Source organism: Hymenobacter chitinivorans DSM 11115 (genome assembly GCF_002797555.1).
GTDB lineage: Bacteria > Bacteroidota > Bacteroidia > Cytophagales > Hymenobacteraceae > Hymenobacter > Hymenobacter chitinivorans.
In genome coordinates, this window is sequence record NZ_PGFA01000004.1 from 403,701 (window position 1) to 460,541 (window position 56,841).

The window sequence follows — 56,841 nt, forward strand, 5'->3', positions numbered from 1 at the left end:
CCCACAGGACCGTCAGGTAAGCCAGGGCGGGTAAAAAAGCAGAGGCCGGACACGCTGGCGTTAGGCCTCTGGATAGTGCTTCAGCTTCAAACCGCCGCGTTGATGGCCACCAGCAGGGCCACCTCGGCCCGTAGGGCGGCTACGCGGGCGGCCAGCAGCAGGCGGTCGGCGGCGGCCTGGGTGGGGTCGGGCTCGTCGCGGGCCAGATCGGTGGCCAGCTCCCCCAGCCAGCGGGCGTAATGAGCCGTTTCGGCGGGCTCGGTAGGGAAGGGGGCCGTCTGGAGCTGGGCCACGCCCCGGCGGCGGCGGGCCAGCAGTACGGCGCGGTTTTGCTGCTGGGCCAGGCGCTGCCCGTACTGCAGCAGCTGCTGGCGGGCGTCGCGCAGGCGCTGGCGCAGGGGCTCGGGGGCGGGAGCCGTGGCGCCGGGCAGCTCAGTAACCTCCAGCAGGGCATCGGGGGCGGGCAGGGGAGCCAGCGTGTCGTAGATGGCTGATTCGGGCAGCTCGGGGGGCGCCGGCGGGCCTTGGCCCAAGGGCGGGGGCAACAGGCGGCCCAGCACGGTCAGGCGGGGTACCAACGACGCGGGCAGGCCTTTGCGGCCGGTTTCCATGTGGGTAATAAAACCAGCCGATACGCCCAGGTAGCTGGCCAGCTGGCGCACGGAAAACCCGAAATGCTGGCGCACGGCAATTACCAGGCTTACATCGAGGGCGGGAGAAGAATCAGGCATAAAGGAAAAGCAGAAATGGAAGCGTAGATGCGGGCGTCGGGCTAGCAGAAAGGGTATACAGCGAATCTGAAATGCCGAATGCGTCTATCAGGAGGGGTATACAGTTGCTAGATAATGCGCTGGTTGTCTATCATCACTGGTATAAGCTTTTGGGGCCATGCATTAGACGTATACCGCAGGCTGGAGTTGTCGTCGTCGGCAAATCTTTGGTTGCGGCGGGTACGGGCAGGGTTCGTAGTTGGTAAAGCGGCGGTCCGAGGCTGGATTCACGGAGCACGATGGGAAACCCGGCTGCGCAATTAGAAAAAACGCCCCACCGGGCACGGAGCCGGGCGGGGCGTTTTTTCTAATTGCAACAGAGGTAAGAATCCTGATAGAGCTCTGGGCAAGTCCTGGTGCGGCGGCCCCAGGCTCAGGCGTGGGTAACGCGCCCTTACAGCTTCATATACTCCCGCTTGGCCATTTCCTTGCTCGGCTTGGGCACGGGTGGGTTTTGCTCCAGCAGCTCCCGCACCTGCTCGGGCGTGATGTCGCGGAAGTCCTTGATAACCCGCAGCGGGGCCTGAAACTCTTCGGGCTTGAGGCCGCTGCTGACCCCGATGCAGCGCATCTTGGCTTTGTAGGCCGCCTGTTCGCCCAGGATGGCGTCTTCGAAGACTACGCACCGCTCGGGCGGCACGCCCAGCTTTTGGGCTACCACCACGAAGGTTTCGGCGTGGGGCTTGCCTTTGTCCACGTCCTCCTTGCCCACCACCACGTCGAAGTACTGGCGCAGGTCGAGGTGGTCGATGATGTAGCTGATGGTTTCGGGGGGAGAACTGGTGCCCAGGCCAATTTTGAACCCGGCGGTGCGGGCCGCCCGCAGAAACGCCGAGAGGCCGGGCGTTTCGCGGCGCTTGTCCCAGTAGAGCACCCGGTACAGCAACTCGCGCTGGGAAGAGTATTCCTTGAGCTGCTTGTCGGGCACGGGGTGGCGGAATACGGTCTTGAAAATGTTGGTGGCCGGCATGCCGTTCAGGCGGCGCAGCAGCTGGCGGGCATTGGTGGTCAGGCCCAGGTCGCGGAAGAGCAGTTGGAAGGCCTTGGCCTGGTAGGGCGTGTTGTCAATCAGCACGCCGTCCATGTCGAAAATCAGAGCGTAAGGAGCCGGAGAAACCATAGCGGAAGCAGAAGAATAGAAATCGGGAGTGGCACTGCGTGTACGCGCGGGCGGCTATTTTGGCCGTTAGGGCCGTGATTACGGCCGCCGGCTGTTACCTTTGCGGCCGCTGTGGCCGGCCCCGTGCAGTAGAAAGCCGGGGCAGCCGAATTAACGCGTTACGGATTTGAAAAAGAGCCTGTTCCTGTTGGGCGCTGCCGTGCTGGCCGCCCCCGCCTTTGCCCAGAAAAATGTGAAGCCCATCGTCCGCCCCAAGCTGGTGGTGGGCATCGTGGTCGACCAGATGCGCTACGACTACCTCTACCGCTACTGGAACAAGTACGGCAACGACGGCTTTAAGCGGCTGCTGGGCGAAGGCTTCAGCTACGAAAACACCCACTACAACTACGTGCCCACCTACACCGGGCCGGGCCACGCCAGCATCTACACCGGCACCACGCCCTCCATGCACGGCATCGTGGGCAACAACTGGTTTGTGCGCGAAACCGGCAAGGGCACGTATGTAACCGAAGACAAGACGGTGCAGAGCGTAGGCGGCACGGGGCCGGAAGGGCAGATGTCGCCGCGCCACATGCTGACCACGACCATCACCGACGAGCTGCGCCTGGCCACCAACTTCCAGAGCAAGGTTATCGGGGTTTGCATCAAGGACCGGGGCTCGATCTTGCCCGCCGGCCACGCCGCCAACGCCGCCTACTGGTACGACGGCTCCAACGGGGCCTTCATCACCAGCACGTTTTACCAGAGCAGCCTGCCCGAGTGGGTCAGCAAGTTTAACAGCCAGCAGCGGGCCGCCCAGTACCTCGACAAGCCTTGGGAAACTCTGCTGCCCCTGAGTCAGTACACCGAAAGCTCACCCGACGACGTGGCGTGGGAGTCGGCCTACAAGGGTGAAGCCAAGCCCGTTTTTCCCCACGACCTGCCCAAGCTGAGCGCCCTGGCCCCGGCTGCGGTGCAGGGCGCCCTGAAGGCCGAAGGCGAAAAGGCCCCGGTGGCCACGCCCCGCAACCTGGATTTGATTCGCTCCACGCCCTTCGGCAACTCCCTCACCGCCGACTTTGCCCTCGAAGCCGTGCGGGCCGAGCAGCTGGGCCAGCGTGGCCAAACCGACTTCCTGGCCCTGAGCTTTAGCTCGACCGACTACGTGGGCCACCAGTTTGGCACCACCGCCATTGAAACCGAGGACACCTACCTGCGCCTCGACCGGGACATTGCCCGGGTGCTGAGCTCCCTCGAAAAAACCGTGGGTAAAGGCCAGGTGCTCGTGTTTTTGTCGGCTGACCACGCCGCGGCCCAGTCGCCCAACTTTATGCTGGAGCACCACCTGCCGGCTGGCTCGGTGGGCCCCCGCCTCATGCGCGACTCGATTCAGCAGGAGCTGGTGAAGCGGCACGGAGCCGGCAACTGGGTGCTGAGCTACGAAAACCAGCAGGTGTATCTCAACCGCCCGCTTATTGCCCAGAAGCAGCTCGACCTGCGCAAGGTGCAGGACGAAGTCGTGGACATTGCCACCAAGCTTTTCGGCGTAAACCGCGCCATTACGGCCGACGACTTGCAGAAGTCGCACTGGGAAAGCGGGATGCTGATGTACCTGGAAAACGGCTACTTCCCCAAGCGCAGCGGCGACGTGATGGTGGTGCTGGAGCCGGGCTGGCTGGAATCCTATTCCTACCCCGTGAACAAGGGTACCACCCACGGCTCCTTGAACAACTACGACACCCACGTGCCCCTGCTGTTCTGGGGCTGGCACGTGAAGCACGGCGAGTCCAGCGCTCCGGCCAAGATTACCGATATTGCTGCCACCATGGCCCGCTGGCTCCACATTCAGGAGCCCAACGGCTGCACCGGCACGCCCCTGCTGGAGGTGCTGGGCAAGTAAGCCGGCCGGAAAGGCCGGCTCGGCCCAGCTTTTTTGCCCAGGCTACGTAATCCGTCTGTAAATTTGGGCATTGGCCGCTGGGCTTTGCGCTGGTCAGCTGCTCCGGCGGCGCTGCGCCCTTCCGAATACGAATCTTTTACCTCTCTTAACGAATGGGCGCGGCTGACGTGCCCTCTACCAAACATGGCTCACTTTAACCCCTGGCACGATGTGGAGCGCGGCGAAAACGCCCCCGCAGTTGTGAATGGCATCATCGAAATTCCCAAAGGCTCGAAAGGTAAATACGAGCTCGACAAGGACAGCGGCATGCTCAAGCTGGACCGCGTGCTGTTCTCGGCCGTGCACTACCCGGCCGCCTACGGCTTCATTCCGCAAACCTACTGCGACGACAAAGATCCGCTCGACATCCTGGTTATCTGCTCCGTCGACATCGTGCCCATGTGCCTGGTCGATGCCAAGGTAATCGGGGTGATGCAGATGATTGACGGCGACGAGGAAGACGACAAAATCATTGCCGTGGCCGCCAACGATATTTCGGTAAACCACTACAACGACATTGCCGACCTGCCCCCGCACACGCTGCTGGAAATGCGCCGCTTTTTCGAGGACTACAAGGCCCTGGAGCACAAGCAGGTGACCGTAGAGCGGTTTATGGGCCGCGAAGATGCCTACCGCATCATCGAGGACAGCATCAAGCTCTACAACGAGACCTTCGACGAGTCGGGCGTGAAACGCTCTACCGGCGTCGAACTGTAAGAATCGGCCCTAACCGGCCTGAAAAGCCCCGCTGACCAACTTGGCCGGCGGGGCTTTTTTTGTATCCGGCTGAGCAGTAATTGGATGCCAAGCTCGGCTATACCCATTGTCGAGGTGGTTGCGTAGGGGCAATTATGCCTAAACAACCATCGTCTTCGCCGGTTTTGCGGTTTCTGTATGAGAACAGCCTATTGCTCGTGGGCGTGGCCCTGGTACTGGCCACTATGACCGGGCAGGTGCTAACGGGTTGGCAGGAGTACAACGGGGAGCTGGAAGACCTGAAGCTGCTGCCGCTGAGCCTGGGCCAGTATCTGGGCACCGGCCATTTCCTGGAAGCCACGTTCGAAAACTGGGAAAGTGAGTTTCTGCAGATGGGCCTCTACGTGATGCTCACTATCTGGCTGCGCCAAAAAGGCTCGTCGGAGTCGAAGAAGCTGTATGAGGAAGAGGAAGTAGACCGGGAGCCTGACCCAACCAAGCCCGATGCGCCGGCGCCGGTGAAGCGCGGGGGCTGGGTGCTGTGGCTCTACAAACAATCCCTGAGCCTGGCCTTCTTCCTGCTGTTTTTTGCCTCGGTGTGGCTGCACGCCAAAGGCGGGGCCGGCGTTTACAACGTGGAGCAGAAGCAGTACGGCAAGCCCCAGATTTCAACCATCGAGTACATGGGCACGACGCGGTTCTGGTTTGAGTCGTTTCAGAACTGGCAGAGCGAGTTTCTGTCGATTGTATCCATCGTGGGGCTGTCCATCTTTCTGCGGCAGCAAGGCTCCCCACAGTCGAAGCCGGTGGATGCCAGCTACGACGAAACGGGCGAGTAAAAGGCGGAACCCTATCTTTGCGGGGCGGCGTTAATAGGGTTTGCCTATTTTTCTCCCGACGCCCGGAGCCATGCACCAAGTCAGCAACAAACCAGCGGCCGCCGTTCCTGCTTTACCCTCGGGCCTGAAGCGCTGGGTTGATGCTATTCTCTACAGCAGCGGCTTGGTGGCCGCCGCCGCTACCAGCCTCACCTGGGCCACCTTCCTGTTCTGGCGGGTGCACATTCCCTTCCGCCTGGCTGCCCTCATTTTCACGGCCACGCTGTTTCTCTACAACATCGACAGCGTGCTGCCCTACAAATTCCGGCAGCAGGCGGTGCTCTCGGGGCGCAAGCTCTGGATGATTCACCACCGGCGGGAGCTGTTTCTGCTGGCTTTAGCCTCGTTGGCAGTGGCCGCGGTGCTGTTCTGGCTCGACGGCTGGCGCCACCTGACGCTGTTTCTGGGCCATTTGGCGGCTATTTCCCTGCTCTACTCCTTTCCCATCCTCAAAGTGCACGGCCGGTGGCGGGCCCTGCGCGACTTGCCCCTGCTCAAGGTATTTCTCATTGCCTACGTGTGGGCGGCCATTACCGTGTGGGTGCCGGCCCTCTACCTGGGCAAGGCCCTGACCGCGCCGGTGGTGTGGGTGCTGTTTGCCCGCCGCTTCTTCTTTATTCTGGCCCTGGCCTTCGTCTTCGACATCCGGGACTACACCAAGGATTTGCTCAGCGGCACGCGCACGTTTCCGGGCATCTTCGGCATCCGGGCCGCCAAGGGTATTGCCCTGCTCTGCCTGGCTATATCGGGCCTGCTCATTCCGCAGGGCGTGGTGCCGGCCCACCTGCTGGTGCTTTCCATCCCGACGCTGCTCACCGGCCTGCTCGTGTGGTTTGCCGACGAAACCCGCCCCGACTACTACTTTGCCCTGCTGGCCGATGGGGTGATGGTGGTGCAGTTTCTGGCCGTGTACTGGGTGGCGTAAAAGTAAGGCCGCAAGCCGCGCGGCTCCGCCCCGCGACTTGCGGCCAGCCTCTGATTAAAAGGTGTCCGGCGTGGTCAGTTCCTGCAACGCCGGGCCGATAAAGCGGGTTAGGTCGCCGGCAATAAGGCCGGCCTGGCCGGTATGCCGGGCGGCCAGGTCGCCGGCCCGGCCGTGGGCGTAGATACCCAGCAGGGCCGCATCGAGGGCCGGAAGGTGCTGGGCGCGCAGGGCCGTCAGGATGCCGGTCAGCACGTCGCCGCTGCCGCCGGTGGCCATGCCGGGGTTGCCGGTACTGTTGAAGTACAGCTCCCCGGCGGGCGTGCCCAGGCAGGTGTGGGCGCCTTTGAGCACGGTATAGCAGCGGTGCAGCCGGCAAAACTCGCGCAGCAGCTCCAGGCGGTGGTAATCGTCGCGGGCCGGGCCAGCCAGGCGCTCAAACTCCTTGGGGTGAGGCGTCAGGATAGTGTCGGCGGGCAGTAGCTGGAGCAATTCCGGGTTGGCCCCGAGCAGGTTCAGGGCGTCGGCGTCGAGTACCAGCGGCACCTTGGCGTGGCGCAGCAACTGTTCCAGTACGTGCTTGGTTTCCTCGGCTTTGTCGATGCCCGGGCCCATGCCCACGGCGGAGTAGGGCGTAAGCTCGGGCAGCTCGCTCAGAAAATCCGGGGCCGGGTCGGTGAGGGCCATGGCTTCGGGCGCACTGGTTTGCAGAATGTCGTAGCCCACGGCCGGGGTGCGCACCGTGAGCAAACCCACGCCGCTGCGCAGGCAGGCCTGGGCGGCCAGCACCGCCGCCCCGATTTTGCCCCGGCTCCCCGCCAGCAACAGCGCGTGGCCGTAGGTGCCCTTGTGCCCAAACTGGTCCCGCGCGGGCAGACGGCCGGCCAGCAGCGCGGTATCAGTGAAGTACATATTCGTCTCGACTTCGGCCAGAAACTGCCGGCTCAACCCAATCGGGACGGTGTGCCAGCGGCCCACGTACGCCGCATTCTGGGGCAGCAGAAACGCCAGCTTGGGCAGCTCGAAGCTCACCGTGTGCCGGGCCCGCACGACGGGGCTGGCGGCGGGCTGGGACGCATCGGCCAGCAGGCCCGAGGGCATGTCCACGGCCACAACTCGGGCCGGCGCCTGGTTCAGGTGCTGCACCACGGCCGCCGCCAGGCCGGTTAGCGGGCGGCTCAGGCCGGTGCCAAACAGTGCGTCAACCACCAAAGCGTCCGGGGCAATGACCGGCAGGGCGGCTGCGCTCAGCGTTTGCAGGGCCAGGCCGGCGGGCAGGCGTTGGCGGTTGGCGTCAAAATCGGGGGAATACCCCTCGGCCGGCAGCGCGAATACCTGGACCGTAAAGCCGGCCTGGTGCAGCTGCCGGGCCACGACCAGCCCGTCGCCGCCGTTGTTGCCGGGGCCGCAGAACACCAGGGTGGGGTCGGCTTCGGGGGGGCTGAGGCGGGCCAGAATCCACTCGGTCAAGGCCGTGGCGGCCCGCTCCATCAGGGCTGCGGAGCTGCTGTTTTCTTCCTGGATAGTGGCCTGGTCGGCCTGGCGGGTTTGGGCGGCGGTCAGAATGCGCATAGGTTTACTATACTTGAAACTTACTATAGCGGATATCGATGTGTCAATTTTTCTGGGCAAGTGGCTTGTTGGCCTTAGTCGCCTGTTCCCAAGAGTCTCCCACAGCCACTGCTCCCACAGCCCTCAGGGCGGCCGCCGATTCTGTTTCCCCACCCGTAACTGATTCCGTTGCGCCAGTGGCCGCGGTAGACCGCTCGACGGGCATTGTGGTTCGCAACCTGACGGCCGCTCAGCTGCCGGCCGGGCTACCGGCCATGGCGGGCAAGCTGGTCGAAGCCAAGACCTGGCAGGATAGGAGCGGGGAAAACCTGCTCCTCGTGAGCCGCACCCCGGAGCTGCCCGAGCCCGACGGGCCCGATGAAGCCGAGGGGGCCCGGCGCGTGGAGCTCTACGCCCGGCAGTACGTGCGGCGGGCCGGGGCGGGCTACGAGCTGCTCTGGAAGCTGCAGGACAACGTGGGCCACTGCCCCGTCGACATCGTGTTGGGCATTATTCCGGGCTCCACGGCCATTACCGACCTGGATAAAGACGGGCAAACCGAAACCATGCTCGTGTATCAGCAAGCCTGCCGCGGCGACGTCAGCGCCGATGGCCTCAAGCTCATCATGCACGAAGGGCAGGCCAAGTACGCCCTGCGCGGCAACAACGTGACGCAGTACGACTCGTTACCGTCCAGTCAGCGGGCCCCCAAAAACCTCTGCTGCCTGGATACGGTGAATGAAGCCCGGGCCGAGGCCGCCGGCGACTACCGCATCTACGAGGGGCGCTACCAGAACGAAAAGGAGTTTGTCCAGGCCCCACCCGCCTTTCTGGCCTTTGCCCGGCAGCAATGGCGGCACTGGTCGGTGCAGCCCACCCACGACCCGGAATAGGCGAGGCCCGCAAAACTTCCCGGCTACCTGCCGCGTTTGCAAAGAATCTGAACTGTTGAATTCCTCCGACCTCCAAACCAACCTGTATATGCAAACCTGGAACGACGTTATTCGCCTGGCCAACCACGGCAGCCCGGCCCCCGAGCGGCGGGTAGAGAAAACCGATGCCGAGTGGAAAGCCCAACTCACCGCTGAGCAGTACCACGTAACCCGCCAGCACGGCACCGAGCGGGCCTTTACCGGCGAGTACTGCGAGGCCCACGAAGCCGGCCTCTACGCCTGCGTGTGCTGCGGCACCCCGCTCTACGACTCCCGCACCAAGTTCGAAAGCGGCACGGGCTGGCCCAGCTTCACCCAGCCGGTGCAGGAAAATGCCATCCGCTACAAGAAGGACACCAGCTACGGCATGACCCGCGTGGAAGTGCTCTGCAACGTGTGTGATGCCCACCAGGGCCACGTTTTCCCCGACGGCCCCGCGCCCAGCGGCCTGCGCCTGTGCATCAACTCGGCCGCCATTAAGCTGGTAACTGAGCAGCAGGAGGCCTAAGCCGGCTAACCCACCGCCCGGGTGCCGTTTCGTACCTGGTGTGGTGAGCACAGTCAGCAGGTGAAAGTCTTGATAGACCAAGCCCGAAGTAGTGCTGCTTCCTCTAACGCCTCGTCGCGGCCCATTGCTGGGCCGGGTCGGGGCGTTTTTGCGTAGGGAAGGAGCGGAAAAATATGCCGATTTTCGCACCCAAGTAGCTCCCGGCTTGTTGGAGCTTATTGTCCCAGTTCTGCGCCCTCTAACTTTCCCACCCCATCATGTCGTTGCTGTTCACTGATTTTGCCTCCTGGCAGGCCCATTGCGAGGCCACCGGCCAGCCCCTGTTTCAACCCGTTCTCGACTACGAAGTTGAGCAGAAAGGGCGGGCCGAGGCTGATATCTGGCCGGGCCTGCAACGGGCCTACGACGTGATGCGCGACGCGGTGAAAACCGGCCTGACCGAGGACATGACTTCGCGCTCGGGCATGATTAACAACGGGGCCAAGAAAATTGCTGCTTCACCCGTTACGGTGTTGTCGCCGGAGTTTAAGCAGCTCATCACCCGGGCCTTGGGGGCCAAGGAAGTGAATTCGTGCATGGGCCGGGTGGTAGCTGCGCCCACGGCCGGGGCCTCGGGCATCCTGCCCGGCGTGCTGGTTACCATTCAGGACCTGCACCGCCTCGACGACCATAAAATCCTGGAAGGCTTGCTCGTCGCGGCCGGTATTGCCCTGATTATCGAGCAGAATGCTTCCCTGGCCGGGGCCGTGGGCGGCTGCCAGGCCGAAACCGGCAGCGCCGCCGCTATGGGCTCGGGCGCCATCGTCTACTGCCTGGGCGGCACCATCGACCAGGTGTTTGCGGCCGTAGCCATTACCATTCAGTGCATGCTGGGCCTGGTCTGCGACCCGGTGGCGGGCCTGGTGGAAGTGCCCTGCGTGGTGCGCAACGCCTCGGCGGCGGCCATTGCCTTCTCCTCGGCCCAGATTGCCATTGCCGGCGTCGACCCAGTGATTCCCGTGGATCAATGCGTGGCGGCGTTGGGCGAGGTGGGGCAGAGCATGGAAACCCGCTACAAGGAAACGGCCCTCGGCGGCCTGGCCAACACGAAGCGCGGCCGGGAAATCGAGAAAATGGTGCTGGTGCAGGACGTGAACATTCTGCCCGACGAGGACCACGAATAAGGCTCACTGCCGCTTACCGTAAACCCCCAAAGCCCCGCCGGTCACCTGGTGGCGCCTTGGGGGTTTCCTATTCTGCAGGATATTCTGTAGCTACTTATGAGTCCAGTGAAGCGGGTCTTATTGCTCACGGGCCAGTTCAGCCGGCTTAGCCAGAGCGGCTCCTAGTGGCTGCCGCCTACCGGTTTCGACTCGGGGGCCATGGTCAGCTTGCTCAAAAACTGCACGGCGTTGCTGTAGCGCGTGCGCAGCTCCTTATACTTCCGCCAAGCTTCTTCCCGGTCGGGGCACAGGGCCACGCCTTCCTGCTGCAGTTGGTCGTAGGTTTGAAAAAAATCCCGCCGGGTGGGGTCTTCAATGGGGGGCTCCTCGGCAATTGCCTCCGCCGGCTCGGCCTGGGCCCGTTCCTCGAAGTAGCGCGCCACCCGGTTGATGGCCACGCACCCGGCCTTGAAGCACAGCTCCATTTCGGGGTCGCGCTTTTGGTCTACGGTGCTAATAATGACGGCGGCCGTTTCCAGGATCAGGTCGGCCGTCGTGACCCAGGAGCGGCCGGGCTGAGGCGAGCGGAAAAAAGACAGAATGGGCAACGACGTGTGCGTTTCCTCGATTTCCACAAACCATTCCTCCCAGACTTTCCACTGCGGGCCGTCGTCGGCCAGGTTGCCGCTGCGGTTTAGCCACAGCAGCAGCTCAGTTGCCGTACGGTTGGTGCCACAGCGCAGCTCCACGCGGGCCACCACCAGCTCGCGCCGGGTAAAGGCCTGGTACATGGTGGGCAGGTAGGAAATCAGCAACGTGATAAGCAGCAGGCCGAAAGTGGCTTCGGAGTACGTGGCAATGCTGACCGGCACGGTGGCGGCTTCCACCGAACCCAGCGTGAGCAGGGACGAAGAGCTAAGCAGGTAGCTTCTGATGAAGCTACCCTCGCCCAGCGCCCAAAAGATGAAGGTGTAGGCCACCGAGAGAATGAGCAGCCATACAATAGGGAGCATTACCAAGGCAACGGGCGCATACAAAGCCATTATCCGGTCCCGCTTGGCGTAGGTCTGATAGCGCGAAGCCAGGAAGCTGAACAAGTACCGGATGGACATAAACACCCAGTTATTGATCAGCACCGACTCGTTGCGGGGCAACACAAACGAGCGAATAGCCGACAGGACCACCGTAATAACTAGGAAGGCTCCGCCCAGCGCGGCGGCCACCCGCAATAGCAAATCGAGCATAGAAAACGTGCAACCGCGTGACACCGTGCCCGCTGCGCCTTTCTACTGCTAGAGCTTGGAATGGGTTGGCCCTAAACGGGATTGTGGCAAAATAAGGTTGAGCTCCGCCCCCGGCCGGCGCTTACCGCCGTTCCTTCCACAGCTGCCGAAACGTCTTGGGAGCCACCTGCACGGCTTCGCGGCGCTTGCTCCAGCCGGTTTGGCCCAGCAGCCGGCTCAAGACCCAGTTTTTGCCGCTCACCGGGGCCATGTCCCAGAGCCAGCGGTGCTTCATGCCATACAGCCAGAGCTTGATGGCGCGCTGCTCTTCCTTGTCGGAATAACCCGCTTGCACGCTCTGCTGGCGGTTTTTGAGCAGAATGTTGTGAATGTTGATTTTCACCGGGCACACCGACGAGCAGGCCCCGCACAAGGAAGAGGCAAAGCTCAGGTGCTTGTTTTCCTCCAACCCCGACAAGTGGGGCGTAATCACCGAGCCGATAGGGCCGGAGTAGGTGGCCTCGTAGGTGTGGCCGCCGATGTTCTTGTACACCGGGCACACGTTGAGGCAGGCCCCGCAGCGGATGCAGTGCAGGGCCTCGCGCTTGTCGGGCTGGGCCAGCAGGTTGGTGCGGCCGTTGTCGAGCAGCACCACGTACATTTCCTCGGGCCCGTCCTTTTCCAGGGGCTGGCGCGGGCCGGTATAAATCGTGTTGTAGACCGTGACCTGCTGCCCCGTGCCGCTGGTGCTGAGCAAGGGCCAGAACAGATTCAGGTCGTGGACGCTGGGAATGACCTTTTCGATGCCCACAATGGCAATGTGGGTTTTGGGAAACGTGGCCGAAAGGCGGGCGTTGCCCTCGTTTTCCGTCACGGCAATGCCGCCGATGTCGGCCAGCAGGAAGTTGCCGCCCGTCACGCCCACTTCGGCCGAGGTGTACTTGCTGCGCAGCAGGTGGCGGGCCGTGAGCACCAGCTTCTGGGCGTCGTCGGTGGGCTCAATCTTGAGGTGCTTGACGAAGATGTCGGCAATGTCCTTTTTGGAGAGGTGCATGGCCGGCGTCACAATGTGGTAGGGCCTTTCACCGTTGAGCTGCACGATGAACTCGCCCAGGTCGGTTTCCACCGAGTCGATGCCGTTTTTGCCCAGGTATTTGTTGAGGTGAATTTCCTCGGTGGTCATGCTCTTGGCCTTCACCACGGTGCGGGCCTTTTTGCGCTGCATGATTTTGCCGATTTCACTGAGCGCCTCCTCCGCGTTCTGGGCCCAGATAACCTTGCCGCCGCGCTTGGTGAAGTTCTTCTCGAACTCCAGCAGGTAGTGGTCCAGGTTGTTGATGGCCGCGGCCTTGAGGTAGGACGCCCGCTCCCGGGCTAGCTCGTGGTCCTGGTACCAGCCCAGGCCGGTTTGCACCGCCGCGTTGTACTTGCCGATGTTGAAGCGAATCTTGCGCCGGTGCTCCAGGTCAAAGGCTTTGCGGTCGGAGTCGGTCAGGAACTGAGCAGCTTTGGTCATAGCAGTAGGCAGTAGTAGGAGCGGGGTATAAACAAATATAACGCGCAGCAGCCAGCCATCCGCGTCTTTATGCCCCATCTGCCGCCCCGACCCCCAACTTTCGGCCGAATTATGGCCGGGTAGCGTTCAGGCTCGGGCGCTTTTCGCGGTTGGCCAGCTCCCAGGCCGTAAAGAACACGAGCTGAGTGCGTTCGGCCAGCCGGTCAAACTCAATCTTGTCCACGTCGTCGGTAGCCTTGTGGTAGTCCGCGTGCAAGCCGCTGGTGTAAAAAATAATCGGGATACGGTGGCGGGCGAAGTTGTAGTGGTCGGAGCGGTAGTAGAGCTGCTCGGGGTCGTTGGGGTCGTTGTAGGTGTAGTCGAGGCCCAGGTGAGAGTACTGGGCGTTGGTGGCCTCGCTGAGCGTGTGCAGCTCGGTACTCAGGCGGTTAGAGCCAATCAGATACAGGTAGTCGGGCTTGCCCTGGTGGACCTTGTCGGTGCGGCCTACCATGTCGATGTTGAGGTCAGCAATGGTCTGGCTCAGCGGGAAAACGGGGTGGCCGGCGTAGTACTCCGAGCCCAGCAGACCTTTTTCCTCGCCCGAATTCAGCAAAAACAGAATGCTGCGCCGCGGGCCGTGGCCATCGGCTGTGGCCTGGGTAAAAGCCCGGGCCAGGGCCAGCACGGCCGAGGTGCCCGAGCCGTCATCATCGGCGCCGTTATAAATCGTGTCGTGCTGCACGCCCACGTGGTCATAATGGGCCGACACGACCAGGATTTCATCCTTTTTGTCGGTGCCCTCCAGAAAGCCCAGCACGTTGGTCGAAGTCAACTCCTCGCGCTTCTGGGGCAGCTCGACGGTGACAGCCGGCGGCTGGAAGCTGGCCGGCGCGGGCTTGCGGAGGCGGTAGCAGTCCTGTCGGTAGCGCCGCAGCAGAGCCGGGGTGGTGTGCAGCAGCGCTACGCCGACCTGGGCGGTGGTAATAAAGCAGCTGATACCGGCCGGGGGCTCTTCCATTAGCTGCTGCAGCTCGGCGGGCTGCGGCACCGGGGCCGTGAGCGAGTACGTGGGCTCGGCCAGGGCGGCGGCCAGCGGCTGGGCGTAAGCGTAGAGCTCAGTCGGCTTGGCGCCCGTCACCACCAGAATGCTGCGGGCGCCCTTGTCGCGGGCCAGGGCGGCCTTCCGAAACGGCGACGCCCATTCCCCCGTCAGGGGGGTAGTGGAAAGGAAGCTGCTGCCAAACGCATCCGTCGGCTCACCGTCCAGCACGATTACGTCGCGGCCGCGCACGTCGGGGCCGCTGGCGTAGTCGCTGTAAGTGTCGGTTTCGATGCCGTAGCCCATAAACACGGGGTCGGCCGGGGCCGGGCTCTGCACAAACATCGACGGGCCAAACCGGACAAAGTCGCGCAGGTGCACAAACTGCGTGGCGCCCACCCTGATTTTTTCCTGGGCCGTGGGCGTCGTGCTTACCAGCCCAAATGGCTGCTGAAACGCGCTGACGCCCCCGCTGACCGGCCCGCGCAAACCTAGCTGCTCAAACTGCCGGGCCAGGTACTGGGCGGCCTTGGCCTGGCCCGGGCGCCCGGTTTCGCGGCCCTCGTAGGCATCCGAAGCCAGCTCGGTGAGGTGCTGGCGCAAGAGCGCGGGCGTAATCAGGGCCGAATACGGCAGCGCCGGACTGGGGGCCGACTTGGCGGCGGGGGCACTCGGCTGGGCCGCGGCGGGCCCCGCCACGGCAGCCGCCAGCAGAGGAAGGAGTAGAAATCTTTTCACGCGCGAGGGGCAGGAGAGAGGGTAAAAAAAGCGGCGCCCGGTTTGGCTTTTGCCCTACCTCGGAGCAAGAACCAAACCGGGCGCCGATAGCCAAGCCCGGGGCTGGCTAAAAGCAGGCCGGAATTACGGCTTGTTGGAATCTACCACGATGCGCTGCTCCCGGTTGGCCAATTCCCAGGCCGTGTGAAACACCAGGTGGTTGCGCTTGGTCATCAAGGGAAACTCAATCTTGTCGACCTCGTCGGTTTCCTGGTGGTAGTCGGCATGGTCGCCGGTGGTGTAGAAAATCACCGGGATTTTGTGCTTGGCGAAGTTGTAGTGGTCGGAGCGGTAATACACCCGCTCGGGGTCTTTGGGGTCGTTGTAACGGTAGTCGAGCTCCAGCTGGGTGTAGCGTTGGTTCATCTGCTCGTTGATGGCGTGCAGCTCGGAGCTCAGCTTGTCGGAGCCCACCAAACTCACGTACTGGTCGCCGGCCTTGTGGTTCTGGTCGGTGCGGCCCACCATGTCCATGTTCAAATCCACGATGGTACGCTCCAGCGGAATAACCGGGTTGTCGGTGTAAAACTCCGAGCCGAACAAACCTTCTTCCTCACCCGTCACGGCCAGGAACAGGATGCTGCGCCGCGGGCCGTGGCCTTCGGCTTTGGCCTTGGTGAAAGCCTCGGCCTGCTCCAGCACCGACACCGTGCCCGAGCCGTCGTCGTCGGCCCCGTTGAAGACCTTGCCGTCCCGGATGCCCAGGTGGTCGTAGTGGGCCGACATGACCAGCACTTCCTCTTTTTTATCGGAGCCCTCCAGAAAGCCCATGACGTTTTCGGTCGCAAACGTTTCGGACTTGCGCGGGGCCCGCACCAGCAGTTTGCCGGGCTTAAAGGGCGACTTCACCGGCTTGCCGGCCGCTGCCACGGCCGCCTGGTACTTGGCTACCCCTTCGGCCGAGGTGCCCAGCAGCTCGTAGCCCACCGGCGTCGAGACGAAAAACGTGGCCGCCCGCGGGGGCTGCAGCCCTTTGGCCTGCCCCAGCATGCTCATCCGCGGCTGACTCAGATAGGGCTTAAAGCGGGTCAGGCTCTGGGTGAACTTGGCCGCGTCGGGGTTGATGAAAAACACGCTGCGGGCGCCTTTCTGGGTGGCCAGGGCGGTTTTGGCCCGGGAATCGGTGCTCCACTTGCTCGGGCCGCTGCCGGCGTCGAGCAGGGGCTTGCCGTCTTTCAGGGGCTCCCCGAGCAGCACCACAATGTCCTTGCCCGTCACGTCGAGGCCGGCGTAGTCGGAGTAGGCGCCCTGCTCGATGCCGTAACCCACGAAGACGGGCTGCAGCGCGGTTTCCTGCCCAAACGGCGAGTCACTGGTCGAGAAGTAGTCTTCCAGCCACTGGTACTGCTTTTTGCCCAGCTGCAGCTTCATGTTGGGCAAGTCCCAGCGGCTGCGCTCCAGGGTAAAGTGCTGGATAAACGGGTTGTCGGAATTGGGCACGGGCCCGGTCAGGCCCAGGGCCTGAAACTGCTCGGCCAGGTACTGGGCGGCCATTTTCTGACCTTTCTCGCCGGTTTCGCGGCCTTCGTAGGCATCCGAAGCCAGTACCGTGAGGTGCTTGCGCAGGTCCTCGGCCGTGATGGTGTTGGCGTAGGTCACCGACCAATCGGTGGGGGCAGCTTCCGGCGCGGGAGCCGGGGCCTCGGCCTTCACTTTGGTTTTGACCTTGGTTTTTTGGGCCACGGCCGGGGTGCCGGCGCCGGCCAGGGCCGCCGCGAGCAGCAGGCCGGAAAGAAATGGTTTTGTCATATCGGCCCCAAAGGTAGGGGAACCAGCAAGCCGCCGTAGCGCGCCCGCAAAACAAAATGGCTGACTGCCGGGCCCGGAAAGAGCGGCGGCAATCAGCCATTCAATAATCAGCCAGGAACAATCAGCCTACGGCTTGTTCGAGTCGACCACGATGCGCTGCTCGCGGTTGGCCAGCTCCCAGGCGGTGTAGAACACGAGGCGGGCCCGCTTTTCCATCTTCGGAAACTCAATCTTCTCTACTTCGTCGCCCGGGCCGTGGTAGTCGTCGTGCACGCCGTTGAAGAAAAAGGCCACCGGAATCTTGTGCTTGGCGAAGTTATAGTGGTCGGAGCGGTAGTAGAAGCGGTTCGGGTCTTCGGGGTCGTTGTACTTGTAGTCGAGCCCAATCTGGGTGTACTTCTGGTTGGCTTCCTCGTTGATGCGGTGCAGCTCAGAGGACAGCTTGTCGGAGCCGATGACGTAGATATAGTCGCCCTTGCCTTCGTGCTCCTTGTCGGTGCGGCCCACCATGTCGATGTTGAGGTCGGCAATGGTGCGCTCCAGCGGGAAAATGGGGTGGTCGGTGTAGTACTCCGAGCCCAGCAGGCCCTTTTCCTCCCCGGTTACGGTCAAGAACAGGATGCTGCGGCGCGAGGGGTGGCCTTCGGCTTTGGCCTTGGTGAAGGCCTGGGCCAACTCCAGCACCGATACCGTGCCCGAGCCGTCGTCGTCGGCCCCGTTGTGCACCTGCCCGCCAATGATGCCGATATGGTCGAAGTGGGCCGACACGACCAGGATTTCGTCCTTTTTGTCGGTGCCTTCCAGAAAGCCCAGCACGTTTTCGGTCGTAAACTGGCTTTTCTTCTTGGGGGCTTTAATGGTAATCTTAACGGGCTTGAAGGCGTTGGCCACCGGTTTGCCGGCTTTGCTCACGCTGCCCTGATACTTGGTCAGGTTGGCGGCCGTGGTGCCCAGCATCTTGTAGGCCACCGCCGGCGAGACGAAGAAGGCCGCGCGGGCCGTTTCCTTGCTGTCGAGGAAGCTAACCGTGGGCCGGCTCATGTAGGGCGTCATGCGGGCCACCGACTTGGCGAAGCCGCCGGGCGTGGCGTCCACGAAAAATACGCTGCGGGCGCCTTTCTCGGCGGCTTTGGTGGCCTTGGCCCGGAAGTCCATGCCCCACTTGCTGCCCTGCCCGTCTTTGCCCAGCAGGGGCTTGCCCTCGCCGTTCATGGGCTCCCCGAGCAGCACAATGACGTCCTTGCCCTTCACGTCGAGGCCGGTGTAATCGGAGTAGCCGTCCTGCTCAATGCCGTAGCCGGCAAACACGGGCTGCACGCTCGTTTCGGTCTGGAACGGGGAGCTGCCGTAGGCGTAAAAGTCGGTCAGCCACTTGTAGGTTTGCCCGCCCACTTTCAGCGTCGCGTCGCCGGTCCAGACGGAGCGCTCCATCGTGAAGTGCTGCAGGTAGGGGTTGTCGGAGCCTTGCACGGGCCCGGTCAGGCCCAGGCTCTTAAACTGGTTGGCAATGTAGTCGGCGGCCATTTTCTGGCCTTTCTCGCCGGTTTCGCGGCCCTCGTAGGCATCCGAAGCCAGCACGGTGAGGTGCTCGCGCAGGTCGGCCTGGGTGATGCTGCTGCCATACACGAAAGCCCAGTCGGCTTCCTGCGGGGGCAGCTTGGGGGCCGGCGGCACTATCTCGGCGGGCGTGGTAGCGGCCGGGCTTTCGGTCTTGCCGCGCTTGGTCTTGACTTTCACTTTCTCCGGCGCCTGCTGGGCCACGGCACTCGTAGCGCAGCACGCCGCCAGCAGCAACGTGTAAAGGGAGGTTTTCTTCATATAAAGGTGAGGTGGTGAGATTGTGAACTGGTGAGTTGTCGTGCGGGTAGTGTGGTTTGCGCAAGGCGAACCTAACAACTCACCAGTTCACAATCTCACCATTTCACCGCTAGGGTTGCATGATCAGGACGCTGGCGTAGGCGGCCACGCCTTCGCGCTTGCCCACGAAGCCGAGCTTTTCGGTGGTGGTGGCCTTGATGGAAATGTCTTCCGCGGGAATTTGCATCACCTCGGCCAGCACTTGCTGCATTTGGGCAATGTGGGGATTCACCTTGGGCGCCTCCAGGCAGATGGTGGAGTCGATGTTGCCAATGCTGTAGCCCCGCTCGCGCAGCAGGCGCATCACCTCGGCCAGCAGCCGCTTGCTGTCGATGCCCTTGTACTGCGGGTCGGTGTCGGGGAAGTGGAAGCCAATGTCGCGCAGGTTGGCCGCGCCCAGCAGCGCGTCGCAGATAACGTGAATGAGCACGTCGGCGTCGGAATGGCCCAGGGCGCCGTGGGTGTGGGGCACCTGAATGCCACCGAGCCAGAAAGGCAGCCCTTCCTGGAGCTGGTGCACGTCGTAGCCGAAGCCAGTGCGGATTTTCATACGATAGGGAAGATGGGTAAGCGGGGAAACAGACGCCCCAAGGTACGAAATGGTGAAATGGTGAATGAGCGAATGAGTGAAGTAGCCTACGGCGCAGGGCCGCGCCAATCGAATACTTCACTCATTCTCCAGTTCACTCATTCACGGATTTCAGAAATATAGTTGCCGGCGCATAAAGTATTCCGGCTACTCGTTCGTCAGCCCGGGAGCGGGCCGCGAAATCCATGCAACTACATCGTAAAAAAATAATGGAAACTTTGGAGTCGTTAAAAGTTTCCGTTGTACCTTTGTGGCGTGAGTATGGAAATCAAGGACCGGATCTTAGTAGCTGCCATCGAGCTGTTCATGCGTAACGGCATCCGCAGCGTTTCAATGGACGACATTGCCACCCACCTGGCCATGTCTAAAAAGACCCTCTACAAATGGTTTGAGAATAAAGACCAAATCGTGCTGGCCGTGATGCAGGGCCGGCTGAACCGGGAGGAAGTGGATTGTGAGCAGGCTTTTGCCACCGGCTCCAACGCCATTGAGGCCATGTTCAACTTGGTGACCTGGCACAAGGAAATGCTGGCCAGCATTCACCCCAGCATCTTCCACGACCTGCAGAAATACTATCCCCAGGCCTGGCTGCTGTTCGAGCAGCACAAGAACACCTTCATCCTGGAGAAAATCCTGGCCAACCTGCGCCGGGGTATGGAAGAAGGCCTGTACCGCCCCGACCTGGACGTGGAGGTAATGGCCCGCCTGCACTTGGCCGAAATCGAGCTGATGTTCAACAACACCGTGTTTCCGCCCAAGCAGTTTGGCCTGCAGCGCGTCAACGTGGTCATGATTGAGCACTACCTGACGGGCATCTCCACACTTAAAGGCCACCGGCTTATCAATCAATACCGCAACGTGACCGAACCGGCCGAATAGCGCCGCCCGACCCCGAGCTTTCTACTCCTTCCGCTTATCGTTTTTCGCTCCTATGAAAAATACGCTTCGCTTCTTGTTTCTGCTGGCGGCTCTGGCCTTCATCGGTATTCAGCAGCTTCTGGCCCAAACGCCTTCCACGGGCCAGCCCGTGGCCACTTCCACGCCCGTGCAGTATTCGCTGCAGCAGGCCATTGACTACGCCCTAAAGAACAAGTCGACGCTGCAGGCCACGCGCATCAACGAGCAGATTGCCGTGGCCCGGGTGGGCGAGATTCGCTCGGCCGGCCTGCCTCAGGTCAACGTGTCGGCGGCCCTGACCGACAACCTGAAGCTGCAGAAGTCCCTGGTCGATTTCGGCGCCTTTGCCGGCGGCCCCGGTACCCTGAACGGCACCACCCTCACCCAGGAGCAGCTGGCCCGGGTGCAGCGCGGCGAAACCGTAACCCTGACCCCGGCCTACACGCCCGTGCCCGCCACGGGCCCTCAGCCCCTGGCTTTCGGTCTGCAGTACGCCGGCAACGCCGCCGCTTCGGCTTCGCAGATGCTCTTCAACGGTTCCTACCTGCTGGGCCTCAAAGCCGCCAACGTTTATAAGGAGCTGTCGGTAAAGCAAACCCAGCAAAGCGAAATTGACGTGGTGGAGCAGGTGTCGAAAGCTTACTACAGCACGCTGGTAGCCCGCGAGCGGCTGGCCCTGCTCTCGCGCAACGTGCAGCGCCTCGACACGCTGCTCTACCAGACCAAGCAAACTTATAAGGAAGGCTTCGTGGAAAAGCTCGACGTGGACCGCCTGCAGGTGCAGGTCAACAACCTCAAGATCGAGCAGCAGAACGCCCAGCGCCTCATCGACCTGAGCGTGGCCCTGCTCAAATTCCAGATGGGCCTCGACCAGCGCCAGCCCGTGGAGCTCACCGACCGCCTCGACGAGGCCGTCATTGAAGCCGAGCGGGGCAGCCTGATCAACCTCAGCGACGCCTTCAACTACAGCAACCGCATCGAGTACTCGGTGCTCGAAACCCAGCGCGACCTAGCCGTGCTCGACGTGCGCAACCGCCGCTCGGGCTACCTGCCCACGCTCAACCTGGTGGGAGCCTATGGCTTCACCGGCTCGGACAACACCTTCGGGGGCCTGATGGAGTTTCGCGGCCCCAACTCGGTGAGCGAGAAAGGCTTTATCAACCAGAACTGGTTTGGCTTCGGCAACATTGGCCTGCAGCTCAACATTCCGGTGTTCGACGGCTTCCGCAAGAAGTACAGCATCGAGCAGGGCAAGCTGGCCGTGGAGCAGGTCAACAAGGGCTTTACCACCCTGCAACAAAGCATCGACTTGCAGCGGGCCCAAACCACCACGACCCTGCAAAACACGCTGGCCGTGCTCGGCAACCAGAAAGCCAACCTGGAACTGGCTACCAACGTGGCCCGCGTCGCCAAAATCAAGTTCCAGGAGGGCGTCGGCTCCAACCTGGAGGTTATTACGGCCGAAACCGACCTGCGCCAGGCCCAGACCAACTACTACGCGGCCCTCTACGACGCGCTGGTGGCCAAAGTCGACTACGGCAAGGCGGCCGGTACCCTGGGCCGCTAATTGCTCGTGTTTATGTTCTTCTCCCTTCAGAAACTTCCTTCCTTTTCGGCTAGCCTGCCCGGCAGGTTTGCCCATAGCTTCACTACCATGAAATACACTACTTCTGCGGCCGTGCTGGCAATGGCTTTTCTGGCTTCCTGCGGTGGCAAGCAAGACCCGGCCGCCGAGCTGGCTAAGCTGAAAAAAGAGCAGGCCGCCAACCAGGCCAAAATTACCGAACTGGAAGCCAAAGCCGGGGCCAGCGGCGCCGATAAGACGGAAGTAAAATCGACGCCCGTTAGCGTTATCAAAGTGGCGCCCGAGAGCTTCAAGAGCTACCTCGAAGTGCAGGGCCGCGTTGATTTCGACGAAAATGCCAACGTGTCGCCCCGCGTGCCGGGCGTGCTGACCAGCATCCGGGTGCAGCGTGGTGACCGGGTCGGCAAAGGCCAGGTGCTGGCCACCCAGGACGCCTCGGTGCTCGAGTCGGGCATTGCCGAGCTGCGCACCCGCCTCGATCTGGCCCGCATCGTGTACGAAAAGCAGGACCGCCTCTGGAAACAGCAGATCGGTACCGAAATTCAGTACCTGCAGGCCAAAAACAATTACGACGCGCTGCAGCGCAGCCTGGCGACCCAGCAGCGGCAGCGGGCCCAGTACAACGTGGTAGCGCCCTTTAGCGGCGTCGTCGACGATGTGCCGGCCAAAGTAGGGGAGAACGGTGCCCCCGGCGTGCCGGTGGTGCGCCTGCTCAGCGGCAGCGGCGGCAAAATCATTGCCGACATCTCCGAAGCCTACGCCAACCAGATCAAAGTCGGCGACCAGGCCCTGATCAACATCGGTGACCTGGGCCGGGAAGACGTGCCGGCTTCGGTGCGCGTGGTCAGCCGCACGATTAACCCCACGAGCCGCACCTTCTCGGTGGAATTCCGGTTGAATAAGGCCGTGCCCGAGCTGCGCCCCAACATGGTAGCCACCGTGCGCATCCAGAACTACACCCGCGCCAACGCCATGGTATTGCCCGTGGACCTGGTGCAGAAGGATGAACAAAACAGCTACGTGTTTGTGGTCGAGCAGAAGGACGGCCAGAAAGTGGCCGGCAAGCGCGTCATCAAGACCGGCGCTACTTACAACGGTAAAATTGAAGTGACCCAGGGCCTGACGGCCAACGACCAGGTGATTTCCGCCGGGTATCAGAATCTGAACGAAGGACAGGTAGTAAACCTGTAACGCCCCGGGAGGCGGGCCGGCTGCCCGCCCCCGGTGCCCCTAGCATTATCCTACCACATTTAACTGCCCATCCGCCATGCAGGACGTGGAAAAAGAGTTCGGACCAACCAGTTGGTCCATCAATAATAAAACGAGTATCTACATCATCACGGTGCTGCTGTGCGTGGCGGGGATTTTTGCCTACATCAAGCTGGGCAAGGAGAAATTCCCCGACATCGTCATTCCCCGCATCATCGTGGCCACGGTGTACCCCGGCACCTCGCCGGCCGACATCGAAAACCTGGTGACCCGCCAGCTCGAGAAAGAAATCAAGAGCGTGAACGGGGTGAAGAAAATCAACTCCACCTCCAACCAGGACTATTGCATTCTGGACGTCGAGTTTAACTCCGGCGTGGACGTGCAGTACGCCAAGCAGCTCATCAAGGACGCCGTCGATAAGGCCGCTACCGAGCTGCCCAACGACCTGCCCACCGCCCCCACGGTGAAGGAGGTAAACATTTCGGAGCAGCCGATTATGTACGTCAACCTCAGCGGCAACCTGCCCGCCGCCCAGCTCAAAAAGCTGGCCGACGACTTCCAGGACAAGATTGAGGCCCTGCCCGAAATTACCCGCGTCGACATCATCGGCGCCCTCGACCAGCAGGTGAACGTGGACGTGGACCTGAACAAGCTGCGGGCCTCGCGCCTGGGCTTTTCCGACATCAGCCGCGCCATCGGCGGGGAAAACCTCACCGTCTCGGGCGGCTCCATCGACGTGGGGCAGCAGAAGCGCGCCGTGCGCGTGGCCGGGCAGTACGCCCGCGCCGCCGACATTGCCGACATCCAGATCAAAAACCTGAACGGGCAGGCCATTCGCCTCGGTGACATTGCCACCGTGGAAGACGGCTTCAAGGACCGCGAATCGTTTGCCCGCCTCGACGGCAAGCCCGCCGTTACCCTGAACGTGGTAAAGCGCCAGGGCGAAAACCTGATTGACGCCTCCGACAAAATCAAGGCCCTGGTAAAGGAGTCCGAAAAGACCCTGCCCAAGGAGCTGAAAGTCACCATCACCGGTGACACGTCGAACGACACCCGCGTTACGCTGCACGATTTGATCAACACCATCATCATCGGCTTCCTGCTGGTTACCTTCATTCTGCTCTTCTTCATGGGCACCACCAACGCTATGTTCGTGGGCTTGTCGGTACCGATTTCGATGTTCCTGGCCTTTTTGATTATCCCGGGCTTCGACTTCTCGCTCAACATGATTGTGCTCTTCGCCTTCCTGCTGGCGCTGGGTATCGTGGTGGATGACGCCATTGTGGTAATCGAAAACACCCACCGCCTGCTGCACGAGCACCCGGATTTGAGCACGCCCAACGCCGCCAAATTCGCGGCCGGTGAGGTATTCGTGCCGGTGTTGGCTGGTACCCTGACCACGGTAGCACCCTTCGTGCCGCTGCTGTTCTGGCCCGGCATCGTGGGCTCGTTTATGTACTACCTGCCCGTCACGCTGATTATCACGCTGATGTCGTCCCTGGTGGTGGCCTTCATCATGAACCCCGTGTTTGCCGTGAGCTTCATGCAGCGCGAGGAGCACTTCGAAGACGACCTGCACAGCCGCCCAAAGCTGACCCGTGGCTTCGTTATTACGGAAGTAATCCTGGTGGCCCTGGGTATCATCTTCAACGTGGTGGCCCTGGGCGCTGATAAGCCCGTGGCACCCATCGAAGGCGGGGAGGCCAGCGGCTTGCTGGGTCACTTCCTCGGTAACCTGAGCCTGGCTTTGGCCGCCTTCATTGCCCTCGACAAGTTTGTGCTCGTCAAGGTCATTGCCTGGTTCCAGACCCGCGCCCTGCCCCGCTTCCAGAACGGCTACGCCAACCTGGTGCGCTGGTCTATCGGCCACCCGGTCCTGGTGATGGTTGGCGTCTTTATTCTCTTCATCGGCTCCTTTGTTGCCATCGGCATGCGTGGCCCCAAGGTGGACTTCTTCCCCAAAGGCGACCCTAAGTTTATCTACACCTACCTGCGGATGCCCGTTGGTACCCGCGTAGAAGTGACCGACTCGGTGACGCGCGTCCTTGAAAAGCGGATCTATGGCGTTATCGGCAACAATAACCCCGACGTCGAATCGGTGATTACCAACGTGGCCATCGGCGCCGGCGACCCTTCCGAAGCTACGGCCTCGGGCGTGTCGCAGTCGCACATGGGTAAGGTGGGCGTGGCCTTCAAGGAGCTCAGCGACCGGACCGGCCCCGCCACGAGCACCTACATGGACAAAATCCGGGAGGTGGTGAAAGGCATTCCCGGCGCCGAAGTATCGGTGGATCAGGAAGCCAGCGGCCCGCCCCAGCAGAAGCCCATTGCCATCGAAGTAAGCGGCGACGACTACCCGACGCTGGCTAAGCTCTCGAAGAAAGTAGAGCGCTACGTGGATTCGCTGCGCATTGCCGGTATCGAGGATCTGCGCTCCAACCTGGAAGACCGCAACCCCGAAATTGCCGTCAACATCGACCGGACTCGTGCCAACCGTGAGGGTATCAGCACGGGCCAGATTGGCCTGGAAGTTCGGACGGCCATTTACGGCTCGGAAGCCAGCAAATTCAAGACTCCCGATGACGAGTACCCGATTCAGGTGCGCTACGCCAAGCCTTACCGCGAAGACGTGGACGCCGTGGTAAACGCCCCGCTGACCTTCCGCGACGCCACCGGCCAGGTGCGCCAGGTGCCCATTTCGGCCATTGCCGACGTGACCTACGGCTCGACCTACGGCGGTATCAAACGCAAGGACACCAAGCGAGTCATTACCATCTCCTCGAACGTGCTCAACGGCTTTACCGGCCCCGACGTGGCCGCCCAGGTCAAGCAGGCGCTGACGTCTTTCCCCACGCCGGCTGGCTACAACATCAAGATGGGCGGTGCCGAGGAAGACCAGAAGGAAACCACGGACTTCCTGCCCATGGCGGGTCTGGGCGCTCTGGCCCTCATCTTCCTGATTCTGGTGATGCAGTTCAACTCGTTCAGCAAGCCGCTCATCATCCTCTCGGAGGTCCTGTTCTCCATTGCGGGCGTGTTCTGGGGCCTGGCCATTACGGGCATGAACATTAGTATCGTAATGACGGGCGTGGGTATCATTGCCCTGGCCGGTATCGTGGTGAAAAACGGGATTCTGCTCGTCGAATTCACCGATATTCTGCGGGCCCAGGGCATGCCGCTGCGCGAAGCCATTGTACTGGCCGGCCGCACCCGTCTGAACCCGGTAATCCTGACGGCTACGGCCGCCACGCTGGGTCTGATTCCGCTGGCTATTGGTCTGAACATCGACTTCTACGAGCTGTTTGCTTCCGGCAATGCCCACTTCTTCATCGGCGGTGAGTCCGTTACCTTCTGGGGCCCCTTGGCCTGGACCATCATTTTCGGCCTAGTGTTTGCCACGGGTATTACCCTTCTGGTTGTGCCGGTCATGTACCTGATCAGCGAAAAGCTGCGGGAAAAAATAACCGGCCGCTCGGCAGACAACTTTGCAACCCATTCGACTGAAACGGACTCTCCAGTGCGGAGAGAAGTGTTGGCCGAAGCGTAACCTACATTCTCGGCCCCCCTTAACTTTTTGGTTCAACGTCGTTTCTTATGCGTTCTTCAACGACTTCCGCCCCCAAATCCATTCAGCAGCAGGTGCTGCGCATTATCAGCAAGCGTAAAGCCATCAAACCAACTCGCTTGCGCGTGAGCAGCAACCTGAGCCGGGAACTGGGCTTCGACACGGTAGATGTCGTGGATATCATCCTCGAGATTGAGCGTAACTTCCACATCACCATTCCCGATGAAGTGCCCCTGAGCACCGTCGGCGACTTTGTGACCTACGTGGCCACGCACACGCCCTCCCACGACTGGGCCGCGTAGCCGCTACGCTCCGTGTCATAACATAAAAAAGGCTCCCAACCTGCGTTGGGAGCCTTTTTTTGTACTGCTACCGCCGCCGCTTAGCGCACGTTGCCGCCGGTATCCAGGGCGCCGTCGTTGCCGTTGCGGCTGCTGTCGCCGCGGTTGGCAATATCATCGGCGTGGGGCTTCACGTCGTTTTTAGGAGCGGGGTCGGTGGGGCCGGTCAGGCTGGGGTTGGGGTTGCTGCTGTCGGGGGAAGAAATGCCCGAGTCGGTGTCCGAAACCCGGCTGTTAGTGGGCTGGCCCAGGTCTACCTTACCGGCCCGCTTCGTCGACTCCGAGCTTTCCTGGCCGTGGGTGCTGTCCATCAGGGAAGCGTCCGAGGTCTGGTGCACGGAATGTTCAGGCTTGGGGCCGGAGTTGGCCGTGGTACCGTCCGAGGTTTGCATGGTCGTGGCCGGGCCGGGCTTGATGTCGGTAGCTTCGGTTACTACAATCGGGCGGGTCCGTTCCCACTCCTTGAACTTGTCCATCTCACCGGTCAGGGTACTGGTGAACCAGGCCACCAGGGCCACGTCGTCGAGCAGGCCCAGCACCGGAATAAAGTCTGGAATCAGGTCAATGGGGCTCAGGAAGTAGATAACCACGGCCACGGCGGCAATGATGGTGGGCGTGGGCAGGCCCGTGTATTCGCCCGAAACCGAGGTCTTAATTAGGCGAAACAGGATTTGCAGGTTTTCCCAGGCTTCGTGGGCCATCGTACCCACGTCGTTCTTGTCACTGGCCTTCTGGTAGGCATCGTTCAGCAGCTGCTTGATGCGCGTGGGCCGTTTGATGTAGTCCTCGGCTTTGCCAAGGAATTTCTTGAAGAGCGGGGAGCCGGCAATGTCCGAGCCTTTGGGGTTATTTTTATCCATGGGGGAGAGGGGTTGTAAAATTGGGGCCAAGCTACAAAATGGGCGCCTGACCATCACCGAATTACTATACATGCCCTAATACTGCTACGGCGCGAAATGGTTATTCTGGCCGGTAGCCAAGGCCAGAAACGACAAAAGCCCCGTTCGGAGGAACGAGGCTTTTGTATGATAGTACGGTCGGCGGCCGGTTAGTTGAGGTCTACGCGGCCGGCGGCGTAGAAGTTGCGGTGGTAGTAAGCCTGATTCAGGGAGCTGATCATCACGCCGCCGTTGGTAGCCGAGTGGGCGAATTTGCCATCCTGCAAGTAGATACCCACGTGGTAGATGGGCTGACCGGGGCCGCGGCGGAAGAATACCAAATCCCCGCTCTGCATCTCGTCTTTGCCCACGCGCTTCACCTTCTCAAACATCGAGCGGGAGCTGCGCTGCAGTGTAATGCCGTAAACTTCTTTGAAAACGCGGGTCACGAAGCCGGAGCAGTCAGTACCCGACTTGGAGTTGCTGCCGTAGCGGTAGGGGGTCCCGATCCAATCGGTGACGGTGCGGAGCAGGTTCTGGTCTTCGTTGTAGGTCAGCTTGAGGCCCAGGGTCTGGGAGTAGTAGCTGTAGGCGAGCGAGTCGCGGGAGGTAACGACAGAGTGATTTTCGTCACCATTGTCACCCGAGAAGTCGGGTAGCAAGGAGGCAGTGGCCACGATGGCGGCAGTGCCGGAGGTATTGGAAGATTCGGGAGCGTATTCGAAGAAGAAAGAGAGGGCCAGCGAGGCAGCGGCGAGGCAATACAGGATACTGTTTTTCATTGTCCGTCGTAGGGTGGCAAAATCTCCGTTTCCGAGGTAGCAGGGAAGCCGAAGTACTTTGGTTTTTCGTGAGGTTTGGGTTCCTTAAACCACCGAAAAGAGAATCGATTGAAGAGGTAATCCGGGTTGAAAACAGACGGTTTCTGCTTTCCCCGTTTGTTAAAGCTAAGCCATTAAATTTTAAACGTCCTAGTTTCTACCCCAAAATCGCCAAAAGTTCTTTATAAAGTATAATATATTATCAAAATAATAGTTGAGCTTGATGCAACTGCGCTACCAGAATAGGCGTATACTCGGCCCTCGGATTTTGCTCTATGAACCTGCCTCGTATTGTTGAGAATTCGCCCCTGGCGCGCATTGCCCGCCACAAGCTCAAAGCGCATAGCGTGGCTATGGTGCTGGGCAACAGCATTCACCTGAGCGGGGCCACCCGGGAACAGTTTCTGACCGACCCCTACTGGGTGGCCCACGAGATGGAGCACATCCGCCAGTTTCAGGAGCACGGGCGCCTGGGGTTTCTCTGGCGCTACCTCCGCGACTGGGTCAGGCACGGCTACTACAACATTCCCTTCGAAGTGCAGGCCCGTGAAGCCGCGGAGCGAAACGCCCCGCTCTACGCCCACGGCCTGCCCCTGCCCGGCCCCGACCAGCGCCACCCCACGCCGAAGGTGAGATAGTGAAATAGTGAATGAGTGAAGTTTAGTCATTGCGAGGACGCAGGACATTCCGGGCCTTAAGCAGCGGCCATCCGTCCTCTGACATGTGCTGCGCCTTTTACATGTGGAAAGCCCTTTCCCGTAGCAACGAGAAAGGGCTTTCCACATGTAAAAGGACGGTTTGCTTCAGCCTTTGGCTTCGCAATGACAACTTCACTCATTCACTATTTCACTCATTCACCGCTTACAGAGCCGCCAGGCGGCCGCCGTCGACGGCCAGGGTGGAGCCATTGATGAAGTTGGCCTCGGGGGAAGCCAGGAAGCAGATGGCGGCGGCCAGCTCTTCGGGGGTGCCGACCTGGCCGGTGATTTTCTCCTTGCCGCTTTTCACGTTGGGGTTGCTCCAGAGCATGGGCGTGTCCACGGCGCCGGGCGCTACGGCGTTGATGCGGGCCTGGGTGTGGGGAATTTCCAGGCTCAGGCCGCGCACAAAGGCTTCGATGGCGCCTTTGCTGGCCGCGTAGGGCACCACGTTGGGCGTGGTCTGGTGGGCGTGCACTGAGCTGATGACCACGATGCTGCCGCCATCCATGTGGGGCAGGCAGAGCTGGCAGAGCCGGAAAAAGGCTCGCACGTTGACGGCCATCAGCGTATCCCACTGTTTGGGGTCGAGCTTGAGGATGGGGTCAAAGGTCATCATGGCCGCGTCGTTGATCAGCACGTCGATGCGCTGCCAGGTGGCCAAGGTGCGCTCCACGGCCCGCCGCAGCTGGGCGTCCTTGCCTACGTCGGTGCGGATGAAAATAGCTTCGCCCTGCTCCGCTTTAATGTCGCGCACGACTTCGCGGCCTTCTTCGGCGTTGCGGCCCAATACTGCCACTTTGCCTCCTTCCCGGGCCAGCTGCATGGCCGTGGCCCGACCAATGCCGGAAGTAGCCCCGGTTACAAAGCACACTTTATCCTGAAAACGCTTTTCCATCGGATGATTTCTATTTGCTAAAACGAACGAGTTGCGGCGGGCCGCATTGCAAAGACGAGCCTCCCGGCATTTGGTTGTGTTACGGCGGCAAGCTGAGCCGTAGGCCCCCGGTGCCGTGGCTTACCGGTCTGGGCGGCTGGCCGCCAGTTGTCTTAAGCCGTAGCCGCGGGGCATCCGCCAGCGGCTCGCCCCGCCACGCTACCAAGCTGAGCCTCTGCGGTGCTACAAGCGGCGGATTAGGAATAAAAAGAGGTTTTTTATGAAACCTCAAGGCCAACGTTTACGAATAGAGACACACCTTAGCCTGCCGGCTAGGTGAATTTTTTGCCGTACTAACCCACGTATTTGTCATGGAAAACAAGCAGAATCAACCCACCTCGGGTGCCAACGCTACCGGTACCAGCAAATCTGCCAACGCCTCTTCGCAACAGTCGAACACGCCTACTTCGCAGGGCGCTGCCGGCTCTCAAAATACTTCCGCCGCCACTTCCAGCTCCAGCTCTTCGGTTGGCGGCTCCCCAAACACCCGCACGGCTACTGCCGAATCGTCGGCTAACCGCACCAGCGGCAGCATGAGTGACGAGTCGCGCAACCAGGAGCAGGACCAGAACCGCAGCCAAGGTCAGAACAAGCAGCAGGACGGCCAGTCGTGGATGAACATCTCGTCGTGGCTTGACGGCAGCAAGGAAATTCCGCAGTCGGTAAAAGACCTCGGCACCAAAGCGCTGGACCAGGTAAATAAGCTTAGCACCACCCAAAAAGTAGTGGGCGGCGCCCTGCTGCTCGGCGGCATTGGTTGGCTCTCGATGCGCTCGGGCAGCAAGCCATCGTCGACGCACCGCGGCAGCTACCGTTCCAAGTCGGAAAATGACTACAGCTCCGGTAAATCGTACGGCTCGGGCGAAAAAGACTACCTGAGCGGCTATGGCTCGGGCAGCCGCAGCAGCGCCTCGGGCCGCAGCGGCCGTTACGGCGCCGATTCCAGCTACGGCTCGGATTCCGGTTCGGACTACCGTTCGTCGGGCTCCAACTCGGACTACCGCTCTTCCTCTGCAAGCAAAGACTCGGGCTCGGGCTACCGTAGTGGCAGCGCCAACACCAGCTCCTCGTCGAGCCTGGGCGACGACGATTACAGCGGCAATCTGTAAATCAGCGTAGTTAAGACTAGTAGAAAGCCGGGGGCAGTGCCTCCGGCTTTTTTTGTGCCCGGTTTTTACTGCTTGAACGGCCAAAATGCCGGTGCTCCCCGAAAAAGCATTTTGCCCTGGGTTTAACTTCAGAATTTACCCAGAAATCACCGGTTACTTTCCTTTATAGTAGCACAGCATTTGGGGTACCTCTACTAGTTTTCATGCTCTTTTTTTCAATTCGCTTTCTACTGGCATTGTTGGTAGCCCTGGAATCGGTGTCGGTGGGCCGCGCCCAGGTTCCGCTGTCGAATCCGGCCGATACCTTGCACAAGTACGAAGAACCCCGGCCCGGCACGGCGCCGCCCGCCCGGGCCTGGTACCAAAAAAAGCTGGTGCGGGCCAGTGCCGTGCCGCTGCTGCTGATAGGTGGCGGTATTGCCTCGCTGGGCGACCATACGCCGGTGGGCAGCTATGCCGTGCGCCGGCAGCTGCAGGAGCACTTCCCCAACTTTCACACCCGCGTCGACGACTACCTGCAGTACGTGCCCTACCTGGAGCTGGGCGCTACGACGCTGTTTGGGATTGAGTCGCGCGACGACCGGCTGAATACGCTGCTGGTTATTGCCAAATCGGAGCTGCTGATGACCGTGGCCGTGACGGCCGTAAAGTACAGTACCCGGGTGCTGCGCCCCGATGAGTCGGCCCACAATTCATTTCCATCCGGTCATACGGCGCAGGCGTTTCTGGCCGCCAGCATTGTGCACGCCGAGCTTCGGGGCAAAAGCCAGTGGTATGGCGTGGGGGCTTATACCGTGGCGGCAGGCGTGGGTACGTTGCGCATGCTCAACAACAAGCACTGGGAATCGGATGTGCTGGCCGGGGCGGGATTCGGGATTCTGTCGGCCCACCTGGCCTACCTGAGCCACCGCAACCGCTGGGGCCGCAAGCCGGGCGAGTTTTGCCGGCAGTGGCAGATGAGCCCAACCTGGCAGCCGGGGGGCGGAGCCGGGCTGAGTGTAAGCTGGCAGCCGCGCTAAAGCCGGCATAGCAACCATAAAAAAAGCCCGCCCGGTCAGAACGACGGGGCGGGCTTTTTGGGGAGCCTCTTATTGGACTCGAACCAACGACCTGCTCATTACGAATGAGCTGCTCTACCAACTGAGCTAAAGAGGCATTTCCCAACGAACCTTGCGGGTTGGGGTGGCAAAGATAGGCAGCCCGATGAACAAGGCGCAAGTGCCGGGCCGAAAAATTTATGCAAAACGTCATTTTTAGCCGCATAACCCCGGGGCCAGGTTTAGCGTTTGCACGGAGGAAAAGCCTCATTCAGCGGCAGATAGCCGCTTATTTTTAGTTGGCCCAATGAAGAAGAAAAAATCGGCCCGCTGGCCCCAGGCCCTGGGCAGCGGCCTGGCCGGAGCCCTGGTGCTTACCGCCATTCACGAAACGGCCCGCCGCCTCACGCCCGACGCCCCCCGCATGGACGTGCTGGGCATGCGGGGGCTGCGTAAAATTCTCGACCAAGCCGATGCGCCCCAGCCCGCCCCCGATACGCTGTTTAACCTGACTATGGCCGGCGACATTCTCTCCAACGGGCTCTACTACAGCCTAGTGGGCCGGGGCAAAAGGGCGTGGCGCCGGGGGGCAGTGCTTGGCTTGGCGGCCGGAATCGGTGGGGTGCTGCTGCCCGGGCCCCTGGGACTGGGCGAAGGACCCAGCAACCGCACCCGCCAAACCCAGCTGATGACCGTGGCCTGGTATGTGCTCGGCGGCCTGGCGGCGGCTGGTGCGTCGCGGCTTTGGAGCGGGGCCCGCAAAGCCCGTCGGTAGGGGCGCTTCTGCCGATTCTGGGCGCGGCAATTGGGGCCCTGGTACCCTCATTCGGGGTTAGCAGCGCCGTTTGTCGCCGGGGGCGGGCCGAAGGTTCGCAGTTTGCCGGCTTTCCGGCATCTTTGCAGCCTGATGAAAGAACTCCGTAAACTTCTGGTTCGGGCCCTGGGCTTCGAGCGGTATATCCGGCTGGTGAGCCGCGTGTATTTGCGCATGGTGGGCGCCGGCTGGGGCAAGGAGAAGTATCCGGAGCTGTTTTTCCTGGAAAAGCTCATCCAACCCGGCTTCGTGTGCCTCGATATTGGCGCCAACCTGGGCTACTACTCCGTGGCCCTGTCGCGGCTGGTCGGGCCCGAAGGCAAGGTGCTGGCCGTGGAGCCGATTCCGCTGTTTCAGGAAATCTGGCGCGACAATGTGCGCCTCAGCGGCCACGACAACCTGACGCTGCTGCCCTACGCGCTGGGGGGCGAGAACATGACCGTGCGCATGGGCACGCCCGAGCGCAACGGTCTGCTGCACCACGGCATGACCAAGGTGGCCGCCAGCAACCCGGCCGAAACCTACGCCCGCACCTACGAAGTACCCATGCGCATCCCCGACGAGCTGCTGGCTGATTTGCCCCGCCTCGACTTCGTGAAGTGCGACGTGGAGGGCTTCGAGTCGGAGGTGTTTCGTAATATGCAGGCCACGCTGCGCCGCTTCCGGCCCCTGATTCAGACCGAGCTCAATGGCCTGGAAAACCGCCAGACGGTGGTTAGTCTGCTGGCGCAGCTGGGCTATAAACCATTTGTGCTGTCCGAGCGTTTGGAGCTCGTGCCCTGCCCACCCGAGCAGCTCACCAGTCCGGTCACCGCCGATTTTTACTTTCAACCCACCAACCCCGCTGCTCCGCTAGCTTCCTGATGGTCAAGTTTCTGCTTATTCTCCTCATTATTTCCCTGGTTTTCCGGTTCGTGCTGCCGGTCATTCTGCGGCTACTCGTGGGCCGATTCGTGCAGAAGCAGGCCCGGCGCTACGGCCAGCAGTTTGGGGGCGGGGCCTCACCTTTTGAGGGAGCCTTTGGCGGCCGTCCCGCCGCGCCCACCCCCCCACCCGCAGGTGGCAACGTCCGCGTCGACTTCGTGCCCCCCAAGCAGGATAAAGGCACCCCCCGCGACTTTAAAGGCGGGGAGTACGTGGATTTTGAAGAAGTGAAATAAGCGTCTCAACGATGTAAAAAAGGCCCGCGGTAGTCCTACCGCGGGCCTTTTTCGTGCGCTGCAGCTCCGTTAGAAACCAATGCCGATGCGGATGCCCGAACCGACCTTTTCCTTGGACTGCAGGGAGGTAAAGAAGTCTACGCGCAGGGCTTTGAAGATGTGCTCCACGCCTAGGCCCAGTTCGACGTAATTCCCGGCCGCGGGCGTGTAGAGGTAATTGAGCGTAGCCACTTCCTGCCACTTCAGCTGGCGGAAAGCCGGGAGCTTGTTGAAGAAAAACCCGTTGAAGTGGTGGCTGCCCCGGGCAATGAGGTACCGCTCGGCCGTGCTGTAGCGGTAGTTGTCGAGGAGCTGAAACTGCCGCTCGAAGTCGATGGCTAAGATGGTGCGGTTGCCGGCGAAGTGGCGGTAATCGACGAAGGTCAGGTCGGGGCGGCCCAGGTAGGCGCCGGCCGTGGCGCTGAGGCGGGTTTCGCCAAAAAGGCCAAAGCCCAGCTCTTTCTGGGCGCCCAGCTCGAGGCGGGTAAAGCGCACGTCGGCACCCAGCACCCCGCGGAAAGCCTGGCGCACGTTCAGCAACAGGCGCGGGTAACGGGCGTTGTAGAGGTTGAACTTGCCGTCGGGGCGGGTTACGTACTGCTGGCCCGGCTGCCAGGTCAAGCCCAGGTCCAGGGTCAGGGCCTGACTGCGGCCGAAGCCCGTGCCCTGGGGCAGCTCGGCGGCCTCGGGCCGGTTGGGAGTAAAAGCCCGGCCCGGCACGTCCCGAATCAGCTCCACGGTAGTGTTGTAGAGCTCCTGCCGGTCGGCGTAGGCGGCGGCCAGGTTCACGAAGAAGCCGTTCAGGGCCTCGGTGCGGTAGTTGAGCTCCAGCCCGTCGCGCTGGTAGTACTTGTTGTAGTTGCGGTTAGCCAGCAGCGTATAGCTCGTATTAAGCAGCGGGGCGTTGAAGGGCGTGTGGGGCAGGTTGTTGTAGGGGTCAAAGTCGAGGATGGTGCGGCCCACGGCAAAGCCCACGCGGCTGAACGACTCAGGCCGGTACGTGTAGCTGCCCTTCAGGCTGGGGCTGAACTGCCGGCTCGAAAAGCCGTAGCGCAGGGTGGGCTCCAGCATGTAGTTGCGGCGGTCCTCGTAGCGCTGGGTGTAGGTGGCGTTGAGGTTGATGACCAGTCCTTCCACCGTGTTATACACCATTTTATCGGTCGGCGACTCTACCAAAATTGAGCGCCGCTTAAAAGTATTATTGTACGTGTAGCCACCCACGAGCAGCCCCATGAAGCTGGGTTTGTTGCGGATCCGGTCCATGGAATCCTGGTAGGGCTTCGACTTCTGGATAACTTCCACGCTGTCCTTGACGTGGTAGTCCTTGATTTCCTCCTCGCTCAGCGGAATGGGCCGGATAGAGTCCCAGTAGGCTTCGGTTCGTTCGTTGGCGCCTTTTTCAATCAGCATTACCTGACCTTTGGCCATGGGCTTGAGGGCAATGCCGTCCGCGGGCAAAGGGGCTTCCCGCTGGGCTTTGGCTTTGGCGTCGCGGCGGATGGTACGGGTCAGGCCGCGCAGCTGGGGCCGGTCCTGCTTGGCTTCGGCCAGGGTTTCGCGGTGGGCCGGCTCATTGGTCGGCGGCGGGGTGGGGGCCACCACCGGCGCGTCGGGGTAGGTGGGCGTCACGCGGTAGTTCGACAGCGAAGCGTTGATGGTGCCATTGCCCTTGAAGCCCAGACCGCCGGCGCTCAAACTCACTTTCTGCGACTGAATAATCCAGGCCTGGGGGTGGCCAGGTGCCGGGGCGTAGAGCACTTCCACCCGCAGCTTATCCACGTACTCGATGCCCGAATTGGAGTCTAAGCTCAAGTCCAAGCTGTGCAGGCGCCAAGTGCCGTCTTCGGCAATGTAGATGAAGCCCGAAAAGGCGGGGTCGATGCGGTGGCGGGGCGTGACGCGGATTTTGTTGATAGTCATGCCATTCTGCACCGAGGTGCCCACCAGCTCGTAGCGGTAAAATTGCATGGCGTTCTGGGCCACCGGCGAGACGAAGCCCCGCTCCGAAAAGCCCGATTGCAGCAGGTTTTCGTAGAAATTGAAGCTCTTGGAGGCCCTATTGAAGCTAAAGCCCTTGCTGCTGCCGCTCACCCGCGACGAAATCATGCGCTCCTGAATCTTGCCCGGCTGCCGGAAGCTCATGTCCGACAACGACTCCGACAGATATACCACCCCGGGCTTAATGTCGGGGCCTACTTTCATAAGGCCCATAATCTTGCCCGGCACCTCGGTGAGGCGAACAATGGACTTGATGTACATGCGGGCCGTGAAAGCCGCTACTTCGGCCCGGTGATACTTGCGCCAGTCAATGGCGTGCTGCACGATGGCGTAGGCCGGGTCCCGGTCGGAGGCCCGGATAAGCACCTCGCCCAGGTTGTAGTTTTCCGGCGTCAGCGTCACGTTCAGCACGGTAGCCGTGTCGCCGCCGGCCACGGTCAGCTGTTCCACCCGGGGCTTGAAGCCCACGTACTGGTACACAATTTCGTAGCGGCCCGCGTCGAGGCGCAGCTGGTAGTTGCCCTGCTCGTTGGAGGCCGTGCTGGTGGCCGAGCCGCGGACGGCCACGTTAGCAAAGGCCAGGGCCTCACCCTTGGGGTCGGTGATTTTGCCGCGCACAATGCCCGCCCGGGCCGCCGCCGCACTCAATAAGACGAGAGCAATAAGTAGATAACGGGCCATAGAAAAGTGATTTGCCAGAGGTGTGAAGGTAGATGAATTCCCGCACCATAGGGTTGCACGGATAACCCAGGCAAGTGCTTTTCGACCAATTTTCGACCAATGGCCGCCGGTTCAATACAAAGTGCATAAACGCAAAAAGGACGACCCGGGAGTCGTCCTTTTCTTCCTTATTGGCAGAGCCCTGCCTACACAAACAGCGTGGTTTTATTGTCCACGAAGTTGCGGGCAATGGCCTTCACCTTCACGTAGTCCAGGGGCTCGTCGAAGGCCTCCGAGGCGGCAGCCACCGAAATAGTGCTGTCGGTGGTGATGGTGCGGCCGGCCTGGACTACGTTGTCTTCCCCGGGGAAGGTAATGCCGGTGGGCACGCCGGGTGGCGGCGGGTTGGTGCCGGGGCCATACACGTCGGCCGTCGAAGGATTGGTATTTGGCGAAGGACCGCCCTGGTCCGTGCCCGAAATCCAGCTCTTGGGCGACACTTTGGGGTCGGAGCCGGCCGGAGTAGTGGCCGCGCCGGCCCCCGATACGTTGGCTGCTAGGCCGCGGCGAATGGTGCGGATGTGGGAGCAGTGCCGGGCTTCCACGGAGTGAATATTCAGGGCCGTTTCCAGGATGTCCTTGTTCGACATCAGGAAGGGCGCCCCGCCTTTGTAGGCCCGGATACCGGTATCAACAAATGACTGGGCCACGCCGAAGTACAGGGCCGTGCCACCGGGCAGCAGGGCCGGGGCAAAGGGGCCGAGCCCGGTGCCTTTGCCGCCGCTGTAGTCGAAGGCGGCGCGACCGGGGTCCGGAATGGCAGCCGAGCCCAGGGCGGCGCGCAGGGTTTTGATATGGCCGCCCTCGTCGTTGCGAATCTTTTCAATGGCGGGCCGGTCGGCGCTCGGAATCAGGCCGGTCACGTTGAGGCCCGTGTCGTAGAAGTAGTATTCCAGGTACTCCAGGCTCAGGGCCAGGTTCAGCACATCGTTGACCGAGGGGCCCGCCGACTGACCGTAGGCTTTGTTGAACAGGGCGCCCACAAAGCCTGGCAAAGCGGCGGCCGTCAGCTTCTTACCCATGCCCGTTAGGTGCTTAAACACCCGGCGGCGCGAGTCAAACCGGTCGTAGACTTCAGGGTCTACTTTTTCAATTTCCGTAATTATTTGGAACAGATCCATAGCGAAAAGGCTGATTTTTAAGCGAGAAAATGACTACTGCTACCCCAGTCCGCTCACGTCGAGCTTGGAGCCGGCCTGCAAAAACTGGTTGGCGGTGCCGATGACCACGGAAGGCTTCTTGGATTTCTCCAGACCCGAGCCGTTGCCGACCCCGGGGGCCGAGTTGGCCGTGGGCGTAAAGAGGTCTACTACATCGCTGTCCACGAAGGAGTTGTAGTTCATCAAATCCCGAATCAAGGCGGCATGGCGGGCTTCTACCGACACGATTTTACCGGCCAAAGCCAGGTACACCGGGTTGGTAATGTAGCGGCCCGCTCCGTTGTAGGCGGCTACCCCGAGGTCTTCAAAGGCCATGGCCGCGTCGAGCACACCCAGCTTGGCACTGGTCGACGTGCGCTTGCCCACAGTGAAGTCGATGGCCGAAAAGTCCGGCGTCAGGTCCTTGATGATGCTGGCCGCCGGAATCGTGTTCTTGAAAAAGTCGCGGTGGGCTTTTTCGTGCAGGGCCAGGTCGGTCAGGATCTGGCGCTCGGCGCTGTTGGCACCCAGGCCGGCGAAATACGTCCCGGCGGCTCCGGTAATCACCTGGTTGTAGAAGGCCGCTTCGAGCTGCTCGAGGGCGTAGGCGTAGTTCAGGACGCCGATGTCGCTGGAGCCCACGTTGACGTCGCCGTTGGCGTTTACCTCATCGTCGTCATCGTCGCAGCCCGTGAGGAGCAAGCCGGTCAGCGCGAGGCCGGCGCCGGTGTAGCGCAGGAAGTCGCGGCGGGGTAGGGCACCTTGTAAGCCGGATAGTGCGTGAGCTTCTGTCGGAACAGAATGGGTTTGTTTAGTCATAGCAAGTAGGAGTTGGCGTGAATAGTTGGTGTGGGTACTACGCCTATCCGGGAGCTGACTGGCCATTTTGAGGCTAAAAACCCGTAGTTACTACATCAAAATACGTATGCCGCCCACTTGCTTTGCGTTAAGTGCGCACCTGGATTTACGCAGTAACCGCAAATCCAGCCTACGGGTTAATTACGTACAGTCAGGCCTTTACGGCCCTTAGGCCGCCACTTCTTCAGTGGGAGCCAGCGGGGCGGCGGCCGGATTTCGGCTGGTGTACCAGGTGTTCAGCACCACGCCCAGCAGCACCAGAGCCATGCCCAGGTAGGCCACTACGGGAAAGGCTTCGTTGAAGAACAGCAACCCCAGTCCCACCGCGTACAGAATACCGAGGTAGTTCAGGTTGGCCACGCTCGAGAGCCGCTCGGCCTGGTAGGCTTTGGTCAGGCAGAGCTGGGCGCCCTGGGCCAGCAGACCGGTGAGCAGCAGCCAGAGCCAGTCGAGGCCGCGGGGTGGTACCCAGTCGAAGAGGCAGTAGACGGCCGCCACGGGCAGGGCCACCATGGGCAGGTAAAATACCACCACCAACGGGTCTTCCTTGCCCTTGAGCTTGCGGATGGAATTGTAGGAAAAGCCGGCAAAAAGCGCCGAGGCCACGCCCAGCGCCAGGTACAGCGGCTCGACGCGGGTATCAACGCCCTCCACTACCAGCACGCCCAGAAACGAGAGCAGAAAAAATGCCCACTGCCAGGGCCGCACCGATTCGCGCACGATGAAGATGCCCAGTACAGCCGTGAAAATCGGGGCCAGGTACTGAATGGTGACGGCCGTGGCCAGGGGCATTTTCTGCAAAGTGAAAAAGTACAGAATCAGGGACAACACGCCCGTAATGCCCCGGGAAACCAGGTAGAAGTGGTTGGTGCCCCAGGGCCGGATGCGCAGAACCCGCAGCAGCAGGTAGCTGGCCGCCAAGGAAAAAATAGAGCGGAACAGGATGATTTCGAGGGGCGGCAAGTGGCCCAGCAGCTTCACGCACACGTTCATCAAGGCGAAGAGCAGCGTGGAAAGCAGCATGTAGCGGGCACCGGAAGTCAAAGGCATGGGCAAAGTAAGCGGGTGGGAACAGAGCGGCGGTAAGGCAAGCAGGAACAAGGGTCGGGGGGCGGCAACTTAGCCCACGGGCGGGGTCGAAAGCTCCCGGTAGCGGGTCACCAGCACCAGGGCCGAGGCCACGATAAAGGCGCCCAGGGCGGCGTAGCCCCACACCACGTGGGAGCCGCGGGCAAAGAAGGGCAAGGTAAAAAGCAGGATAAAGCCGGTGCGCAGCAGCACGTTGGCCACGTTAAAAATGCTGTTGACCCGCCCGCTGACTTCGTTGGGCACGTGGGCAAACAGGTAGCTGACCCGCAGGATGCGCGTGCCGGCGTTGGTAACGCCCAGCACCAGGGAAAATGCCAGAAATAGGCTTACCGAGCGAGTAGCAGCGGCCGCGCCAAAACCCAGCCCGGCCAGCAGCATGAGCAGGATAATGGAGCGCACCGGGGGCTGGTGCCGAAACAGGCGGTGCACAAACACGCCCGCACTCAGCGCGCCCAGGGCGTAGGCCACCTCGGCGGCCCCGAAAGCCCCGGCGCCGGCCCGCAGGTGGTTGTGAATGTACATCGGCATCAGGGCGTTGAGCTCCACGAGCAGGCCCACGAAAACCGAGAAGGAAAACAGCCCGAACACCCAGATGGTGCGGTGCTCTCGCAGGTAGGTTACGCCCGTGCGCAGCCGTTTCCAGAGCGTGCCCAGCTCCACCTGCGTCAGCTGCACCGGCCGGTGGCGGATGCTGGCAATCAGGACCACGGCCACCACGTAGGTCAGCCCGTCGAGTAGGAAAATCTGGTGCAGAGGCCAGGCTTTCACGGCAAAAGGCAGGGTGACCGAGGCGCCCAGCAGCTGATAGGTGCCACCCCGGGGCAAGCCTTCAATCAGCAGCGCGGCCAGCGCCCCGCTCACCACCGACGTAGCCTGCCCCACGATTTCGATGGTGGAGGTGATACGGCCGTAGTCCTCGGGCCGGCTGATTTCCTGGGCAAAGGCGTAAAGGTTGGGGTAGTGAATGCCGTAGCCAAACACGGTGGTAGTGAAGGCCAGCAGAATCCCCGGCAGCGGCACCGAGCCCGTCAGGAAGCCGTAGGTGGCTACGCTGAGCAGAATCAGGCCCTCCACGATGTTGGTGACCAGAAATACCTGCTTCCGGTCGAACCTATCGACGAGGGCGCCGGCGTACATGCCCCAGAACAGGGAGGCAAACGTGACCAGGGCGTAGACCAGATTGAAGGTGGTGGAAGCGCCCTGCCGGGCAAAGTACCAGGGCACGGCCAGCATCGAAATGCCCTGGGCAAAGCCGGAAATGGCGTTGGCCGTAAACAAAAAGCGCAGGGCCCGGCGGTTTTCTCTCACGCGGCAAAGTTGGGAAACGGTAGCTTGCAGCCGAACGACAAACAACCCGCATGCGTTGTTACAAACCCGGCCCTTCGTAACCCTGCCGCCCCGCTTATGTACTCATCCGAACCCCCCAAGAAGAAATTTTACACCCCCGGCGAGGCTCTGCCCAAAATTGCGGCCTACTGCGCCTACCAGGAGCGTACCACCAAGGAAGTGGAAGCCAAGCTGCGCGAGTACGGCCTCAACGAGGACGAGGCCGGCGAAATCATCATCCGCCTGAGCCGGGAAAAGCTGCTCGACGAGGAGCGCTTCGCCAAATCCTTCGTGCGCGGCAAGGTGGGCATCAAGAAGTGGGGCCGCCGCCGCATCACCCAGGAGCTCAAGCAGAAAGGCTTGTCCGACTACTGCATCAAGGCCGGCATGAAGGAAATTGACGGCGACGTGTACTACCAGAACCTGGTCGACACGCTGGAAAAGCGCAACCGGGTGGAAAAGGAAGGCAACCAGCGCCTGCGCCGCCAGAAGCTCACCATGTTCCTGACCGTAAAAGGCTACGAAAACGACCTGATTAAAATGGCCCTGGACGATTTGGGCAAGGAGCCACAGGACGAAGATTAGTGCCGGATAATTGCCTCCAGGGCCGGATCTTGGCCGGCCTGGTAGGCGCGCCAGGTCAGCGGGGCCCGCAGCTGCGGCTGCAGCGAAGCCACCGCCAAATCCATGTAAAGCAGTGGCGCCCATTCGGGATGGGGCACCGGGGAATAGCTGTGAAAACGGTCGGCGTAGTGCAGCGTCAGGCCCGAATTAGGCAACAGCACATTGCCGCCCTCGGCCCAGAAGTCTAGTTCGTCGCCGGCGGGCTCACCCACAATGGTGGCCTGGGCTAGCTGCCGCAGCTGAGCCGCGTGAAACAAACCGGCCGAAAAGGTGGCGGCCCCGGTAATAACGTACACCTGCGCCTGCCGCCGCCGGGCTACGGAGTCGAGCTGCTGCATGAGCCGCTCAGCTGTTTGCAGGTTGCCACCCGTGTTAAACCGCAGGTCGACCACCACTTTCCGGACTCTTTGCTGCTGGAGCGTCGTGAGAAAACGCCGGCCGAAATCTGCCAAAGATTCGCCCTGGGGCATGTTGCCGGCCCGATTATACTGCAAATACAACAGCTGCTCAGGAGCCAGGTAGCGGGCCCAGTAATACTGCTGGGGGCGCCGCAGATACAGCGGCAGCTGGGCCGTATCGGTGGGCAGGGCGCTACGCCACGCAGCGCCGCGGCCCGGGTGCGTAGGTGCTAGGTCCCACCAGGCTTCGGTGGGCGGCGGGGTCTTTTGGAAAGCCATGGGCTCTAGCGTCCGGACCAGGCGGTGCCCTTGCCGCGTCTGGCAGGTCACGGTCAGCTGGCCATCGGCGCCCACCAGCTGCAGCCCGGCCAGGGTTTCGGGGCTGGTCAGCGTGTAGGTGCTCATGTACGCTGCCCACCCCGCATTGCCGGCGTAGAGCGGGGCCACGGCTTGGCGGGCCGCTTCCGGGGTGTGCTGGCCCAGCCGCAGGATTTTGGCGCCCAGCAGGTCGGCGTACTCGGGGGTAGCTTTTACCACGTACAGGCCCTCCTTAAACCACCAGACCCGAATGGGGTAGCGCCGCAGCTCACTGCGGTTGCGCAGCAAGTACAGGCGGGTGTGGGCGTTGCCGGCGCCGGCCACGGCCCGGGCCAAGCCCACCAGCATTTCCGGCGTCGATTTCACCCCGACCGAATCCTGCAGGGCCGTAATGCGCCGCCGAAACGTAGCCCGGGCCGCCGGGCTAAAGCTTTGGTCGCGCACCAGGAATGTATCGAGGGCTACTTGCAGGTCTTGACGCCACTGCGCGGCGCTTAGAGTGGGCTGCTGGGCGGCGGCGGGGCGGCCGAGCAGGAGCCCCACCAAGAGCAGGCAAGCCAGGTAAAAACGTTTCATGGGCACGGGCAGCCGGGTATGCCTTCGGCCACGAATGCACAGATTTACAATAACCCTCTAAGGTTGCCTGGTTGCCAAAACTCAGAGTCAACCCGAGCTTAGCGCCGCTGCGGCACCAGTGGCGGGGCGGTTTGCTGGGTGAGGATGACGCGGCGCCCGGTCATAGTTTCGAGCATGGGCCGCAGAATCTGCTCGGCGTTCTGGGTTGTCTGGGCCAGGATGCCCGACTGCAGAGCGGCGCGCTGCACGTTCTTTTCGGCGTATTTATAGCCTTCGTCCACCAGCTCGGCATCATTGAAAAACGAGTTCTGAGTGCTGTATACCCGGCTCTGGCTGTGGTCCACTTGCCAGGTGCACAGCTCGGCGGCCGGCAAAGCCACGCGCACCACCGAGTCGCCCTCAAACACCACGTCCTGGGGCTTGACCTTGCGCAAATCGAGGCAGCCGATGGCGTTGCCGGCCACAATGAGGGCCACTTTCGAATCGGGCAAAAACCGGTAGGTGCTCTTGCGGTACTCCACCACGTCCTTGAACTGGTAGCGCACCAGCTCCAGCCGGCCCAGGGCCTCAATCTTGGTCAGGACCGTGTTGTGGGTCACGGTAATGCGGGGCTCGGGTGTCAGCGGGTTGCTGAAATCAAACAGGCTGGGCTGGACTTTCTTCCAGAGAAACCAGCCCAGGCCCACCAGAAACAGCAGGGGCAGCAGGCGGCGGAGCAAACGAAACAGGGGCGGCATAGGCAGGGGCGGCGGGCGGAACGGGTGATTGGGAAGCAGTACGGCTCAGGTTACCATTTGGCTGCCCAATATTAGCTTACCGCCGGCCACCACGTGCTGCGCGGCCCGAACCGCTGCTCAAAACCGACCCAGCCCTGCAGCCCCCCCGTATGCACGGCCACCACCGTGCTGCCCGCCGGAAAGCGGCCCTGCCGAATCTGGTCCACGAGGGCGTAGAGCAGCTTACCAGTGTAAATCGGGTCGAGCAACACGCCGTGCCGGGTTTGGAAGTCGTGGATAAACGTGAGCAGTTCGGCCGAGAACCGGGCGTAGCCGCCGCAGTGGTAGTCGGTCAGCAGCTGGTAGTTATGGTACGTATGGCCCGTGGCGGCCTGGGTCAGCTCGTTGATTTCGCCTGATAGGAAGCCGCCGTTTTTCAGGGCCGCTACGCCAAGGGCCGCGCGCTGCCCCGCCAGTCCGGTGAGCAGACCGGCCAGGGTGCCACCGGTGCCGCAGGCCACGGCCAGAAAGTCGAAGCTGGTCTGGGCAGCCAGTTCCGTCACCAGCTCAGCGCAGCCGGGCAGGGCCAGGGCGTTGGTGCCACCCTCGGGCAGCACGTAGGCCGGGCCCGTTTGGGCTAGCAGCTCGGCCAGTACCGCCGGCTCGTGCTGGCGGCGGTAGGTTTCCCGGTCGAGGTAGCGCAGGTGCATGCCGTCGGCCACGGCCCGGGCCAGCGTGGGGTTCAGCGGCCCGGTTTCTTCCCCCCGAATCAGGCCGATGGTGCGGAAGCCCAGCAGGCGGCCCGCGGCGGCCACGGCGGCAATGTGGTTGGAAAACGCCCCGCCGAAAGTCAGTAGTGTATCGTGGCCCTGGCTCCGGGCTTCCTGCAGGTTGTATTTGAGCTTGCGCCACTTGTTGCCCGGCAGCTCGGGGTGGGTCAGGTCGTCGCGGCAGAGCAGCAGCCGTACGCCGCGCTGCGTAGCTATGGGCTCCTGGAGTTCCTGAATGAGCATGGGTGGGTTATGGTTATTACGTCTGCCCTCCTGAACGCAGTGAAGGACTTCCCTCGCCTCGGTGGCAAGCCTAGTTCAATGTAAAAGCCCTTTACCAACAGCTGGTAAAGGGCTTTTGTACGGTGATATGAACCTGAGCGGGTTAGGCCAGGAAAGTCCTTCGGCTTCGCCTCAGGATGACAGGGAGAAAAAGCCTTACGCGGCCAGGCGGGCTTCCTCTGCCGGTTCGGTGGGCTGGCGCTTGAGGGCGTAGAAAATGGTGCCCAGCAAGGTCAGAATCAGCAGGACGGACGAAATCATCGAGACGGTGTTGCCCACGGCGTATTCCTTGGGCTCAAACTTGAACTCGATGGTGTGGGTACCGGCCGGTACGGGCAGGGCCCGCAGCACGTAGTTGGCGCGCAGGTGGGGCACCAGCTTGCCGTCGAGGTAGGCGTTCCAGCCGTCCTGGTAGTAGATTTCGGAGAAGACCACGAAGCCATCCTGCACGGCAGTGGTGCGGTACTTAAGCTCGTCGGGCGAGTAGTTTGTCAGGGCAATGGTGGAGCCGGCCGCGTTGTAGGTGGTCTTCGCCAAGGGGAACTTAGAGGCGTCCACGACGGCCGTGGTGGCCACGTTCAGGGTGGTCAGGGCCGCAATTTCCTGGTCGGGGTTCTGCACCTTCTGCACCTCGCTCACAAACCAGGCGTTGCCCAGGGCGGCCGGGTTGCGCTGCACGGGCTGCTTGGGGTCGCCGGTGATGATGTAGCGGGTGTTGAGCATGGCCAGCACCTGCAGGTTGTTGGCCGAAATCTGGCGCTCAATCAAGTCCTGGTAGCGGCGCAGCTTGGCCCCGTGGTAGCCGCCGATGCTCTTGTGGAAGTACGACGTGTTGGCTTCGTTAAAAGGGTTCTGCATGTTGAGCACCCGGTAGCTCAGGTCCTTGTCCTGCAAGATCTGCTCATCGGCGGGCGTGGGCACGAACTGCTGGGCAATGGTTTCGCTCTGGAAGTTCGAGTCGTTGAGGTAGCGCTTATCCACGCTCCAGAGGTCAACCAGCGTCAGGGCGCCCACCAGCAGGCCGGCCATCGTCACCGAAAGCTTGCGCTGCAGGTAGAAGTACAGCACGCCGCCGGTCAGCACGATAAAGATGATGGAGCGGAACACGTCGGTGCGCATCAGGCTGGCGCGGTCCTCCCGCAGGGCATCCAGCGGAAACTGCTGCTGCTGGAGCTGGGCATCGACGGGGGCGGCGAAGTCGGCACCGAGGCCAGCCAGGAAGGCCAGCACGCAGATACCGGCCGTAATGGCCACGGCGTAGAGCACCTTGCGCTTGAGCTCCGTCTGCTCGGGCGAGGCGGCCGTAGCGCCACTGAGGGCGGCCAGGCTGGGGTGGGTGCTGGCCCCGGCTACGGGGGCCACGGCGGGCTGGGCGCGCAGCACCCGGGCCAGGGCCAGGATGGCCAGCAGGGGCATGGCCAGCTGGGCAATAACGAGAGCCATACTCACCGAGCGAAACTTGTTATAGCCCGGGAAGTAGTCGAACATCAGGTAGTTGAAGGTCTCGAAGTTCTTCCCCCAGGCCAGCACAATGGACAGGATAGTGCCCACCAGCAGCCAGGTGCGGGTGCGGCGGTCGGCCACGAACAGGCCCAGCACGAAGAGGAAGCACACCACGGCCCCGATGTAGACCGGGCCGCTGGTAATGGGCTGGTCGCCCCAGTAGAGGGGCAGCTGCTGCAGGTAGTCGCGCAGCTGCACCGGGGGCACACCCAGGCCGGCCAGGGCCTTGCCGGTGGCCGAGTTCTCGCTCAGGGAGCCGCCACTGGCCCCGCCGTAGTAGTTGGGAATGAGCAGGGTGATGGTTTCGCCCACGCCGTAGCTCCAGCCGAAGGCGTAGTCCCGGTCGAGGCCGTTGCCGGCGCCGCCGTCTTCACCGGCGGCCTGGGCCGGGGCGCCCGGGGCCGTGGGAGCGGGCGTAGTCAGCTCCGACTTGCCGCGGATGGAGTACTTGCCGTACTCGGCCGTGACGTAGAGGCGGCCGAAGCTCACGCCCACGGCCAGCACGGCGGCGGCAGCCAACAGGGCCGAGCGGCCCAGGAAGTCGGAGAGGCGCTTCTCGCGCAGGGCCGCAATCAGCTCCACGATGCCGAAGACCAGCACCAGCAGGAGCAGGTAGTAGGTGATTTGCAGGTGGTTGGAGCGCACGTTCATCGTCAGGCCCAGGGCGAAGAGGGCCGCGCCCAGCCAACGGTTGCGCCTAAATGTGACCAGCAGGCCGCCCAGCACCAGGGGCGCGTAGGCCAGGGCCAGCGACTTGGTGTTGTGGCCGGCGGCCAGAATAATGAGGTTGTAGCTGGTAAAGCCCAGGGCAATGGCGCCGATGGCCGCCAGCAGGGGCCGCACGCCCAGGGCCACGAACAGCACGTAGCCGCAGAGCAGGGCCAGAAACAGGTTGGCCACCACCGCCGGCAAATGCAGGGTGAAGATGTTGTGCAGGTAGATGGACAGGTCGCCGGGGAAGCGGGTGCTGATCAGGTAGGTGGGCATCCCGCTGAACATGGAGTTGGTCCAGAGGGCTTCCTTACCGGTGGCTTCGCGGTAGAGCTGGGCCTCGTGGGCCCCGCCGTTGAACTGCACCACGTCGTGCTGGGCCAGGGTTTTGCCGTCGAACAGGATGGGGGAGAAGTACACCGCCGCCAGCACCAGGAAGAACACCACGGCCAGCAAATGGGGCAGCAGCCGGCGCCAGAGCGGCACGGCCGGAGAAGAAACAGTAGTCATCAGACGAGAAAAGAGTCGGAAAATGGCTCACCTGCCGCCTTGGGCAGTCAGGCAGCCCGAAGGTAGCCCGTTTATTTTATTTGCGGAACGCCCCGCGGGCATATTCGTGGCCGGCAACGGGGCGGAATAGGAGGCCGCCGCGCGGCCCAGCCGGTCCCCCGGGCGCCGGCACTGCCCGGCCCGAAGCGGGGCCGAAACCCGGCGGGAGACAGTAAAAGCAGTCGGCAGAAGGACCGGGTAGATAGTATAATTCCGCGGCGGGCCAAACGGGGGAGGTGGCGGGGAGATGGCTAGAAGGTCCCAACTAGAGGGCCGATTGGGGCAACTTTTTCAGCGCGGAGAATTGCACAAAACGCAGGTGAGCGGTTAGCTGCTCTTGCTCAGGACGGGGGCGGCTGCTTGGCGGCGCTTTGCGTTGTAGAGCACCACCGAGAGCAGAATCACGCCGTAGGCTACGGCCTGCTTGGCGCTGGCCTGCTCGCCGAAGTAGGCAAAGGCCAGGGCAAAGCTCAGAATCGGGTTCAGGTACATCAGGATGCCCACCGTGCCCGAGGGCAGATCGTTGAGGGCAAACAGGTTCAGAAACAGCGGAATAACGGTGAAGCCGATACTCAGCACGGCGGCCATCAGCAGCAGGTACCCGTCGCGGAAGCCGGCGGCGGGGTCGGCGCCCAGCAGCGGGGCCGCCGGGATGATAACCAGGGCCGCCAGCATGAGCTGCACCGTGAGCAGCACCAGCCGGTCGTAGCCCTGCAGGCGGCGCTGGGTGATGAGGTAGGAAGCATAGGTGACGGCCACCACGAGGCTCATGAGCACGTTTTGCCAGGCCCCGGCTCCCAGCAGAGCGCAGCTCACGGCGCTCAGGCCGATGGCCAGCCACTGGTTGCGGCGCAGCTTTTCGCCCAGCACCACAAAGCCCAGCAGGGCCGTCAGGATGGGGCAGATAAGGTAGGCGAAGGAGCCGGCCTGCACGCTGACCTGGTTGACGACGTAGATGAATAGCAGCCAGTTGCTGGTGAGCAGGGCCCCGCCTACCAGGGTGCTGCCGGCCACCCGGCGCCGCTCGGCTGGGTCAGCCAGCTGCCACTGCCGGAGGGTGGCGCGCACCGTGGCGCGGCGGGCCGTGAGGTGAATGAGCAGCAACAGGGCCAGGCTGAGCAGCACCCGGAAAAACAGGATCTGCCCGCTGGCGTAGCCGGCCATCAGGCGCAAGGGAATCGGGAAGAAGCCCCAGATCAGGAAAGCCGCCAGGGCGGCCAGGTGGTGGCGGGAGAGTTTCAAGAGTAGCAGGCGGGGAGAACTAGGGCAAAGGTACGCTTTATGACCGGGGCCCGGCCGCCTGCGTCTGGTGTAGTGGCCCAAGTCTTCCGCCCGCAGGGCCTGACTTGCGGCCGGGGCACGGAGCAAGTCTCCAGACCTGCGCGGTGGGGCGGAAGACTTCCGCCAGGGGGTAGCCGTCGGTGGCTCGGCCGAAACCCTACTACCTTTGCCCTGGTTTTCCCCTTGCCATGCTGCATTTCCTCGACCTTCCGGCCCTGACCCACGGTACCCTGTTGCAGGAGCCTGCCGCCGCGGCCCGTATTCAGCACCTGCTGCTCGACAGCCGCCGGGTGGGCCAGCCCGCCGGCTCCTTGTTCTTTGCCATCCGCGGGGCCCAGCACGACGGCCACCGCTACCTGCCCGACCTCTATGCGCAGGGCGTGCGTCTGTTCGTGGTCGACCACCCGGCGCTGATTCCGGGCGGGGCGGCGGCTTTTCCGGAGGCGGGGTTTTTGGTGGTTAGTGATACGCTGGGAGCTTTGCAGGCCATTGCGGCCCACCACCGCCGGCAGTTCCGCCTTCCGGTGTTTGGCATTACGGGCTCCAATGGCAAGACCATTGTGAAGGAGTGGCTGGCCCAGCTGCTGAGTCCGGATGAGCTGATTTGCAAGAGTCCGCGCAGCTACAACTCCCAGGTGGGCGTGCCCCTGAGCGTGTGGGAGCTGAACCCGACCCACACGCTGGGCATCTTCGAGGCCGGTATTTCCGAGGTGGGCGAAATGGCTCGGCTGGCCCGGGTGATTCAGCCCACGCTGGGCATCTTCACCAACCTGGGCACGGCCCACGACGCGGGCTTTGGCTCCCCGGCCGAGAAAGTAGCCGAGAAGATGCAGCTGTTCGGGGACGTGGACACCCTGTTTTACTGCCGCGACCAGGAGGCGGTGCACGCCGCGGCCCAGGCCTTGCTGGGCGCCCAGCGCACGTTCACCTGGAGCCGGCACCACGCCTACGACACCCACGTGGCGGTGCAGGTGCTGGAGGCCTCAGCCCAGCGCACGGTGGTGCGCGTGACGCTGGAGCGGCCCGTGTTGCAGGAGCACACCTTCACGCTGCCCTTCGCCGACGAGCCCTCGGTGGAAAACGCCCTGCACGGCCTCACGGTGCTGCTGTGGCGGCAGGTGCCGGCTCCCGAAATTCAGCGCCGCCTCGACCGGCTGCAGCCCGTGGCCATGCGCCTGGAAATGAAGCAGGCCCTAAACGACTGCTACGTCCTGGATGACACCTATAATAACGACCTGGCCGGCCTGCGCCTGGCCCTGGATGCCCTGGCCCGGCAGCCCCGGCGCGGCCGCCGCATCCTGATTCTGTCCGACGTGCTCGAATCGGGTTTGCCCGCCGCGGAGCTGTACGCCCACGTGGCCGCCCTGCTCCCAACCCACGGCGTGGAGCGGCTGGTAGGCATTGGGGCGGAAATCAGCGCCCACGAGGCAGTTTTTGGGAACATGGCCAAGGCGTTTTACCCGACGACGGAAGCCTTTCTGGCCGCCTTCCAGCCCGAGCAGTTTCACCAGGAAACCATTCTGGTGAAGGGCGCCCGGCGCTTTGAGTTCGAGCGGATTGTGGCCGCCTTCCAGCAGAAGATTCACGGCACGGTGCTCGAAGTCAACCTTGATGCGCTGGTCCACAACCTGAACTTTTACCGGGCCCGCCTTCAGCCCGGCACCCGGCTCATGGTCATGGTCAAGGCCTTTGCCTACGGCAGCGGCAGCTACGAAGTGGCCAACCTGCTGCAGTTTCACCGGGCCGACTACCTGGCCGTGGCCTACGCCGACGAAGGCGTGGAGCTGCGCCAGCACGGCATCAGCCTGCCCATCATGGTGATGAACCCCTCCCCGGACTCGTTCCAGAAGCTGCGGCAGTACCACCTGGAGCCCGAAATCTACTCGTTTGAGCGGCTGCAGGAGTACCTGCGGGCGGCTCAGGACCAGCCCATGCCCGCCATTCACCTCAAGCTCGACACCGGCATGCGCCGCCTGGGCTTTGCCGAGGAAGATTTGCCCGAGCTCTGCCGCCTGCTCCAGCAGCACGCCGCCCACCTGCGCGTGGCCAGCGCCCTGACCCACCTGGCCGGGGCCGACGAAGAGCAGCACAACGACTTTTCGCGCCAGCAATTGGCCGCCTTCCAGCGCATGGCCCCGCAGGTCGAGGCCGCGCTGGGGTACTCCATTATCAAGCACGCCCTGAACTCGGCCGGTATCGTGCGCTTCCCCGAGGCCCACTACGACATGGTACGGCTGGGCATCGGCCTCTACGGGGTGGAAGCCAGCGGGCAGCAGCCCGACGCGCTGCGGCCGGTGAGCAGCCTGCGTACCACCATTTCCCAGGTCAAAACCCTGGCCCCGGGCCAGACGGTGGGCTACGGCCGCCGCGGTGAAGCCGTAGCGCATGAGCGCCGCATTGCCACCCTGGCCATCGGGTATGCCGACGGCTACGACCGGCGCTTCGGCAACGGGGTGGGCGAGGTGGTCATTCGGGGGCAGCGGGCCCCGCTGGTGGGCAACGTGTGCATGGATATGTGCATGGCCGACGTTACCCACATTGCCGGGGCCCAGGCCGGCGACTCGGCCGTGGTGTTCGGGGAGGAAATGCCCCTGCGCGAAGCCGCGGCCCGCATCGGCACCATTCCCTACGAGCTGCTGACCAACGTGAGTGAGCGGGTAAAGCGGGTGTTTTTCGCCGAGTAAAAAGCGGTGCGGCTCCGGAACGGGTGAACCTGGGCAGTATTCCTGCGTATGCGTCCCCACTTCCTTTTCCCTGCCCCTTACTCCACAACCACATGAAAAAGCACATCCTCTCCGTCGTAGCCCTGATTGCCCTGCTCACGGCCTGCGACAACCTGAAAAACCCCGAAACCAAAGACCAGCCCCAGGAAGCCACCGCCGATACGGCCGTAGTATACCGGGATGGTAAAACGGCCGGTGACGCCGTAGAAGGCGCGGCCAATGCCGCCGGCAATGCTGCCGACGCCGCCGGCAATGCCGTTAGCAGCGGCTGGGACATGACCAAGGCCAAGCTGGCCGACGTGAAATACCCCGAAGTAAACCTGCCCGACGTGACCGTGCGCGGCAACGATGAGTACAGCGTCTACGGCGTGGAAGAAACCGTACTCTTCGACACCGACAAGGCCGAAATTAAAGCCGGCGCCAGCAAGGCCCTGGAGCAGATTTCCGCCTCCATCGGGCAGCGCTACGCCACCGGCCCGGTTTACATCATGGGCTTCGCCGACTCGCGCGGCGACAAAAGCTACAACCGGGAGCTGAGCGAGAAGCGCGCCAACGCCGTGAAAACCTGGCTGAGCCAGAACGGTAAAATCGACGCTTCCCGCGTGAGCATCGAGCCCATGGGTGAGAGCCAGCCCGTAGCTTCCAACGCCACCGCCGAAGGCCGCCAGCAGAACCGCCGCGTCGAAATTGCCGTCCGCACCAAGTAAATGTGGTTAATGTATCGGAATGTGGATAATGTGCTGAAATGGGCTTTTCGAAGTTGTAAAAGCATATAGTTCACTACGCTACAGTGCCGACAAACAAAAGAGGCTGCTCCTTTTCGGGGGCAGCCTCTTTTGTAATTGAGTGGACGGAGAAATCAAGTGTTTAGCACATTAGCACGTTCAAACACATTTCTCACATTCCCCGCATTAGTCTTTGATCATGTCGACCTCGGCCTTGATCATGGCGTTGTAGCGCATGCCGTTGTTGGCCAACGTAATCAGGCTCCAGCCTTTGCCGATGGAGTAGGTCCAGGTGCGGCTTTCCTTGAATTCGAAGGTGGGACGCATGATCTGACCGTAGGGCGTGTAGGTTTCCATGAAGTTGGTGGTGTAGAACTTGTCACCGCTCACAATCCACTCCATGGCCACAAAGAAGCCTTCTTCGGGCGCTTCCACGTTGTACTGGGTCAAATCGATGGTGTACCACTCGCCGCCTTTCGGGGCCGAAACCACCACGTTGTCGGTCAGGATGTCGGTGTTGGGCGAGTTGTAGTTACCGTCGGCCTTGTAGAGCCGCACGCGGAACGGCTCCCGGGGGAAACCGTTTTCGCCGATGTAGAACGACACCGAGCGCACGTTGCCGAGCTTTTTACCTTTCTCGTTTTTCACGAAGAAAGCGTACTGCTGGCCGGGCAGGCCCTGAATCATACCCTCGCCGGGCGTGCTGCCCTTCGAGCCCAGCGACAGGTCTTTCACCTTGCCGCCTTTAACTTTTACTTCGGCCAGCTCAATCACGCGCTTGGGAACCTCGATGATAAGGTCCTGCAGGTTAGCGCCTTTCTTGACCAGAATGGCTTTGCGGAAGTAACCCAGCGCCAGCACCACCAGGGAGTCCTGGGCTTTGTCGGGCATGGCCATCTGGAAGAAGCCATACTCGTTGGTCAAAGCGCCGCTCTGTTCCTCCTTCAGGCCAATGGAGGCAAAAGGAATCGGCTCTTTGGTCTTTTGGTCTACAATACGGCCCGAGATTTTATTCTCTTGAGCGAAGCCTAGCGCTGGAAACAGCAGAACGAAGGCGAAAAGAGTAAGTAAGCGTTGGAGCATAGGTAGGCAGAATCTTAATTATATGTCAAAACTACAATGAAATGGGCGAAGAAACGCAATACCTCCCTGAATATTTATAAATATGCAATTGCATTTCGGAATAATTCTAAATCAAAGACTTAGGGCCTTTTGCACGCCCTGTCAGCGGCATTATCTGAGTTTTGGCTGAAACCTAAATGGGTAGTACCTTTGTTTGAACAGAATCTAAATAACACCCACCGCCCGTGTCCAGCCGTTCCGCCCAAGCCAAGACCTCTACGCCCCGCAGCGTAAAAGACCTGCGTCTGGGTGAAAGCGGCACGATCTGCTGCCTGCAGGACCCCGAAATGGCCCTTAAGCTGCTGGAAATGGGCTGTATCCCCGGCACCCAGGTTCGACTGAACAGCCGGGCGCCGCTGGGCTGCCCCATCACGCTGGTCGTCGGCGACGAGGACTATACCTTGTCGTTGCGGGTCAGTGAGGCGGCCACGATTCTTCTGAAAGACTAGCCGCTGCCGCATGGCCCGCGCAACCCTCATATCCGACCCCACCGGGGCGGCCGCCTCGGCCTTGACCCTGGAAGCCCTGCGCGACGTGCCGCCGCGCAGTCACCGCGAGCTGACGCGCATTGCCCTGATTGGCAACCCCAACTCGGGCAAGTCGTCCTTGTTCAACCAGCTCACGGGCCTGAATCAGAAAGTCGGCAACTTCCCTGGCGTCACGGTGGACCGTAAAACCGGTATTAGTCAGCTCACGGCCCAGCACCGGGCCGAAATCATTGACCTGCCCGGCACCTACTCGCTCTATCCCAAGAGCCTCGACGAGAAGGTCATTACCGACCTGCTCTACGACCAGGCTTCGGACCAGTACCCCGACTTCGTCGTTATTACCGTCGATGCCTCGAATCTGCGGCGCAATCTGCTGCTGTTCACCCAGCTGGCCGATTTGGGCCTGCCCGCGGTGCTGGCCCTGAACATGATGGACGTGGCCGAGCAGCACGGCGTGCAGATTGACATCATGGCCCTGCAGCAGGAGCTGGGCGTACCCATCATTCCGATGAATGCCCGCAAGGGCGTGGGTATTGCCGCGCTTAAGATTGTGATGTCGCGGCAGCTGGGCGCCCCCACGGTGAGCTTTTTCGAGCCCAGTGAGGATTTGCTGCCCATGATCCGGCAGATTCGCTACTACTTCAACCTGCACAACGACTACCTGGCGCTGCACTACGCCCACCAGTTTCGGCAGATCAGCTTTCTGACGGCCGACGACAAAGCCTACATCGGCGAGCTGGTAGAGAAGTACGATTTCAAGCCTACGCCCCGGCAGGCCCAGGAAACCATCGACCGGTATGCCCGCATCAACGATATTCTGCTGAATACGGTGACGGTGGTGCGCACCGAGAAAAACGAGCCCTACAGCAACAAGCTCGACAAGGTGCTGACCCACAAGGTGTGGGGCTACCTGATTTTCTTCGGCATCCTGTTTCTGATGTTTCAGGCCGTCTTTGCCTGGGCCAGCTACCCCATGGAGCTGATTGATGAGGGCGTGACGTGGATAAATCAGCTGGTGCAAACCAACTTCGATGGGCCGCTGGTGAACCTGCTCACAGAGGGCGTGCTGGCCGGCCTGGGCGGGGTGCTCATCTTCATTCCGCAGATTGCCCTGCTCTTCGCCTTTATTGCGGTGCTCGAGGAAACCGGCTACATGGCCCGGGTCACGTTTATGATGGACCGGATTATGCGCAAGTTCGGGCTGAACGGCAAGAGCATTGTGCCCCTGATTTCGGGGGTGGCCTGCGCCGTGCCGGCCATTATGAGTGCCCGCACCATCGAAAACTGGAAGGACCGCATCATCACCATCTTCGTGACGCCGCTGATGAGCTGCTCGGCCCGAATTCCGGTCTATACCGTGCTCATTGCCTTGGTGGTGCCGCCCCAGAAAGTGCTGGGCATCTTCAATCTGCAGGGTATTGCGCTGATGGGTTTGTACCTGCTAGGCTTTTTTGCCGCTATTTTCTCGGCCTGGCTGCTCAAGCTGATTCTGCGCACTCAGAACAAGAGCTACTTCATCATGGAGTTTCCCGTGTACCGCTGGCCGCGCTGGAAAAACGTGGGAATTACCATCGTGGAGAAGGTCAAAACCTTCGTCTTCCAGGCCGGTAAGGTGATTGTGGCCATTTCCGTGATTCTGTGGGTGCTGGCTTCCTACGGGCCGGGCAATGCTCTGGAGCAGGCCGAAACCCGGGTGCGCGCTACGGCAACTCAGCAGCAGCTGTCGGCCGAGGAAACTGACATCCGCATTGCCTCCGAGAAGCTGGAGAATTCCTACGCCGGCCTTTTTGGCCGCACCCTGGAGCCGGCCATCCGCCCCCTGGGCTTCGACTGGAAAATCGGTATTGCCCTCATTACCTCGTTTGCCGCCCGGGAAGTATTCGTGGGCACTATTTCCACCATCTACAGCGTGGGCCAGGACGCCGACATGCGCACGGTGCAGCAGAAACTGGCCGCCGAGAAAGACGACAACGGGCAGCCCTTCTTCACCCCGGCTCGGGCATTTTCCCTGCTGGTGTTCTACGTTTTTGCCATGCAGTGCATGAGCACTCTGGCCGTGGTGTACCGCGAAACCAAAGGCTGGAAATGGCCCCTGCTGCAGCTGCTCTACATGACCGGCCTGGCCTACGTATCGTCCTTCGTGGTGTATCAGCTGTTCAGCTAACCATTTGCCCTTGCGAGGAGGCACGACATTCCGCGCCTCAAGCGGCGTCAATTCGTGCGCTGCGCAGGTAGTCTCGCCCTTTACCGAAAAGCCCTCAATCGTACCGACGATTGAGGGCTTTTCGGTAAAGGGCATTGGCTGACTAAGCTTTTAACGGAGCCTTACGCGTTTACTTTTTCGGGTTCTTTTCCAGGAAAGCCAGCAGGCCATCCAGCGCGCAGGGCGAGAAGTACTTCTTTTTGGTGTCCGGGTCTACGGTGCCGTTGGACACGATGCCGACCACGAGTCCTTGCTCGTCGACCAGTGGGGCCCCACTCAGGCCGCCGAACTGCTCGGGCACGAGCAGGTCTTTGAGCAGAATCCGGTGGTCGATGGTTTTGTAGTATTCGAATTCGTACACCCGCTGGGGACCGTCTTCCATGCGGCGCGTCCAGCCCACGACGTAGAGCTTTTCCCCGGGCCGCAGCGGCGTCGTCCGAGCTTCCAGGGGCTTGATGCCGGA

The 56,841-nt window shown here is 61.9% G+C and carries 46 protein-coding genes, 1 tRNA gene and 1 pseudogene (1 of these 48 cut by a window edge); 23 read left to right on the forward strand and 25 right to left on the reverse strand.

Going from position 1 to position 56,841, the window contains the following annotated elements:
- Window positions 1–86: 86 nt before the first annotated feature.
- Window positions 87–731, reverse strand: coding sequence for a helix-turn-helix domain-containing protein (locus CLV45_RS21690; protein ID WP_100338580.1), 645 nt, complete (start codon window positions 729–731; stop codon window positions 87–89).
- Window positions 732–1,164: 433 nt separating this feature from the next.
- Window positions 1,165–1,890: an HAD family hydrolase gene (locus CLV45_RS21695; RefSeq protein ID WP_100338581.1), complete on the reverse strand. Its 726-nt coding sequence runs from the start codon at window positions 1,888–1,890 to the stop codon at window positions 1,165–1,167.
- Window positions 1,891–2,056: 166 nt separating this feature from the next.
- Here CLV45_RS21695 and pafA point away from each other — a divergent pair, with 166 nt between their 5' ends.
- The 4 genes from pafA (at window position 2,057) to CLV45_RS21715 (ending at window position 6,307) form a co-directional block, all read left to right on the forward strand.
- The gene (pafA, locus tag CLV45_RS21700) at window positions 2,057–3,769 is read left to right on the forward strand and encodes an alkaline phosphatase PafA (RefSeq protein WP_100338582.1); all 1,713 of its coding nucleotides are present in this window, start codon (window positions 2,057–2,059) and stop codon (window positions 3,767–3,769) included.
- 183 nt (window positions 3,770–3,952) lie between these two features.
- Entirely contained in the window at window positions 3,953–4,525 is a 573-nt protein-coding gene (locus CLV45_RS21705; protein ID WP_100338583.1) for an inorganic diphosphatase, read from the forward strand.
- A gap of 134 nt (window positions 4,526–4,659) precedes the next feature.
- Window positions 4,660–5,343, forward strand: coding sequence for a DUF6766 family protein (locus CLV45_RS21710; RefSeq protein ID WP_100338584.1), 684 nt, complete (start codon window positions 4,660–4,662; stop codon window positions 5,341–5,343).
- Between the two features lie 70 nt (window positions 5,344–5,413).
- On the forward strand, window positions 5,414–6,307 hold the full coding sequence (locus tag CLV45_RS21715) for a UbiA prenyltransferase family protein (RefSeq protein WP_100338585.1): 894 nt from the start codon (window positions 5,414–5,416) through the stop codon (window positions 6,305–6,307).
- A gap of 54 nt (window positions 6,308–6,361) precedes the next feature.
- Here the strand turns inward: CLV45_RS21715 and CLV45_RS21720 are convergent, their stop codons facing one another.
- Window positions 6,362–7,876, reverse strand: coding sequence for an NAD(P)H-hydrate dehydratase (locus CLV45_RS21720; protein ID WP_100338586.1), 1,515 nt, complete (start codon window positions 7,874–7,876; stop codon window positions 6,362–6,364).
- Window positions 7,877–7,914: 38 nt separating this feature from the next.
- Between CLV45_RS21720 and CLV45_RS21725 the strand changes: the two genes are divergently transcribed.
- The 3 genes from CLV45_RS21725 to sdaAA all read left to right on the forward strand — a co-directional run bounded on the left by CLV45_RS21725 (window position 7,915) and on the right by sdaAA (window position 10,458).
- Window positions 7,915–8,748, forward strand: a complete 834-nt coding sequence (locus CLV45_RS21725; RefSeq protein ID WP_394338492.1) for a M949_RS01915 family surface polysaccharide biosynthesis protein — start codon at window positions 7,915–7,917, stop codon at window positions 8,746–8,748.
- Window positions 8,749–8,836: 88 nt separating this feature from the next.
- The gene (gene msrB / locus CLV45_RS21730; RefSeq protein ID WP_100338782.1) at window positions 8,837–9,295 is read left to right on the forward strand and encodes a peptide-methionine (R)-S-oxide reductase MsrB; all 459 of its coding nucleotides are present in this window, start codon (window positions 8,837–8,839) and stop codon (window positions 9,293–9,295) included.
- A 257-nt stretch (window positions 9,296–9,552) separates the two neighbouring features.
- Window positions 9,553–10,458 (forward strand): L-serine ammonia-lyase, iron-sulfur-dependent, subunit alpha, encoded by a 906-nt coding sequence (gene sdaAA / locus CLV45_RS21735; protein ID WP_100338588.1) that lies wholly within the window; start codon window positions 9,553–9,555, stop codon window positions 10,456–10,458.
- Between the two features lie 161 nt (window positions 10,459–10,619).
- On the opposite strand, the gene CLV45_RS21740 is transcribed toward sdaAA, so the two are convergent.
- The 6 genes from CLV45_RS21740 to ispF all read right to left on the reverse strand — a co-directional run bounded on the left by CLV45_RS21740 (window position 10,620) and on the right by ispF (window position 19,130).
- On the reverse strand, window positions 10,620–11,681 hold the full coding sequence (locus CLV45_RS21740; protein WP_100338589.1) for a hypothetical protein: 1,062 nt from the start codon (window positions 11,679–11,681) through the stop codon (window positions 10,620–10,622).
- Between the two features lie 121 nt (window positions 11,682–11,802).
- A complete protein-coding gene (locus CLV45_RS21745; protein ID WP_100338590.1) occupies window positions 11,803–13,176 on the reverse strand; it encodes a LutB/LldF family L-lactate oxidation iron-sulfur protein in 1,374 nt (457 codons plus the stop codon).
- A gap of 109 nt (window positions 13,177–13,285) precedes the next feature.
- Complete coding sequence (locus CLV45_RS21750) at window positions 13,286–14,935, reverse strand: M28 family peptidase (protein WP_157807725.1); 1,650 nt, start codon at window positions 14,933–14,935, stop codon at window positions 13,286–13,288.
- Between the two features lie 123 nt (window positions 14,936–15,058).
- Window positions 15,059–16,723: a M28 family peptidase gene (locus CLV45_RS21755; RefSeq protein WP_100338592.1), complete on the reverse strand. Its 1,665-nt coding sequence runs from the start codon at window positions 16,721–16,723 to the stop codon at window positions 15,059–15,061.
- 126 nt (window positions 16,724–16,849) lie between these two features.
- On the reverse strand, window positions 16,850–18,541 hold the full coding sequence (locus CLV45_RS21760) for a M28 family peptidase (protein WP_100338593.1): 1,692 nt from the start codon (window positions 18,539–18,541) through the stop codon (window positions 16,850–16,852).
- A 109-nt stretch (window positions 18,542–18,650) separates the two neighbouring features.
- Window positions 18,651–19,130 (reverse strand): 2-C-methyl-D-erythritol 2,4-cyclodiphosphate synthase, encoded by a 480-nt coding sequence (ispF, locus tag CLV45_RS21765; RefSeq protein ID WP_100338594.1) that lies wholly within the window; start codon window positions 19,128–19,130, stop codon window positions 18,651–18,653.
- A gap of 300 nt (window positions 19,131–19,430) precedes the next feature.
- Here ispF and CLV45_RS21770 point away from each other — a divergent pair, with 300 nt between their 5' ends.
- The 5 genes from CLV45_RS21770 (at window position 19,431) to CLV45_RS21790 (ending at window position 26,727) form a co-directional block, all read left to right on the forward strand.
- Entirely contained in the window at window positions 19,431–20,048 is a 618-nt protein-coding gene (locus CLV45_RS21770) for a TetR/AcrR family transcriptional regulator (RefSeq protein WP_100338595.1), read from the forward strand.
- A gap of 52 nt (window positions 20,049–20,100) precedes the next feature.
- Window positions 20,101–21,633, forward strand: coding sequence for a TolC family protein (locus CLV45_RS21775; RefSeq protein ID WP_100338596.1), 1,533 nt, complete (start codon window positions 20,101–20,103; stop codon window positions 21,631–21,633).
- A gap of 87 nt (window positions 21,634–21,720) precedes the next feature.
- Entirely contained in the window at window positions 21,721–22,842 is a 1,122-nt protein-coding gene (locus CLV45_RS21780; protein ID WP_100338597.1) for an efflux RND transporter periplasmic adaptor subunit, read from the forward strand.
- A gap of 76 nt (window positions 22,843–22,918) precedes the next feature.
- On the forward strand, window positions 22,919–26,407 hold the full coding sequence (locus CLV45_RS21785; protein ID WP_100338598.1) for an efflux RND transporter permease subunit: 3,489 nt from the start codon (window positions 22,919–22,921) through the stop codon (window positions 26,405–26,407).
- A gap of 47 nt (window positions 26,408–26,454) precedes the next feature.
- Entirely contained in the window at window positions 26,455–26,727 is a 273-nt protein-coding gene (locus CLV45_RS21790) for an acyl carrier protein (RefSeq protein WP_100338599.1), read from the forward strand.
- A 545-nt stretch (window positions 26,728–27,272) separates the two neighbouring features.
- On the opposite strand, the pseudogene CLV45_RS25570 reads toward CLV45_RS21790, so the two are convergent.
- Both CLV45_RS25570 and CLV45_RS21800 read right to left on the reverse strand, forming a co-directional pair.
- A pseudogene (locus CLV45_RS25570) lies at window positions 27,273–27,698 on the reverse strand (YkvA family protein); the annotation flags it as partial.
- 116 nt (window positions 27,699–27,814) lie between these two features.
- Window positions 27,815–28,426 carry a C40 family peptidase gene (locus tag CLV45_RS21800; RefSeq protein ID WP_100338601.1) on the reverse strand — a complete coding sequence of 204 codons (612 nt, stop codon included), beginning with the start codon at window positions 28,424–28,426 and terminating at the stop codon, window positions 27,815–27,817.
- 314 nt (window positions 28,427–28,740) lie between these two features.
- Between CLV45_RS21800 and CLV45_RS21805 the strand changes: the two genes are divergently transcribed.
- Entirely contained in the window at window positions 28,741–29,103 is a 363-nt protein-coding gene (locus tag CLV45_RS21805) for a hypothetical protein (protein ID WP_100338602.1), read from the forward strand.
- Between the two features lie 223 nt (window positions 29,104–29,326).
- Here CLV45_RS21805 and CLV45_RS21810 read toward each other — a convergent pair whose 3' ends face one another.
- The gene (locus CLV45_RS21810; protein WP_100338603.1) at window positions 29,327–30,061 is read right to left on the reverse strand and encodes an SDR family NAD(P)-dependent oxidoreductase; all 735 of its coding nucleotides are present in this window, start codon (window positions 30,059–30,061) and stop codon (window positions 29,327–29,329) included.
- Window positions 30,062–30,411: 350 nt separating this feature from the next.
- Between CLV45_RS21810 and CLV45_RS21815 the strand changes: the two genes are divergently transcribed.
- Together CLV45_RS21815 and CLV45_RS21820 are read left to right on the forward strand one after the other, a co-directional pair.
- Window positions 30,412–31,209 (forward strand): hypothetical protein, encoded by a 798-nt coding sequence (locus CLV45_RS21815; RefSeq protein WP_100338604.1) that lies wholly within the window; start codon window positions 30,412–30,414, stop codon window positions 31,207–31,209.
- Between the two features lie 203 nt (window positions 31,210–31,412).
- Window positions 31,413–32,228: a phosphatase PAP2 family protein gene (locus tag CLV45_RS21820; protein ID WP_100338605.1), complete on the forward strand. Its 816-nt coding sequence runs from the start codon at window positions 31,413–31,415 to the stop codon at window positions 32,226–32,228.
- A 63-nt stretch (window positions 32,229–32,291) separates the two neighbouring features.
- Here CLV45_RS21820 and CLV45_RS21825 read toward each other — a convergent pair.
- A tRNA-Thr gene (locus CLV45_RS21825) sits at window positions 32,292–32,364 on the reverse strand.
- A gap of 189 nt (window positions 32,365–32,553) precedes the next feature.
- Here CLV45_RS21825 and CLV45_RS21830 point away from each other — a divergent pair.
- The 3 genes from CLV45_RS21830 (at window position 32,554) to CLV45_RS21840 (ending at window position 34,220) form a co-directional block, all read left to right on the forward strand.
- Window positions 32,554–33,021, forward strand: coding sequence for a hypothetical protein (locus CLV45_RS21830; RefSeq protein ID WP_100338606.1), 468 nt, complete (start codon window positions 32,554–32,556; stop codon window positions 33,019–33,021).
- A 132-nt stretch (window positions 33,022–33,153) separates the two neighbouring features.
- A complete protein-coding gene (locus CLV45_RS21835; RefSeq protein WP_100338607.1) occupies window positions 33,154–33,924 on the forward strand; it encodes an FkbM family methyltransferase in 771 nt (256 codons plus the stop codon).
- On the forward strand, window positions 33,924–34,220 hold the full coding sequence (locus tag CLV45_RS21840; RefSeq protein WP_100338608.1) for a DUF4834 domain-containing protein: 297 nt from the start codon (window positions 33,924–33,926) through the stop codon (window positions 34,218–34,220). Before CLV45_RS21835 ends, CLV45_RS21840 begins: the two co-directional genes overlap by 1 nt.
- Window positions 34,221–34,289: 69 nt before the next feature.
- Here CLV45_RS21840 and CLV45_RS21845 read toward each other — a convergent pair whose 3' ends face one another.
- The 5 genes from CLV45_RS21845 to CLV45_RS21865 all read right to left on the reverse strand — a co-directional run bounded on the left by CLV45_RS21845 (window position 34,290) and on the right by CLV45_RS21865 (window position 41,371).
- The gene (locus CLV45_RS21845) at window positions 34,290–36,938 is read right to left on the reverse strand and encodes a DUF5686 and carboxypeptidase regulatory-like domain-containing protein (protein WP_100338609.1); all 2,649 of its coding nucleotides are present in this window, start codon (window positions 36,936–36,938) and stop codon (window positions 34,290–34,292) included.
- 185 nt (window positions 36,939–37,123) lie between these two features.
- Window positions 37,124–38,098, reverse strand: a complete 975-nt coding sequence (locus CLV45_RS21850) for a ferritin-like domain-containing protein (protein ID WP_100338610.1) — start codon at window positions 38,096–38,098, stop codon at window positions 37,124–37,126.
- Window positions 38,099–38,137: 39 nt separating this feature from the next.
- Window positions 38,138–38,935 (reverse strand): ferritin-like domain-containing protein, encoded by a 798-nt coding sequence (locus tag CLV45_RS21855; RefSeq protein ID WP_100338611.1) that lies wholly within the window; start codon window positions 38,933–38,935, stop codon window positions 38,138–38,140.
- A 207-nt stretch (window positions 38,936–39,142) separates the two neighbouring features.
- Entirely contained in the window at window positions 39,143–40,024 is an 882-nt protein-coding gene (locus CLV45_RS21860) for a DMT family transporter (protein ID WP_245882949.1), read from the reverse strand.
- A 69-nt stretch (window positions 40,025–40,093) separates the two neighbouring features.
- Window positions 40,094–41,371 carry an MFS transporter gene (locus CLV45_RS21865; protein ID WP_100338612.1) on the reverse strand — a complete coding sequence of 426 codons (1,278 nt, stop codon included), beginning with the start codon at window positions 41,369–41,371 and terminating at the stop codon, window positions 40,094–40,096.
- 96 nt (window positions 41,372–41,467) lie between these two features.
- Between CLV45_RS21865 and CLV45_RS21870 the strand changes: the two genes are divergently transcribed.
- Window positions 41,468–41,974 carry a regulatory protein RecX gene (locus CLV45_RS21870; RefSeq protein WP_100338613.1) on the forward strand — a complete coding sequence of 169 codons (507 nt, stop codon included), beginning with the start codon at window positions 41,468–41,470 and terminating at the stop codon, window positions 41,972–41,974.
- On the opposite strand, the gene CLV45_RS21875 is transcribed toward CLV45_RS21870, so the two are convergent.
- The 5 genes from CLV45_RS21875 to CLV45_RS21895 form a co-directional block, all read right to left on the reverse strand.
- Entirely contained in the window at window positions 41,971–43,305 is a 1,335-nt protein-coding gene (locus CLV45_RS21875; protein ID WP_100338614.1) for a S41 family peptidase, read from the reverse strand. The genes CLV45_RS21870 and CLV45_RS21875 overlap by 4 nt on opposite strands.
- Before the next feature lie 98 nt (window positions 43,306–43,403).
- Window positions 43,404–44,042 carry a DUF4230 domain-containing protein gene (locus CLV45_RS21880; protein WP_100338615.1) on the reverse strand — a complete coding sequence of 213 codons (639 nt, stop codon included), beginning with the start codon at window positions 44,040–44,042 and terminating at the stop codon, window positions 43,404–43,406.
- Between the two features lie 71 nt (window positions 44,043–44,113).
- The gene (locus CLV45_RS21885; protein WP_100338616.1) at window positions 44,114–45,034 is read right to left on the reverse strand and encodes a 1-aminocyclopropane-1-carboxylate deaminase/D-cysteine desulfhydrase; all 921 of its coding nucleotides are present in this window, start codon (window positions 45,032–45,034) and stop codon (window positions 44,114–44,116) included.
- A 195-nt stretch (window positions 45,035–45,229) separates the two neighbouring features.
- Window positions 45,230–47,797: a YfhO family protein gene (locus tag CLV45_RS21890; protein WP_100338617.1), complete on the reverse strand. Its 2,568-nt coding sequence runs from the start codon at window positions 47,795–47,797 to the stop codon at window positions 45,230–45,232.
- A gap of 366 nt (window positions 47,798–48,163) precedes the next feature.
- The gene (locus CLV45_RS21895; protein ID WP_170061913.1) at window positions 48,164–49,078 is read right to left on the reverse strand and encodes an EamA family transporter; all 915 of its coding nucleotides are present in this window, start codon (window positions 49,076–49,078) and stop codon (window positions 48,164–48,166) included.
- A 227-nt stretch (window positions 49,079–49,305) separates the two neighbouring features.
- Here CLV45_RS21895 and CLV45_RS21900 point away from each other — a divergent pair, with 227 nt between their 5' ends.
- Together CLV45_RS21900 and CLV45_RS21905 are read left to right on the forward strand one after the other, a co-directional pair.
- Window positions 49,306–51,801, forward strand: coding sequence for a bifunctional UDP-N-acetylmuramoyl-tripeptide:D-alanyl-D-alanine ligase/alanine racemase (locus CLV45_RS21900; protein ID WP_100338619.1), 2,496 nt, complete (start codon window positions 49,306–49,308; stop codon window positions 51,799–51,801).
- A gap of 92 nt (window positions 51,802–51,893) precedes the next feature.
- A complete protein-coding gene (locus CLV45_RS21905) occupies window positions 51,894–52,547 on the forward strand; it encodes an OmpA family protein (protein ID WP_100338620.1) in 654 nt (217 codons plus the stop codon).
- Between the two features lie 204 nt (window positions 52,548–52,751).
- Here the strand turns inward: CLV45_RS21905 and CLV45_RS21910 are convergent, their stop codons facing one another.
- On the reverse strand, window positions 52,752–53,648 hold the full coding sequence (locus CLV45_RS21910; protein WP_100338621.1) for a carboxypeptidase-like regulatory domain-containing protein: 897 nt from the start codon (window positions 53,646–53,648) through the stop codon (window positions 52,752–52,754).
- Between the two features lie 224 nt (window positions 53,649–53,872).
- Between CLV45_RS21910 and CLV45_RS21915 the strand changes: the two genes are divergently transcribed.
- Window positions 53,873–54,136 (forward strand): FeoA family protein, encoded by a 264-nt coding sequence (locus CLV45_RS21915; RefSeq protein WP_100338622.1) that lies wholly within the window; start codon window positions 53,873–53,875, stop codon window positions 54,134–54,136.
- Window positions 54,137–54,146: 10 nt separating this feature from the next.
- Window positions 54,147–56,339 (forward strand): ferrous iron transport protein B, encoded by a 2,193-nt coding sequence (gene feoB / locus CLV45_RS21920; RefSeq protein WP_100338623.1) that lies wholly within the window; start codon window positions 54,147–54,149, stop codon window positions 56,337–56,339.
- Between the two features lie 169 nt (window positions 56,340–56,508).
- On the opposite strand, the gene CLV45_RS21925 is transcribed toward feoB, so the two are convergent.
- A protein-coding gene (locus CLV45_RS21925; RefSeq protein ID WP_157807726.1) for a trypsin-like serine protease crosses the window boundary here: on the reverse strand, window positions 56,509–56,841 show its 3' portion. It continues 402 nt past the right edge of the window; 333 of the gene's 735 nt are visible here — the last part of the coding sequence; the start codon falls outside the window, past its right edge — the gene reads right to left on this strand; its stop codon occupies window positions 56,509–56,511.

Bases quoted from the DNA above. Each gene is read 5' to 3' on its own strand.
- CLV45_RS21690 (WP_100338580.1), bottom strand. From the start codon at position 731: ATGCCTGATTCTTCTCCCGCCCTCGATGTAAGCCTGGTAATTGCCGTG.
- CLV45_RS21695 (WP_100338581.1), bottom strand. From the start codon at position 1,890: ATGGTTTCTCCGGCTCCTTACGCTCTGATTTTCGACATGGACGGCGTG.
- CLV45_RS21705 (WP_100338583.1), top strand. From the start codon at position 3,953: ATGGCTCACTTTAACCCCTGGCACGATGTGGAGCGCGGCGAAAACGCC.
- CLV45_RS21710 (WP_100338584.1), top strand. From the start codon at position 4,660: ATGCCTAAACAACCATCGTCTTCGCCGGTTTTGCGGTTTCTGTATGAG.
- CLV45_RS21715 (WP_100338585.1), top strand. From the start codon at position 5,414: ATGCACCAAGTCAGCAACAAACCAGCGGCCGCCGTTCCTGCTTTACCC.
- CLV45_RS21720 (WP_100338586.1), bottom strand. From the start codon at position 7,876: ATGCGCATTCTGACCGCCGCCCAAACCCGCCAGGCCGACCAGGCCACT.
- CLV45_RS21725 (WP_394338492.1), top strand. From the start codon at position 7,915: ATGTGTCAATTTTTCTGGGCAAGTGGCTTGTTGGCCTTAGTCGCCTGT.
- msrB (WP_100338782.1), top strand. From the start codon at position 8,837: ATGCAAACCTGGAACGACGTTATTCGCCTGGCCAACCACGGCAGCCCG.
- sdaAA (WP_100338588.1), top strand. From the start codon at position 9,553: ATGTCGTTGCTGTTCACTGATTTTGCCTCCTGGCAGGCCCATTGCGAG.
- CLV45_RS21740 (WP_100338589.1), bottom strand. From the start codon at position 11,681: ATGCTCGATTTGCTATTGCGGGTGGCCGCCGCGCTGGGCGGAGCCTTC.
- CLV45_RS21745 (WP_100338590.1), bottom strand. From the start codon at position 13,176: ATGACCAAAGCTGCTCAGTTCCTGACCGACTCCGACCGCAAAGCCTTT.
- CLV45_RS21755 (WP_100338592.1), bottom strand. From the start codon at position 16,723: ATGACAAAACCATTTCTTTCCGGCCTGCTGCTCGCGGCGGCCCTGGCC.
- CLV45_RS21760 (WP_100338593.1), bottom strand. From the start codon at position 18,541: ATGAAGAAAACCTCCCTTTACACGTTGCTGCTGGCGGCGTGCTGCGCT.
- ispF (WP_100338594.1), bottom strand. From the start codon at position 19,130: ATGAAAATCCGCACTGGCTTCGGCTACGACGTGCACCAGCTCCAGGAA.
- CLV45_RS21770 (WP_100338595.1), top strand. From the start codon at position 19,431: ATGGAAATCAAGGACCGGATCTTAGTAGCTGCCATCGAGCTGTTCATG.
- CLV45_RS21775 (WP_100338596.1), top strand. From the start codon at position 20,101: ATGAAAAATACGCTTCGCTTCTTGTTTCTGCTGGCGGCTCTGGCCTTC.
- CLV45_RS21780 (WP_100338597.1), top strand. From the start codon at position 21,721: ATGAAATACACTACTTCTGCGGCCGTGCTGGCAATGGCTTTTCTGGCT.
- CLV45_RS21785 (WP_100338598.1), top strand. From the start codon at position 22,919: ATGCAGGACGTGGAAAAAGAGTTCGGACCAACCAGTTGGTCCATCAAT.
- CLV45_RS21790 (WP_100338599.1), top strand. From the start codon at position 26,455: ATGCGTTCTTCAACGACTTCCGCCCCCAAATCCATTCAGCAGCAGGTG.
- CLV45_RS21800 (WP_100338601.1), bottom strand. From the start codon at position 28,426: ATGAAAAACAGTATCCTGTATTGCCTCGCCGCTGCCTCGCTGGCCCTC.
- CLV45_RS21805 (WP_100338602.1), top strand. From the start codon at position 28,741: ATGAACCTGCCTCGTATTGTTGAGAATTCGCCCCTGGCGCGCATTGCC.
- CLV45_RS21810 (WP_100338603.1), bottom strand. From the start codon at position 30,061: ATGGAAAAGCGTTTTCAGGATAAAGTGTGCTTTGTAACCGGGGCTACT.
- CLV45_RS21815 (WP_100338604.1), top strand. From the start codon at position 30,412: ATGGAAAACAAGCAGAATCAACCCACCTCGGGTGCCAACGCTACCGGT.
- CLV45_RS21820 (WP_100338605.1), top strand. From the start codon at position 31,413: ATGCTCTTTTTTTCAATTCGCTTTCTACTGGCATTGTTGGTAGCCCTG.
- CLV45_RS21830 (WP_100338606.1), top strand. From the start codon at position 32,554: ATGAAGAAGAAAAAATCGGCCCGCTGGCCCCAGGCCCTGGGCAGCGGC.
- CLV45_RS21835 (WP_100338607.1), top strand. From the start codon at position 33,154: ATGAAAGAACTCCGTAAACTTCTGGTTCGGGCCCTGGGCTTCGAGCGG.
- CLV45_RS21840 (WP_100338608.1), top strand. From the start codon at position 33,924: ATGGTCAAGTTTCTGCTTATTCTCCTCATTATTTCCCTGGTTTTCCGG.
- CLV45_RS21845 (WP_100338609.1), bottom strand. From the start codon at position 36,938: ATGGCCCGTTATCTACTTATTGCTCTCGTCTTATTGAGTGCGGCGGCG.
- CLV45_RS21850 (WP_100338610.1), bottom strand. From the start codon at position 38,098: ATGGATCTGTTCCAAATAATTACGGAAATTGAAAAAGTAGACCCTGAA.
- CLV45_RS21855 (WP_100338611.1), bottom strand. From the start codon at position 38,935: ATGACTAAACAAACCCATTCTGTTCCGACAGAAGCTCACGCACTATCC.
- CLV45_RS21860 (WP_245882949.1), bottom strand. From the start codon at position 40,024: ATGCCTTTGACTTCCGGTGCCCGCTACATGCTGCTTTCCACGCTGCTC.
- CLV45_RS21870 (WP_100338613.1), top strand. From the start codon at position 41,468: ATGTACTCATCCGAACCCCCCAAGAAGAAATTTTACACCCCCGGCGAG.
- CLV45_RS21875 (WP_100338614.1), bottom strand. From the start codon at position 43,305: ATGAAACGTTTTTACCTGGCTTGCCTGCTCTTGGTGGGGCTCCTGCTC.
- CLV45_RS21880 (WP_100338615.1), bottom strand. From the start codon at position 44,042: ATGCCGCCCCTGTTTCGTTTGCTCCGCCGCCTGCTGCCCCTGCTGTTT.
- CLV45_RS21885 (WP_100338616.1), bottom strand. From the start codon at position 45,034: ATGCTCATTCAGGAACTCCAGGAGCCCATAGCTACGCAGCGCGGCGTA.
- CLV45_RS21890 (WP_100338617.1), bottom strand. From the start codon at position 47,797: ATGACTACTGTTTCTTCTCCGGCCGTGCCGCTCTGGCGCCGGCTGCTG.
- CLV45_RS21900 (WP_100338619.1), top strand. From the start codon at position 49,306: ATGCTGCATTTCCTCGACCTTCCGGCCCTGACCCACGGTACCCTGTTG.
- CLV45_RS21905 (WP_100338620.1), top strand. From the start codon at position 51,894: ATGAAAAAGCACATCCTCTCCGTCGTAGCCCTGATTGCCCTGCTCACG.
- CLV45_RS21910 (WP_100338621.1), bottom strand. From the start codon at position 53,648: ATGCTCCAACGCTTACTTACTCTTTTCGCCTTCGTTCTGCTGTTTCCA.
- feoB (WP_100338623.1), top strand. From the start codon at position 54,147: ATGGCCCGCGCAACCCTCATATCCGACCCCACCGGGGCGGCCGCCTCG.